Annotated in this window: 52 protein-coding genes and 1 other RNA gene (2 of these 53 cut by a window edge); 22 read left to right on the top strand and 31 right to left on the bottom strand. The window is 53.2% G+C overall.

Annotation, left to right across the window (positions count from 1 at the left end; genetic code table 11):
* The 5 genes from JFY74_02090 to JFY74_02070 all read left to right on the top strand — a co-directional run.
* Positions 1 to 218 carry the final stretch of an aminoimidazole riboside kinase gene (locus JFY74_02090; protein ID QQG28883.1) on the top strand. 706 nt of this gene lie to the left of the window's left edge, so the window shows 218 of its 924 coding nt (coding positions 707-924); its start codon lies off the left edge, out of view; it ends in the stop codon at positions 216 to 218.
* Between the two features lie 199 nt (positions 219 to 417).
* The gene (locus tag JFY74_02085; GenBank protein ID QQG28882.1) at positions 418 to 1953 is read left to right on the top strand and encodes a carbohydrate porin; all 1536 of its coding nucleotides are present in this window, start codon (positions 418 to 420) and stop codon (positions 1951 to 1953) included.
* Positions 1954 to 2032: 79 nt separating this feature from the next.
* Positions 2033 to 3403: a PTS sucrose transporter subunit IIBC gene (locus JFY74_02080; GenBank protein ID QQG28881.1), complete on the top strand. Its 1371-nt coding sequence runs from the start codon at positions 2033 to 2035 to the stop codon at positions 3401 to 3403.
* Positions 3403 to 4812 carry a sucrose-6-phosphate hydrolase gene (locus tag JFY74_02075; protein QQG28880.1) on the top strand — a complete coding sequence of 470 codons (1410 nt, stop codon included), beginning with the start codon at positions 3403 to 3405 and terminating at the stop codon, positions 4810 to 4812. The genes JFY74_02080 and JFY74_02075 overlap by 1 nt, the downstream gene beginning before the upstream one ends.
* A 30-nt stretch (positions 4813 to 4842) precedes the next feature.
* Positions 4843 to 5862, top strand: coding sequence for a LacI family DNA-binding transcriptional regulator (locus tag JFY74_02070; protein QQG28879.1), 1020 nt, complete (start codon positions 4843 to 4845; stop codon positions 5860 to 5862).
* A gap of 108 nt (positions 5863 to 5970) precedes the next feature.
* Here the strand turns inward: JFY74_02070 and exbD are convergent, their stop codons facing one another.
* Both exbD and exbB read right to left on the bottom strand, forming a co-directional pair.
* Positions 5971 to 6396, bottom strand: coding sequence for a TonB system transport protein ExbD (gene exbD / locus JFY74_02065; GenBank protein QQG28878.1), 426 nt, complete (start codon positions 6394 to 6396; stop codon positions 5971 to 5973).
* Between the two features lie 3 nt (positions 6397 to 6399).
* Positions 6400 to 7410, bottom strand: coding sequence for a tol-pal system-associated acyl-CoA thioesterase (gene exbB / locus JFY74_02060; GenBank protein QQG28877.1), 1011 nt, complete (start codon positions 7408 to 7410; stop codon positions 6400 to 6402).
* A gap of 663 nt (positions 7411 to 8073) precedes the next feature.
* On the opposite strand from exbB, the gene JFY74_02055 reads away from it, so the two are divergent.
* The 5 genes from JFY74_02055 (at position 8074) to JFY74_02035 (ending at position 13432) form a co-directional block, all read left to right on the top strand.
* Complete coding sequence (locus JFY74_02055; protein ID QQG28876.1) at positions 8074 to 9051, top strand: TRAP transporter substrate-binding protein; 978 nt, start codon at positions 8074 to 8076, stop codon at positions 9049 to 9051.
* 114 nt (positions 9052 to 9165) lie between these two features.
* Complete coding sequence (locus JFY74_02050) at positions 9166 to 9672, top strand: TRAP transporter small permease (protein QQG28875.1); 507 nt, start codon at positions 9166 to 9168, stop codon at positions 9670 to 9672.
* 15 nt (positions 9673 to 9687) lie between these two features.
* On the top strand, positions 9688 to 10980 hold the full coding sequence (locus tag JFY74_02045; GenBank protein ID QQG28874.1) for a TRAP transporter large permease: 1293 nt from the start codon (positions 9688 to 9690) through the stop codon (positions 10978 to 10980).
* A 263-nt stretch (positions 10981 to 11243) separates the two neighbouring features.
* A complete protein-coding gene (gene metC, locus JFY74_02040) occupies positions 11244 to 12434 on the top strand; it encodes a cystathionine beta-lyase (GenBank protein ID QQG28873.1) in 1191 nt (396 codons plus the stop codon).
* Positions 12435 to 12772: 338 nt separating this feature from the next.
* Complete coding sequence (locus JFY74_02035) at positions 12773 to 13432, top strand: DedA family protein (protein ID QQG28872.1); 660 nt, start codon at positions 12773 to 12775, stop codon at positions 13430 to 13432.
* 29 nt (positions 13433 to 13461) lie between these two features.
* On the opposite strand, the gene JFY74_02030 is transcribed toward JFY74_02035, so the two are convergent.
* Entirely contained in the window at positions 13462 to 14472 is a 1011-nt protein-coding gene (locus JFY74_02030) for an AraC family transcriptional regulator (GenBank protein ID QQG28871.1), read from the bottom strand.
* 232 nt (positions 14473 to 14704) lie between these two features.
* Between JFY74_02030 and JFY74_02025 the strand changes: the two genes are divergently transcribed.
* Together JFY74_02025 and yqhD are read left to right on the top strand one after the other, a co-directional pair.
* Positions 14705 to 15445, top strand: a complete 741-nt coding sequence (locus JFY74_02025) for an NADPH-dependent oxidoreductase (protein ID QQG28870.1) — start codon at positions 14705 to 14707, stop codon at positions 15443 to 15445.
* 3 nt (positions 15446 to 15448) lie between these two features.
* Positions 15449 to 16612, top strand: coding sequence for an alcohol dehydrogenase (gene yqhD, locus JFY74_02020; GenBank protein QQG28869.1), 1164 nt, complete (start codon positions 15449 to 15451; stop codon positions 16610 to 16612).
* Positions 16613 to 16876: 264 nt separating this feature from the next.
* Here the strand turns inward: yqhD and JFY74_02015 are convergent, their stop codons facing one another.
* The 8 genes from JFY74_02015 to JFY74_01980 all read right to left on the bottom strand — a co-directional run bounded on the left by JFY74_02015 (position 16877) and on the right by JFY74_01980 (position 24886).
* On the bottom strand, positions 16877 to 17146 hold the full coding sequence (locus JFY74_02015; protein QQG28868.1) for a PAAR domain-containing protein: 270 nt from the start codon (positions 17144 to 17146) through the stop codon (positions 16877 to 16879).
* A 34-nt stretch (positions 17147 to 17180) separates the two neighbouring features.
* Positions 17181 to 17945 (bottom strand): hypothetical protein, encoded by a 765-nt coding sequence (locus JFY74_02010; protein ID QQG28867.1) that lies wholly within the window; start codon positions 17943 to 17945, stop codon positions 17181 to 17183.
* Positions 17946 to 17962: 17 nt separating this feature from the next.
* On the bottom strand, positions 17963 to 18874 hold the full coding sequence (locus JFY74_02005; protein ID QQG28866.1) for a hypothetical protein: 912 nt from the start codon (positions 18872 to 18874) through the stop codon (positions 17963 to 17965).
* A 12-nt stretch (positions 18875 to 18886) separates the two neighbouring features.
* Complete coding sequence (locus tag JFY74_02000; protein ID QQG28865.1) at positions 18887 to 20791, bottom strand: hypothetical protein; 1905 nt, start codon at positions 20789 to 20791, stop codon at positions 18887 to 18889.
* Positions 20781 to 21641, bottom strand: a complete 861-nt coding sequence (locus JFY74_01995; protein QQG28864.1) for a hypothetical protein — start codon at positions 21639 to 21641, stop codon at positions 20781 to 20783. The genes JFY74_02000 and JFY74_01995 overlap by 11 nt, the downstream gene beginning before the upstream one ends.
* Positions 21638 to 22219 (bottom strand): DUF4123 domain-containing protein, encoded by a 582-nt coding sequence (locus JFY74_01990; protein QQG28863.1) that lies wholly within the window; start codon positions 22217 to 22219, stop codon positions 21638 to 21640. Before JFY74_01990 ends, JFY74_01995 begins: the two co-directional genes overlap by 4 nt.
* Entirely contained in the window at positions 22216 to 24246 is a 2031-nt protein-coding gene (locus JFY74_01985) for a type VI secretion system tip protein VgrG (GenBank protein QQG28862.1), read from the bottom strand. Before JFY74_01985 ends, JFY74_01990 begins: the two co-directional genes overlap by 4 nt.
* Positions 24247 to 24367: 121 nt before the next feature.
* Positions 24368 to 24886 carry an Hcp family type VI secretion system effector gene (locus JFY74_01980; protein ID QQG28861.1) on the bottom strand — a complete coding sequence of 173 codons (519 nt, stop codon included), beginning with the start codon at positions 24884 to 24886 and terminating at the stop codon, positions 24368 to 24370.
* Between the two features lie 673 nt (positions 24887 to 25559).
* Here JFY74_01980 and dkgA point away from each other — a divergent pair.
* Entirely contained in the window at positions 25560 to 26387 is an 828-nt protein-coding gene (dkgA, locus tag JFY74_01975; protein ID QQG28860.1) for a 2,5-didehydrogluconate reductase DkgA, read from the top strand.
* Between the two features lie 49 nt (positions 26388 to 26436).
* Here dkgA and JFY74_01970 read toward each other — a convergent pair whose 3' ends face one another.
* From JFY74_01970 to JFY74_01940, 7 genes are all read right to left on the bottom strand, one after another.
* Positions 26437 to 27174 carry a GntR family transcriptional regulator gene (locus tag JFY74_01970; GenBank protein QQG28859.1) on the bottom strand — a complete coding sequence of 246 codons (738 nt, stop codon included), beginning with the start codon at positions 27172 to 27174 and terminating at the stop codon, positions 26437 to 26439.
* A gap of 339 nt (positions 27175 to 27513) precedes the next feature.
* The gene (gene ftsP / locus JFY74_01965) at positions 27514 to 28929 is read right to left on the bottom strand and encodes a cell division protein FtsP (protein QQG28858.1); all 1416 of its coding nucleotides are present in this window, start codon (positions 28927 to 28929) and stop codon (positions 27514 to 27516) included.
* A 99-nt stretch (positions 28930 to 29028) separates the two neighbouring features.
* Complete coding sequence (locus tag JFY74_01960) at positions 29029 to 29766, bottom strand: 1-acylglycerol-3-phosphate O-acyltransferase (protein ID QQG28857.1); 738 nt, start codon at positions 29764 to 29766, stop codon at positions 29029 to 29031.
* 150 nt (positions 29767 to 29916) lie between these two features.
* Positions 29917 to 32187, bottom strand: coding sequence for a DNA topoisomerase IV subunit A (gene parC / locus JFY74_01955; protein QQG28856.1), 2271 nt, complete (start codon positions 32185 to 32187; stop codon positions 29917 to 29919).
* 187 nt (positions 32188 to 32374) lie between these two features.
* Positions 32375 to 32878 carry an SUKH-3 domain-containing protein gene (locus JFY74_01950; protein QQG28855.1) on the bottom strand — a complete coding sequence of 168 codons (504 nt, stop codon included), beginning with the start codon at positions 32876 to 32878 and terminating at the stop codon, positions 32375 to 32377.
* 35 nt (positions 32879 to 32913) lie between these two features.
* Positions 32914 to 33564, bottom strand: coding sequence for a hypothetical protein (locus JFY74_01945; protein QQG28854.1), 651 nt, complete (start codon positions 33562 to 33564; stop codon positions 32914 to 32916).
* Positions 33565 to 33613: 49 nt separating this feature from the next.
* A complete protein-coding gene (locus tag JFY74_01940) occupies positions 33614 to 33949 on the bottom strand; it encodes a DUF2314 domain-containing protein (protein QQG28853.1) in 336 nt (111 codons plus the stop codon).
* 252 nt (positions 33950 to 34201) lie between these two features.
* On the opposite strand from JFY74_01940, the gene JFY74_01935 reads away from it, so the two are divergent.
* Both JFY74_01935 and JFY74_01930 read left to right on the top strand, forming a co-directional pair.
* The gene (locus JFY74_01935; GenBank protein QQG28852.1) at positions 34202 to 36604 is read left to right on the top strand and encodes a TonB-dependent receptor; all 2403 of its coding nucleotides are present in this window, start codon (positions 34202 to 34204) and stop codon (positions 36602 to 36604) included.
* 267 nt (positions 36605 to 36871) lie between these two features.
* On the top strand, positions 36872 to 37453 hold the full coding sequence (locus JFY74_01930; protein ID QQG28851.1) for an NAD(P)H-dependent oxidoreductase: 582 nt from the start codon (positions 36872 to 36874) through the stop codon (positions 37451 to 37453).
* A 40-nt stretch (positions 37454 to 37493) separates the two neighbouring features.
* On the opposite strand, the gene JFY74_01925 is transcribed toward JFY74_01930, so the two are convergent.
* From JFY74_01925 to nudF, 6 genes are all read right to left on the bottom strand, one after another.
* A complete protein-coding gene (locus JFY74_01925) occupies positions 37494 to 38390 on the bottom strand; it encodes a LysR family transcriptional regulator (protein ID QQG28850.1) in 897 nt (298 codons plus the stop codon).
* Positions 38391 to 38430: 40 nt separating this feature from the next.
* A complete protein-coding gene (gene parE / locus JFY74_01920; protein QQG28849.1) occupies positions 38431 to 40326 on the bottom strand; it encodes a DNA topoisomerase IV subunit B in 1896 nt (631 codons plus the stop codon).
* 84 nt (positions 40327 to 40410) lie between these two features.
* Entirely contained in the window at positions 40411 to 40992 is a 582-nt protein-coding gene (gene yqiA / locus JFY74_01915; GenBank protein ID QQG28848.1) for an esterase YqiA, read from the bottom strand.
* Complete coding sequence (cpdA, locus tag JFY74_01910) at positions 40992 to 41819, bottom strand: 3',5'-cyclic-AMP phosphodiesterase (protein QQG28847.1); 828 nt, start codon at positions 41817 to 41819, stop codon at positions 40992 to 40994. Before cpdA ends, yqiA begins: the two co-directional genes overlap by 1 nt.
* Before the next feature lie 107 nt (positions 41820 to 41926).
* Positions 41927 to 42358: a DUF1249 family protein gene (locus JFY74_01905; GenBank protein QQG28846.1), complete on the bottom strand. Its 432-nt coding sequence runs from the start codon at positions 42356 to 42358 to the stop codon at positions 41927 to 41929.
* 4 nt (positions 42359 to 42362) lie between these two features.
* Entirely contained in the window at positions 42363 to 42995 is a 633-nt protein-coding gene (gene nudF, locus JFY74_01900) for an ADP-ribose diphosphatase (GenBank protein QQG28845.1), read from the bottom strand.
* Positions 42996 to 43332: 337 nt separating this feature from the next.
* On the opposite strand from nudF, the gene tolC reads away from it, so the two are divergent.
* The 3 genes from tolC to JFY74_01885 all read left to right on the top strand — a co-directional run bounded on the left by tolC (position 43333) and on the right by JFY74_01885 (position 46838).
* Positions 43333 to 44727, top strand: a complete 1395-nt coding sequence (gene tolC / locus JFY74_01895) for an outer membrane channel protein TolC (GenBank protein QQG28844.1) — start codon at positions 43333 to 43335, stop codon at positions 44725 to 44727.
* A 265-nt stretch (positions 44728 to 44992) separates the two neighbouring features.
* Positions 44993 to 45667 carry a DUF1190 family protein gene (locus JFY74_01890; GenBank protein QQG28843.1) on the top strand — a complete coding sequence of 225 codons (675 nt, stop codon included), beginning with the start codon at positions 44993 to 44995 and terminating at the stop codon, positions 45665 to 45667.
* A gap of 10 nt (positions 45668 to 45677) precedes the next feature.
* Complete coding sequence (locus JFY74_01885) at positions 45678 to 46838, top strand: glutathionylspermidine synthase family protein (protein ID QQG28842.1); 1161 nt, start codon at positions 45678 to 45680, stop codon at positions 46836 to 46838.
* A 260-nt stretch (positions 46839 to 47098) separates the two neighbouring features.
* Here JFY74_01885 and ygiD read toward each other — a convergent pair whose 3' ends face one another.
* The 3 genes from ygiD to rsmI form a co-directional block, all read right to left on the bottom strand.
* Positions 47099 to 47884, bottom strand: coding sequence for a 4,5-DOPA dioxygenase extradiol (ygiD, locus tag JFY74_01880; protein QQG28841.1), 786 nt, complete (start codon positions 47882 to 47884; stop codon positions 47099 to 47101).
* A 399-nt stretch (positions 47885 to 48283) separates the two neighbouring features.
* Positions 48284 to 48662, bottom strand: an RNA gene (gene rnpB, locus JFY74_01875) — RNase P RNA component class A.
* Positions 48663 to 48687: 25 nt separating this feature from the next.
* Positions 48688 to 49575, bottom strand: a complete 888-nt coding sequence (rsmI, locus tag JFY74_01870; protein ID QQG28840.1) for a 16S rRNA (cytidine(1402)-2'-O)-methyltransferase — start codon at positions 49573 to 49575, stop codon at positions 48688 to 48690.
* A 61-nt stretch (positions 49576 to 49636) separates the two neighbouring features.
* Between rsmI and JFY74_01865 the strand changes: the two genes are divergently transcribed.
* The 4 genes from JFY74_01865 to yraP all read left to right on the top strand — a co-directional run bounded on the left by JFY74_01865 (position 49637) and on the right by yraP (position 53371).
* Entirely contained in the window at positions 49637 to 51655 is a 2019-nt protein-coding gene (locus JFY74_01865; protein QQG28839.1) for a penicillin-binding protein activator, read from the top strand.
* A complete protein-coding gene (locus tag JFY74_01860) occupies positions 51652 to 52008 on the top strand; it encodes a YraN family protein (GenBank protein ID QQG30424.1) in 357 nt (118 codons plus the stop codon). Before JFY74_01865 ends, JFY74_01860 begins: the two co-directional genes overlap by 4 nt.
* A 188-nt stretch (positions 52009 to 52196) precedes the next feature.
* Positions 52197 to 52787 (top strand): DnaA initiator-associating protein DiaA, encoded by a 591-nt coding sequence (gene diaA, locus JFY74_01855; protein QQG28838.1) that lies wholly within the window; start codon positions 52197 to 52199, stop codon positions 52785 to 52787.
* Positions 52788 to 52798: 11 nt separating this feature from the next.
* The gene (yraP, locus tag JFY74_01850) at positions 52799 to 53371 is read left to right on the top strand and encodes a divisome-associated lipoprotein YraP (protein QQG28837.1); all 573 of its coding nucleotides are present in this window, start codon (positions 52799 to 52801) and stop codon (positions 53369 to 53371) included.
* 125 nt (positions 53372 to 53496) lie between these two features.
* On the opposite strand, the gene JFY74_01845 is transcribed toward yraP, so the two are convergent.
* The 4 genes from JFY74_01845 to arcB all read right to left on the bottom strand — a co-directional run.
* Entirely contained in the window at positions 53497 to 54792 is a 1296-nt protein-coding gene (locus JFY74_01845) for an alginate lyase family protein (protein ID QQG28836.1), read from the bottom strand.
* Between the two features lie 89 nt (positions 54793 to 54881).
* Entirely contained in the window at positions 54882 to 55616 is a 735-nt protein-coding gene (gene mtgA, locus JFY74_01840) for a monofunctional biosynthetic peptidoglycan transglycosylase (GenBank protein QQG28835.1), read from the bottom strand.
* Positions 55613 to 56266 carry an isoprenoid biosynthesis glyoxalase ElbB gene (gene elbB / locus JFY74_01835; GenBank protein QQG28834.1) on the bottom strand — a complete coding sequence of 218 codons (654 nt, stop codon included), beginning with the start codon at positions 56264 to 56266 and terminating at the stop codon, positions 55613 to 55615. Before elbB ends, mtgA begins: the two co-directional genes overlap by 4 nt.
* A 476-nt stretch (positions 56267 to 56742) precedes the next feature.
* Positions 56743 to 57671, bottom strand: the final stretch of a protein-coding gene (arcB, locus tag JFY74_01830) for an aerobic respiration two-component sensor histidine kinase ArcB (GenBank protein ID QQG28833.1). Its footprint extends 1435 nt past the window's final position; the window shows 929 of its 2364 coding nt (coding positions 1436-2364); the start codon falls outside the window, past its right edge; it ends in the stop codon at positions 56743 to 56745.

Genomic DNA, 57671 nt, shown 5'->3' with positions numbered 1-57671 from the left:
TTGCCGCGCCGTTGGTAACCCCCGTCGATACGACTGGTGCAGGGGATGCCTTCGTCGCCGGTTTACTGCACGGCCTGGCGCAGTATGACGACCTGTCACAGCCGCCTAGCTGGGACCCGATTATCGCGCAGGCTCAGCGGTGCGGTGCGCTGGCCACCACAGCAAAAGGCGCGATGACAGCACTCCCCTATGCGCAGCAACTGCACGCCCTCCCGTAAACAAGCACTAAAGCCCTTCGCTTAATACGGTTACCGCCCGGTTTTGTAGTCAGGATCACAGTTACAGAATCGGGTGAGTGAAATTTCTTGCTAACCCTTCTGCTGGCTTTTATTTTCCCCATGAAAAACCGGTTTAGCCATTTAGCTAAACACGAGAAATCCAAAAACAATAAATCTCCTTCACGACGAGAACGAAAAAATGAAACCAAGCCACCTTGCTGTGACGATAGGATTATTACTTTCCTCCCCCTTTTATGTTTCCGCTGCCAACACCGATAGTATTGAAGCCCGCCTGAACGCCATGGAACAGCGTTTGCAACAGGCTGAAGCCCGTGCACAAGCCGCTGAGGCCAGAGCCAATGCCGCTGAAAAGCAAACCCAGCAGCTAGCGACCCGCACGACTCAAACCGAACAAAAAACCCAGCAGGTGGAACAGCGCACGACGGCGTTGGCCAAGCAGAAATCGTTCGCTGATGGATTTGAATTCCACGGCTACGCGCGTTCTGGCCTGTCGATCAATGATTCTGCCACCAGTTCCAAAACCGATATCGGGCCGGGCATGTCCCCTGCGGGTCAGACTGGCGGACATATTGGTCGTTTAGGCAATGAAGACGACACCTACGTCGAGCTCAAACTGGAGCACAAACAGAAGTTGGATAACGGCGCAACCACCCGCTTCAAGGTGATGATGGCAGACGGCCAGCGCAGCTATAACGACTGGACGGCCGCCACCAGCGACCTCAACATTCGTGAAGCTTTCGTCGAACTGGGTTCACTGCCAACCTTCACCGGTGCCTTTAAGGACACGACGCTGTGGGCGGGTAAACGTTTCGATCGCGATAACTTCGATATTCACTGGCTGGACAGCGACGTAGTCTTCCTCGCAGGCACCGGCGGCGGGATCTATGACGTGAAATGGGCGGATAGCGCCAAGAGTAACTTCTCACTGTATGGCCGCAGCCTCGGCGAAATTACCTCGCTGGATAACGACATCAAAAACTACGTCTTTACCGCTAACAACTACGTCGGGTCATTCCAGTTCATGCTGAGCGGGTTAACCGCGAAGAATAACGACGTCAAAGAAAACACGGGGACAAGTCGCGATAACCTCGCTGTCACCAATACCAATGCAGGCGACAAAGGCTATCACGCCATGGTGGCTTACCACGGCGACAGCTTCTATGGCTTACGCGACGGGACATCGAAAACCGCGATCCTTTACGGCCACGGTCTGGGCGGTGAAGTGAAGAACATCGGTGCTGACGGCAACCTGACTAACGATGCCAACACCTGGCGCTTTGCGACCTACGGCACAACAGCGCTGAACAAGACCTGGAGCTTCGCGCCGTCCATTCTGGCGCAAACCAGCAAAGACCGTTACGTCAGCGGCGATAGCTACGAATGGGTCACCTTTAATGCGCGCCTGATTCAGGAAATCACCGAAAACTTTGCACTGGCCTATGAAGGCAGTTATCAATACATGGACCTCGATCCACGCGGTTATCGGAGCCTGAATCAGGTGAGCGGCGGCTTCTACAAGCTGACCTTTGCACCAACGTTCAAGGTCGGCGATATCGGTAACTTCTTTAGCCGCCCTGAACTGCGCGTGTTTGCCAGCTACATGGACTGGGATAAACGGCTGGATAACTACTCCAGTGAAGATACCTTTGGCTCCACCGGCTTTAAAGCAGGCGGCGAATGGAACTTCGGTATCCAGATGGAAACCTGGTTCTGATAATTGCCTGACCTTGGCGTCGATTACGCGCTAATCGACGCCGAAGAAACAGCATATCCTATTGAAAAAGAGGAATAACATGGATATCAACGCTACTGCCGCCGCACTCATCCCCCTTCTCGGCGGGAAAGAGAATATAGCCAGTGCTGCCCACTGCGCGACTCGTCTGCGTCTGGTACTGAATGACGACAGTCTGGCTGACAAGAAAGCGATCGAGAACGTCGATGGCGTTAAGGGCTGCTTCCAGAATGCCGGACAAATGCAGATCATTTTCGGCACCGGGCTGGTTAACAAGGTGTATGCCGAGTTCATCAAAGCGGCAGGCATCAGTGAATCGAGCAAATCCGAAGCCGCGTCGATTGCCGCGAAAAAGCTGAATCCGCTGCAACGTCTGGCGCGCCTGCTGTCGAACATCTTCGTCCCCATCATGCCAGCGATTATCGCGTCTGGTCTGTTGATGGGACTGCTCGGCATGATCAAGACCTACGGCTGGGTCGATTCCAGCAGCGCGATCTTCGTCATGCTGGATATGTTCAGCTCCGCGGCATTTATTATCCTGCCTGTTCTAATCGGCTTTACCGCCGCACGGGAATTCGGCGGCAACCCTTATCTGGGCGCGACGCTGGGCGGTATCCTGACCCATCCGGCGCTGACCAACGCTTGGGGCGTCGCCGGGGGCTTCCAGACCATGCATTTCTTCGGCATGGACATCGCCATGATCGGCTATCAGGGCACCGTGTTTCCGGTCCTGCTGGCCGTCTGGTTCATGAGCATCGTGGAAAAGCGCCTGCGTAAAATCGTACCGGACGCGCTGGACATCATTGTCACACCATTCCTGACGGTCATCATTTCCGGGTTTGTCGCTATGCTGCTCATCGGGCCTGCTGGGCGTGCGCTGGGCGATGGCATTTCTTTGGTTCTCAGCACATTGATTGCTCACGCTGGCTGGTTGGCTGGTTTGCTGTTCGGCGGCCTCTACTCCGTCATCGTCATCACTGGCGTCCATCACAGCTTCCATGCCATTGAAGCCGGACTGCTTGGCAACCCGAATATCGGCGTCAACTTCCTGCTGCCAATTTGGGCAATGGCGAACGTGGCGCAGGGCGGCGCATGTCTGGCGGTATACTTCAAAACGCGTGATGCCAAAACCCGAGCGATTGCCGTTCCTGCCGGGTTTTCTTGTCTGCTGGGCATCACAGAAGCCGCGATATTTGGTATCAACCTGCGCTTCATTAAACCGTTCCTGGCAGCACTGGCAGGCGGTGCGCTCGGTGGCGCGTGGGTGGTCTTCAATCACGTCAATATGACGGCCGTCGGGCTGACCGGTTTTCCGGGGCTGGCTATTGTGCAAGGGGGATCGATGCTTAACTACCTGATCGGGATGTTAATTGCGTTCGGTGCCGCCTTTATCCTTTCCTTACTGCTGAAATATAAAACGGATAGCGAATAATGAAGGAAGTCCACTTACTAAAACGCATGGTCCACGCCCTGATGTCAGGCCATTCACGGAAACAGGAAGACCCGTATCGCCCGGAATGGCATCTGTCCCCGAACGTTGGTCTGCTTAACGATCCAAATGGATTCATTCATCACAACGGGCGTTACCATCTGTTTTATCAGTGGAATCCTTTGTCCTGTGCCCACGGAGCAAAATTCTGGGGGCACTGGAGTTCCGCCGATTTGGTGAACTGGAAGCATGAACCCGTCGCGCTGGTGCCAAGCGAAAGCTATGAAAGCCACGGCTGCTACTCCGGTTCTGCCGTGGCAGATCAGGGGGCGATCATGCTGATCTACACCGGTAACGTGAAATACGATGACGGTTCGCGTACCGCGTTTCAGTGCCTCGCCCGTGAGAACCCTAACGGTGAATATGACAAGCTGGGCGCGGTTCTTACGCTCCCCGACGGCTACACTGGCCACGTTCGCGATCCTAAAGTGTGGCGTCATGACGACCACTGGTACATGGTACTCGGCGCCCAAGATCTCTGCCTGCAAGGCAAGGTGCTGCTCTACCGTTCTGCCGATCTGCTGGCGTGGGAGAAGATCAGCGAGATCGCCGGTTCCCGTTTAGGTGGCCTCGCTGATTTTGGCTATATGTGGGAGTGCCCAGACTTGTTCCTGCTGGATGGCAAAGACGTACTGGTTTGCTGCCCGCAGGGCGTTCCCGCTGAAGACGAACGCTACCTGAATACCTTTCAGGCGGGCTACTTCATTGGTTCACTCGACTACGAAAGTGGCACGTACCCACATCAGGATTTCCACGAACTGGATCTCGGCTTTGAGTTTTACGCACCGCAAACAACATTGAGTGAAGACGGGCGACGCCTGCTGTTCGGCTGGATGTCGATTCCTGACGACAATGAGTTTTTTGAACCCACGATCGAACAGGGCTGGATCCATACCATGACCTGTCCGCGTGAACTCACGCTGCATGCCGATCGCGTTTATCAACGTCCTGCGCGCGAATTGCAACAACTGCGCAGGCAGCATTACACCTGGCAGGGTGCCGCAGACTACGCGCCTCCGCTTCACACTAGCAGCGCAGAAATCCTCATCGCCGTACAGGGGGAATTTCAGTTCAACCTCGCCTCTCAGCTGGTTCTCTGTTGGGACGGTGAACGCGTCACGTTGAGCCGACGTAACCGCCGTACCGGCGAACCCGAGCATCGCTACTGGCGCGGTGACCTGAGCCAATTGCAGATCCTGTGCGATCGCTCCAGCGTTGAAATTTTCATCAACGACGGCGAAGCCGTGGTGTCTGCACGCTATTTCCCGGAAAGCGAAGCAACCATGACATTCAGCGGCTCTGGGCGATTAACGCTACAGCACTGGCTGTTAGCGCCATGCGTGATAGAATAACTTCCCTTTTTTCTGATAGCAGACCTCGCGGTGAAACCGACTAAACGCATAACAATCAGTGACATCGCCGCGCTGGCCGGTGTATCAAAATCCACCGCTAGTCTGGTGCTTAACGGACGCAGCAAAGAGTTTCGCGTTTCTGATGAAACCCGCGACCGCATTTTAGCCGTCGCGCACGAACAACGTTATCAGCCCAGTATTCACGCCCGTTCGCTGCGTTCCTCACGCAGCAACACGTTGGGGCTGGTGGTGCCGGAAATGACCAACTACGGCTTTGCCGTGATTTCCCGCGAGCTGGAGATGCTGTGTCGTGAAGCGGGGCTACAACTGCTGATTGCCTGCACCGACGAAAACGCCAGTCAGGAGATGATGGCGGTCAACAGTCTGGTGCAGCGTCAGGTCGATGGCCTGATTGTCGCTTCCAGCCTGTTAAGCGATGTCGAATATCAGAAAATTAATCAACAGTTGCCCGTCGTGCAGTTTGACCGGGTGATTGGTGATTCCACGCTGCCGATGGTGATTTCCGAAGCGGTAGAATCCACGGCGGAAATGGTCGAGCGTATCGCCCGTCAGCATCGTGATGAATTCTATTTCCTTGGCGGCCAGCAGCGAATTTCCCCGACTCGCCACCGTCTGGAAGGCTTCCAGCTTGGACTAACGCGCGCAGGCATCGACTGCAAGCCGGAGTGGATTATTCACGGCAGCTATCACCCCAGCGCAGGTTATGAAATGTTTGCTCAGCTGTGTGCAACGCTGGGTCGTCCGCCAAAAGCGCTGTTTGTCGCTGCCTGTGGCCTGATGGAAGGTGTGTTGCGTTATATGAACCAGCATAACCTGATGGAAAGCGGCATCCGACTGTGCTGCTTTGACGATCACTATCTGTTTGATTGTTTGCCGCTGAAGATCGATACCGTGGCGCAGGATTGTGAGAATCTGGCGCGCAGCAGCTTTGAAATGATTACGAGTTTGATTGCACAACAGCCGCTTGAAGAAGACCGACGCTATATCCCGACGCGTATTCACTGGCGTCATCCTGACTCGCGGGCGTAGACCAACGCCCAAAGCGCCCTGCCATCATCTGGACGTAAATCTACAGACGTAAAAAAAGGAACGCGGTTTGAACGCCCGCATTCCTTCTTACAACACAACCCTCAGCCGTTATTTAGCGGCAGCGGTTTCCGCACCGACCAGGCCAACCTTGAGGTAGCCCGCCTTACGCAGTGAATCCATCACGCTCATAATGGTTTCATAATCGACGCTTTTGTCCGCCTGGAAGAAGATGGTCGTTTCTTTATTGGCACTGGTTTTCGCATCCAGCACCTGCGCCAGCGACTGCTCGCTAACCACCTCTTCCCCCAGGAACATTTGCTTATCTGCTTTTACCGTCAGATAAAGCGGTTTTTCCGGCCGCGGCTGTGGTGCTGCCGATGAGGCTGGCAGATCGACACGAATGTCTACCGTTGCCAGCGGGGCCGCCACCATGAAGATAATCAGCAGAACCAGCATGACGTCAATGAACGGCGTGACGTTAATGTCATGCATTTCACTGTCATCACTCACGTCCTCCTTCAAATGCATCGCCATGACTTAACCCACCCGCAGTTTATGCGCTGCTGAAGACGCCCGGTTATCGTTGCTGGCAGCCACATCGAGATCGCGGCTTTGCAGCAGCAGTACCTGTGCAGCCACATCGCCAACCATCGCTTTGTAGCCGGCAATCGAACGTGCAAAGACGTTATAAATAACCACCGCAGGGATCGCGGCAACCAGACCGATCGCCGTCGCCAACAAAGCTTCTGCGATCCCCGGTGCGACCACCGCTAGGTTAGTGGTTTGCGTCTGCGCGATACCGATGAAGCTGTTCATGATGCCCCATACCGTACCGAACAAGCCCACGAACGGCGCAACTGCACCGACCGTTGCCAGATAGCCGTTACCACGCCCCATGTGACGCCCGGTAGCCGCCACGCGACGTTCCAGACGAAACGCGGTGCGCTCTTTAATTCCGTTGTTGTCATCGGAACGTGCGGAAAGCTCCAGTTCGTTCTGCGCATCGACCAGCAGTTGCTGTGCAACGCTGCCTGCTTTGAACGCGTCCGCGGTTTCCAGCGCGTCGTCCAGCGTTTTCGCCTGTTCCAACGCCAGATACTCACGGCGCAGACGGCGTTTCGCGCCTGACATCTCAACGCTTTTACTGAAGAAGATCGCCCAGGTAATCACGGAGGCCAGCAGCAAACCGATCATCACCGTTTTCACGACGGCATCGGCGTGCTGGTACATACCCCAGACGGACAAATCGGTTTTCATCAGGTTGTTGGTGCCCGGTGCCGCGCTGGCAGGCAGCGTGAGCGCTGATGTCGGGGCTTGTGCATCGGTCGTCACAGGAGCGGAAGGGGGCACAGCAGAAGGCTGCGCGGCTGGCGCTGCATTCTGTGTCGACAACGGCGTCGTTGCCGGAGCCGCAAACGCATTTCCACTTAGTCCCGCCGCACACAGCAGGATAACCAGCACGCTACGGGAAAATGCGCTGAACGCGCCACGTTTTTTTTGCCAGGTTGATAACACCTGTTGAGTTGTATTACTGACAGCCGTCTTCACGCTGTGCCTCCACCATTCATCCAGTACGATACCCGCAGGTACAATCGACGCAATAACGCAGCCTGAAATGATACCAAACCTTGAACGAATTGATAGTTGTTCTCATTATTATTTACATCAGATAACGCACTTTCCTTGCGTTCTGACAGAATTTCAGAGGGTATTTGCTCGCACATCGGCAGGAAAAGCATAAGAACGATAAGAAGGATAGCATTCAGGAATATATCAGGCAGGAGATCCCCCTAAAACACGGTGCGATAACCAAGATTTTTACGATCGGCTTTTTGTGATCAACATTAAGTTATCACACCATTTAATGGTAGCTGGCGATAAGTTTACTGAAATAAATAGATACATATGTACATAATAAGATAAATAAAAACACCAAGTTACGTATATTCCTATAAGTCAAATAGGAATAAAGTCCATATAAAACAGCATTTCATATTAGCTTTTTCTTTTGTGACACGAGTCATTCTACGAAGTTGTATAATAGGTTAGCTTAACTCGCAGAGAATACTGACTCACGCCACAATAATACGTAATAGGCGGTCGTCTTCTCATCATTAAACCCACTCTTCATTACGCTATTTTTCATGGGTTTATATTTTTAAATCACCATTTGATTATCGATAATGTCACCCCACCTCTGGAGATAATTCAATGAAGCTGTCGAAAACATTGATCGGCGTTTGTCTGGGTTCTACTGCACTCCTGATGAGCCAAGCGATTCAGGCACAACAAATTAAAGCCTCTGATGTTCACCCTGAAGGTTATCCTAATGTCGTCGCCGTTCAGAAAATGGGAGAGAAATTAAAAGCCGCTACAAATGGCAGGCTGGAAATTAAAACCTTCCCCGGCGGGGTATTGGGTGATGAGAAACAAATGATTGAGCAGGCGCAGCTCGGCGCGATTGATATTATCCGTGTATCAATGACGCCCGTTGCCGCTATTTTACCGGAAATAGAAGTCTTCACGCTGCCCTATATTTTCCGTGATGAAGATCATCTGCATAAAGTGCTGGATGGAAAAATCGGTCAGGAAATTGGTGACAAGATTACCCATAGCAGTAAATCAAAATTGGTTTTTCTGGGCTGGATGGATGCGGGAACGCGTAACTTAATCACCAAGGAACCGGTGGTGAAACCAGAAGACCTCAAGGGCATGAAAATTCGCGTACAGGGTAGCCCGGTCGCGCTGGCCACGCTAAAAGCGATGGGGGCCAACTCGATTGCCATGGGCGTCAGTGAAGTCTTCAGCGGCATGCAAACCGGCGTGATTGACGGCACCGAAAATAACCCACCAACGTTTGTCGCACACAACTACCTGCCTGTCGTGAAAAACTATACCTGGAGCCGCCACTTCATTATTCCTGAGCTGTTCCTGTATTCCAAAGCCAAATGGGACAAACTTTCTAAAGAGGATCAGGATCTTATCCTGAAGCTGGCGAAAGAAGCGCAGCAGGAACAGCGCGTACTGTGGAAAGAATATACGCAGCAATCTCTGGATAAAATGAAAGCCGGCGGCGTTCAGTTCCATGACATTGATACCGAGTACTATTTTAAAGCCACGCAACCCGTCCGCGATCAGTTTGGTGCCAAATATCAGGATCTGATTAAAGCCGTCGCCGACGTCCAATAATCAGTACCTCATCTCAGCGGATAAATAGCCTGCTATTTATCCGCCACCATTAATAGCCTGATATCAACAATGATCCTTTGCTTATCACCCAGCGAAGTGAGTATAGGTGGAAAAATGGCACAGTCTTATCTTTCCAGCATGGATGTACTCTATCGTATTGCCATGTGGGTTTCTGGTCTGGCGTTATTAATTATGACGCTTGTTATTCCTGTCGGTATATTCGCACGCTATGTTTTAAATGCCGCGTTATCCTGGCCAGAACCCATTTCAATTATTTGTATGGTGACGTTTACTTTTGTCGGCGCCGCCGTCAGTTACCGTTCCAACTCACATATTGCCGTCAGCATGTTGACCGACAGATTGCCAGAAACTGGTAAGAAGGTTTGCGTTCATCTGGCGAACCTCCTGATGCTGTTAATCAGCCTGTTTATTCTCTATTACAGCACCGTGCTCTGCATGGAATTATGGGAACAGCCCGTCGCGGAGTTTCCCTTATTAACCGCAGGTGAAAGTTATTTGCCGCTGCCTATTGGCTCATTCATCACCGTGCTGTTCATCATCGAAAAAATGTTTTTCGGCCCGCAGGATAAACGCCCTGTGGTAATGCTTGGCAGTTCTTAATTCGGAGCCAATACCATGGATGCATTTATTCTGATTGCCACGCTGGCCGTGCTGCTGGCGGTCGGCGTTCCCGTCGCCTACGCGGTAGGGTTGAGCGCGATTGTTGGGGCTTTCTGGATCGATCTGCCGCTTGAGGCGGTGATGATCCAGATTACCAACGGCGTAAACAAATTTTCGCTGCTGGCCATCCCCTTCTTCATTCTGGCCGGTGCCATTATGGCCGAAGGCGGCATCGCCCGTCGGCTGGTCAGCTTCGCGTATATTTTTGTCGGCTTTATTCGCGGCGGCTTGTCGCTGGTTAACATCGTCGCATCAACATTTTTTGGTGCGATATCCGGTTCTTCCGTGGCAGACACCGCCTCTATCGGTTCGGTGATGATCCCGGAAATGGAAAAGAAAGGTTATCCACGCGACTTCTCCGCTGCCGTCACCGCCAGTGGCTCCGTGCAGGCGATTTTGACACCGCCGAGCCACAACTCCGTGATCTACTCGCTGGCAACCGGCGGTACGGTTTCCATTGCTTCGCTGTTTATTGCGGGGATCCTGCCAGGCCTGCTGCTCAGCCTGACCCTGATGGTGATGTGTGTCGGTTTCGCACATCGGCGCGGTTATCCAAAAGGCGAACGCGTACCGTTCCGTCAGGCACTGAAAATCTTTGTCGATACCCTGTGGGGATTGATGACGGTGGTCATCATCATGGGCGGGATCCTGTCTGGGATTTTTACCGCAACCGAATCTGCGGCCATCGCCTGCCTATGGTCCTTCTTCGTGACCATGTTTATCTACAAAGACTATAAATGGTCAGAGCTGCCCAAGCTGATGTACCGCACGGTAAAAACTGTCACGATCGTGATGATCTTGATCGGCTTCGCCGCCGCGTTCGGTGCCATCATGACCTACATGCAGCTGCCGAGCCGCATTACCGAATTTTTCACCTCCATTTCGGATAACAAGTACGTCATCCTGATGTGGATTAACATCATGCTGCTGCTGGTCGGTACGCTGATGGACATGGCGCCGCTGATCTTGATCCTGACGCCCGTTCTGCTGCCTGTCGCCCACTCGCTCGGCATCGATCCGGTGCATTTCGGTATGATCATGCTGGTGAACCTCGGGATCGGCCTGATCACACCACCAGTAGGATCGGTACTTTTTGTCGCCAGTGCGGTGAGTAAGCAGAAGATAGAACAGGTCGTTAAAGCGATGCTGCCCTTCTACTGTGGACTTTTCTTTGTGCTGATGCTGGTCACCTATATTCCGGCCATCTCGCTCTGGCTGCCCAAATTCTTTGGCGTGCATACGGGTTAACACACTACATTGCGCCATGTTGATTAACTGCAATACAGAAGACATGGCGCTTTCCTTGCATTTCCCTACCTGAAATATTTTCACCTACCTCTAATCTTACCCTACTCAAGCCCACACGCCGCTCCAGCCGTGATAACGTAGACCTCATCAATCGAACGCTTATAAATCCAATCATGCCCCCGCAATTCCCCACCGTTCACGGTCGGGAATAGTCGACGTAGTGAGTCATCCGGCAGGATTGAATAGAAAAGGTAATAGTGGTTATGACAAGCAAAAAAACGGCAACCGCCTTAGTCGCCGCAGGACGCAGCAAGAAGTTCACCCACGGCTCCGTCAACCCCGTAATTCAGCGCGCTTCCTCTCTGGTATTTGATACCGTGCAGGACAAAAAGCACGCCACCATTAACCGCGCCAAGGGTGCGCTGTTCTATGGTCGCCGTGGCACGCTGACCCATTTCTCGTTTCAGGAAGCCATGGTGGAGCTGGAGGGCGGCGCAGGCTGTGCCTTATACCCCTGCGGCGCAGCCGCCGTTTCTAACGCGATCCTCTCTTTCGTCGCGGCAGGCGATCACATCCTGGTGACAGAATCAGCCTATGAGCCCACACAGGATTTCTGCACGAAAGTGCTCCACAAGCTGAATGTCAGCACCACCTATTTTAATCCGCTCATCGGTGCGGATATTGCCGAACTGATCCAACCCAACACCAAAGTCGTCTTTCTCGAATCACCGGGCTCCATCACGATGGAAGTACACGATGTGCCAGCCATCGTCCAAGCCGTACGCCGTATCAATCCCGAGATCGTCATCATGATTGATAATACCTGGGCGGCAGGCATTTTATTCAAGGCGCTCGACTTCGATATTGATATCTCTATTCAGGCCGGTACGAAATATATCGTCGGCCATTCTGATGCCATGCTAGGCACCGCAGTCGCTAACGAGCGCTGCTGGGCACAGTTGCGTGAACACTCTTACCTGATGGGCCAAATGGTTGATGCCGATACCGCCTATGTCGCCAGCCGTGGCCTGCGCACATTGGGCGTTAGACTCAAGCAGCATCAGGAAAGCAGCATCCGCATTGCAAAATGGCTAGCGGAGCAACCCGAAGTCGCGGTGGTTAACCACCCGGCCTTACCAGAGTGCAAAGGGCATGAATTCTACGTACGCGACTTTAAGGGCTGCAACGGCTTGTTCTCTTTTGTGTTGAAAGAGAAATTGAGCAAAGAAGCGTTGGCGCACTATCTGGACCATTTTGAACACTTTAGTATGGCGTATTCGTGGGGTGGCTTCGAGTCACTGATTCTGGCGAATCAACCGGAAGAACTGGTGGCCATTCGTCCTGTGAGCGGCGTGGATTTTACCGGCACACTTATTCGGTTACATATTGGACTTGAAGACAGTGACGATCTGATCGACGATCTGGCCGCGGGCTTCAGCAGACTGAGAGCCTAGCACGTCGTCAGCAGACTCAACGTAGCCAAACGACCAGCAGGAAACAAAATAGAGAAAGTGTGACGGCCATAAAGCCGCCGCATCTTGATTTCCCCTGCGGCACGGTGGGTAATGCGTTATGATGCTCATGAGTCAACGCTTACCAAAAACTGCGTTACCTTAACCAAAATTAAGCATTAAGCCCTGCCGCATTCTCATCACGCAGCAAGGCGTTTTGCCCCATACCGATTTTAGGGCTTGATAGTTTTAAGGCTTGATAGGCAGTAGATTTCAGGTAACCCAGCGTTTCATTGCCGCAGCCTGAGAGATAGTGAATATCGTCACTGGCGGGAAGTAATATGAGTGTGGTTCACGACATTATTCAGGCGCTCTGGCAGCAGGATTTTAGTGCTCTGGCCGATCCCCACGTCATCTGGGTGATTTACGGCATTTTATTCACAACGCTGTTTCTGGAAAACGGCCTGCTGCCTGCTTCTTTTCTGCCCGGCGATAGCCTGCTGTTGCTCACTGGTGCCATGATTGCCAAAGGCGTGATGAGCTTTTTCCCTACGATGATTCTCCTCACCATCGCCGCCAGCCTCGGCTGTTGGCTCAGCTACCTTCAGGGGCGCTGGCTAAGTGATACCCGGTTGGTAAAAGGCTGGCTGTTACAGCTTCCCGCCCATTACCACCAGCGAGCCCATCACCTGTTCCACCAGCATGGTCTGGCGGCGCTGCTGGTTGGCCGCTTTTTAGCGTTTATCCGCACGCTGTTGCCAACGATGGCGGGGATTTCGGGGTTAAACAATACGCGCTTTCAGATTTTCAACTGGCTCAGTGGGCTGCTGTGGGTCGGGGGGATTGTCACGCTCGGCTATGCGCTCAGCCACATTCCGCTGGTCAAACGCTATGAAGATCAGGTGATGACCGCGCTGATCCTGCTACCGATTATTTTGCTGGTGAGCGGCCTGATCGGTATGGCTGTCGTGGTGTGGCGCAAAAAACGCGCGGTCGCCTAATAAGGCAATCGCACGCTTTCTTAACGTCTTCAGCTTTCCTCAACCGCCATATTGCTGGCCTTTATTCTCGTGACTTCATCGCTCGGCGTCGCACCGAAATAGCGCTTAAATTCCCGGCTAAACTGCGACACGCTCTCATATCCGACGCGAGCCGCCGCAACGCCCGCTCTCAGCCCCTCGTTGATCATCAGCACGCGCGCTTTATGCAAGCGGTAGGATTTCAGGTACTGCAACGGCGATGTGTTGGTGACGGCCTTAAAGTTATGATGAAACGCCGAGACGCTCATGTTCACTTCAGACGCCAGCTGTTCCACATTCAGGCTATCGGCATAGTGGTTTTCAATACGTCGCAGAGACTTGGCTATCTGGCTGAAGTGCGTGTGTCGATTCACCAACGCCTGTAACGCCGCACCGCGTTCGCCGCAGAGCATATGATAGATAATCTCGCGCACAATCGCCGGGCCCAGCACACGGGCATCACGCGGGTTATTCATCGCATCCAGCAGCCGTTCAACGGCACACAGAATCTCATCGGTCAGCGGCGCGCTGTTCACCCCACACGTGCAGGAACAGGGGCGGATCGCGCTGTCGTCGTCACCGATGTCGATCAGCAAATCCTGAAGCATCTGGATATCGATACGGATCGCCATCCCCACCAGCGGGTGTTCAGCGCTGGCTATCGTTTCACATTCGAACGGCAGCGGCACGGTCATCAACAGGTAATTTTCCGGGTCATACTGGAAGGTTTTTCCGCCCAGATAGCCAATCTTTTGACCCTGAAAAATGATGACAATCGTCGGTTCATACATCACCGGCACACGCGGATGGTGCTGTTCCGTATAAAGAATCCTGACCTGCGGGACGAGCGACGGCGTGGCCCAGCTTTTAGCTGAACAGCGTATTGCCTGCTGCACGATGCGCTGCCGCACCGTCTGTTGCGGCTCAATCTGTTGTAACTCAATCTGTTGCAGCTCTGCCTGTTTCTGAACAAGCCGCTCACATTGGCTTTCTGTCGACATACCTTGGTGTTCCGTCAACATATATGGGGTCTGCGTCAAAATCGTGTTCTCTCGCTACGGGTGCACTTTTCCTGCCCGAAGCCTCTCTCCTGACAGAAGAAACAAAATGACATACCTGCGAATTATTATCACCCTTTTCTCCTATATTTTGGAGAAATAGGCAATAACCAAACAGAAATGTGCATTGAACGCCTTACGTAGGTTGATGACAATACTGAGCATACCGCCATCCCCTCACCCCACGGGAAAAGACATGAATAAAACGATTGAGCTGTTCACCTCACACCGCAGTGAACGTAGCTATCTTGATAAAGCGATTCCCGATGACGTGCTGGATGCCATTATTCAGTCCGCCCATCTGGCACCGACGTCCGTAAACTCTCAGCAGGTCTCGCTCATCGTCACCCGCGACCCGGAACGCAAAGCACGCATTGCCGAATTGGCTGGCGGCCAGCCGTGGATTGCCCAGGCACCCGTCTTCATTACCGTGGTGCTGGATATGTATAAAACGCAGGTCGGGATTGCCATGAGCGACAAGCAGCAGCACGCGCATGAAAGCCTCGAAAGCCTGATTTCCGGCACAACGGATGTCGGCATCGCGCTCGGCACGCTGATGGCCGCCGCACGCTCGTTTGGGCTGGGCATCGTCCCGATTGGCGGTATTCGTCGCGACCCACAGGCAATGATCGATTTTCTGGAACTTCCTGAACTGACGTTCCCCGTCGCAGGCGTCGCGATCGGCTACGTAGACACCCCGGCGCATCAAAAACCACGCCTGCCGCTGAACTCATTCCGCCACGATGAAACCTATCATCAGGACGCTCTGCCTGCGGCGATTGAGCAATATAACCAAACGCTGGTGGCACACTGGCAGCAAACCGGTCGCGTAGATGGCGACAACTGGGGTGATAATACCGCCAGCTACTATCAGCACATTTATTTCCCGAAAGTCTTACCCGCAATCCTCCAACAGGGCTTTAAACTGGACAAATAACCTATGCTAAATTTCACACTCCATACCCCTACCAAGATTTTGTTTGGCGAAGGCCAAATTGCTGAATTAGGCAAAGAAATTCCTGCCAATGCCCGTATCCTCATCACTTACGGCGGCGGCAGTGTAAAACACAATGGCGTACTGGATCAGGTCTATCGCGCATTAGAAGGCCGCAACGTGCGCGAATTTTCCGGCATTGAACCGAACCCGACTTATGAAACGCTGATGAAAGCCGTCGAGGTCGTCCGGGCGGAGAAGATTGACTTCCTGCTGGCGGTTGGCGGTGGCTCTGTGGTTGATGGCACGAAATTTATCGCTGCCGCCGCAGACTATCAAGCGGCGCAAGACCCGTGGCATATCCTGCAAACCGGTGGAGCGGAAATCGATCGCGGCGTCGCGCTGGCGGCCGTGCTCACCCTGCCTGCGACCGGTTCTGAATCCAACAACGGCGCAGTCATCACCCGTAAATCGACCAACGATAAGCTCGCTTTCCGCTCACGCCACACGCAGCCGCTTTTCGCGGTGCTCGACCCAGTCGTGACGTACACCCTGCCCGCTCGTCAGATTGCCAACGGCGTAGTCGATGCCTTCGTTCACACAGTTGAACAGTACCTGACCTATTCCGTCGATGCCAAAGTACAGGATCGTTTTGCGGAAGGTTTACTGCTGACGCTGGTTGAAGAAGGCCCGCGCGCGCTGGCTGAATCGGAGAACTACAAGGTCAGAGCCAATGTAATGTGGAGCGCCACCATGGCGTTGAACGGCCTGATTGGTGCAGGCGTACCGCAAGACTGGTCAACCCATATGTTAGGACACGAATTAACGGCACTGCACGGCCTCGACCATGCTCAGACGCTGGCCATTGTGTTGCCTGCCATGCTGGCGGCAAGAAAAGCCCAGAAACGCGACAAACTGCTGCAATACGCCGAGCGCGTCTGGAACCTGCGTGACGGTAGCGAAGATCAGCGCATCGACGGTGCGATTGCCGCCACGCGTGACTTCTTCGAGAAAATGGGCGTGCCGACCCGCATGTCTGACTATCAGTTGGATGGCAGCGCCATTCCAACACTGGTCGCCAAACTCAGCGAGCACGGCCTGACGGCTCTGGGCGAGCATCGCGACATCACGCTGGAAGAAAGTCAGAAGATTTACGAAGCGGCGCGTTAAGCTATTTAGCCACACGACGGTCTATCTGGAAGCTACGGGTAGGCCGTCGTGTCACAGTGGGATCAAATACTTACCAAACTTGCTTGGTTCAGAACTCGATAAAACATCACCCACTATTCACCGTTTCTCCGCCAATCTGACGAAACCAGGGAGTATGTTGTTTACACAATTTCTTGCTGATTGATACTGACTTTATCATGTGAGTCCCCTCTGTTAATGAGTTTACTCACTGAGTTGCATGTCCACTATTGCTGGGTAAAATCACTATTTACGATTGTAATTCCCTGCACATGATGATGACACGCTACAGCCACAGGCCAGTTTACCTGGCTCAAATATCATGGGGCGTCCATTATGAACCGCTGAACCATCACCGCCTGAAACCAGCGGAAACGTTCCCTTGTGGGTGGGACATACCGCGTTATCGCCAAGCAGACACTGCGGAACGCCATTCACAGGAAAGCCACTGGCTTCAATCATTTTTCCTCCACCTGAATGGGCATCCCCCAGGCGAATGGCACCACGTCCTGACATAGACTTTCTCCTTCGTTACACAGCACCGTCAATTTTATCTACTATCGCAACCGAGTTTCTTGCGCATGTCGTATCTCATGATAGCGGCTACCTGTTCTGACTGATCACTGTAAGCCCTGTCTACATTCTCACATCCCTTCGGCTGCGGCGGTGGTGGCGTATCGCCTTTGAGCGTTTCCCATGCCACGTAGAGAGAGAAAACGACTATCACGGGTAGCACCAACCACAAAAATATTCTGGTCTTGAAGTGGTAACGAACATCCCGCTTACTCTCTTTATTGGCACAGCGCCTGAAATAGGCTGACACCTGCGCCTGCCCATAACGCTGTACCGCCCGTTGCCAATGCTCTGTGGGCACCAGCAGCAACTCTACAGTGTCATTGACACCACCTTCTTCTGGATGTCGGTAGAGGAAGAGGTATCGACCTTTCATCAGTTGTTCGAGCTTCGCCAAATCCTGCTCGAACCCATCCATTCCCATCGAGTGATGAGATAGCACAATCACCCTGTCGCCAAAGTGGGCTTTCACCGTATCGTCGTCGTAATCAAATTCGGCGGTGAAGGTATCCCCCAGCTTTTCTTCCAGCCACTCGACAATACTGAACGTGCCTTCTTTATAATCCAGAAAGTAGCCATAGATTGCGATCAAAGCATTCAAGTAGTTGTCTACCGATGATGTCGCCTGATCGTCATCGAATTCACTGTATTGCTGGAGCAATGCCTCTCGCTCAGCCTGTACCAGCTTGTCACTGGAGGCGGCGAATACAGAAGAAAATTGTTCCCACGTTGGGATTTGCATGGCAGCGGTTTGCTCTTTCATAGGCCTGGCGGCAGCACTTGAGGATCACGTTGACGTACCACTTCAAGAAAGCGGTCAAGCAGTTCATCGCGCTCTGTCACTTCCCCGGGCTGGCAGGTAATCGCGGCATAAGGTGTCTGCATCAGTGGATGGTCAATGTGGGCTGGGTTCGTCAACCCTATGATTTCACGCAGACGCAATACGGCCAGGATCTCTGTGGGGTGGACTGCGAGGAATACGGAGTTGAACTCGAATTGTTTAGCTTGCTGGTTGGCTTCTCTCTCGGTCACGGCGATTCGCTCGACGTGCGTATCACAGGCACCGAGTAGCACAGGCAAGAACTTTTCAGGGTCGGGTTCACGCCAATGTGCTACCAACTGGCCCCAAGCGGGGTCGCGTGGCAAAGCGTGCTTGTCCAAGTCCAGAGGTTTTCCTAACCAGTCGCCGATAATAGTCAGACCGAAGGCTGCATAACGCAGCGTAGTTCCAACGGGAGGATTATGACCATTACCTAAACCATAGCCTTTCTCAATACAATCGAATACTGTCTGATAATAAGGGGAAACCAGTTCTGATTTTCCAAGCGCCAATACTCCCAACATTGTATGTGTACAATCATCCAACGTACCGACGAACAGTTGTTCGGGAGATGTTAATATTCTTAGATCGACGATTTCTGAAAACAAATTCCGCACGAATCCAAAAGTCATTTGCTTAATAGCATCTCTTGAGTTGTGTTCATATGCTGCAAGTAAACTGAATCTAATTGCCTGCATCCCGTAATCAAACATATCTGTGCATGCATGACCCACACCTCCATCCCCAGAAACGTACTTCTGTAAGCGGGTTCCGCTTATAGGCCACGCATCACTAGCCCAGCTTGGCACTTGGGGCAAAACTCTATCTAATCGACTTTTAACTTTCGCCATGTTCTGTCCTTATTACCACGTATTTAATTGAATACCTGTTCCATTGCCAGCCAATTTGCTGAGCGCACCCTTTGAATCAAAAAAAATTTGTGCATGAATATAAGCAAGTTTGTTATCTTTAGAGGCATCACGGATAGCATCTATCTTTTTTAGAAAGTCAGGATCAACTTCGCTCATTTTCTCCGTAGTCCATCCATTACGACCTCTCTTTATTTTCCCCATAATATCAGTAATCTTACCTGCCCCTGTTCCCTGTGTCTTATTAAATCCTGGTGTCTTAGTCAAACCCAACGTCGCTTTGGTTTCAATCACCAGTAACGTGTCTTCCTTGAAGGTTAGCGTCTGGGTTGGTGCAGGCGTACCCTTTGCTCCATCTAGGCTGTGGCGCATGGTGTTGGTTGTTGGTGCCCGCACGGTCAGAGACGGTGGCGGCGGCACCCAGACCAGCATATCCAGGCCGTGGCCACTCTTGTTCGTCAGCCCGAAACGGTTGGGTACTCCGACTTTATTACTGTAGCCGAGGATGCGCTCAGCGTTGAAGCCCATTTTTTCCACCATAGCGGCGGCAAATGCCTCTTCACCCGCATCACCGACCACTTTACAGACACGGCCTATTACTTTCAGGCTACCACCACGCTGGATAATCAACGACGTCAGATTGCTGCGCAGTGTATTGCTCATCACACAATAATTCGCCTTACCCGTGGCCGTGGTCAGGGCAACCTGGCTGCGATTGGTATCTAATGATGGCCTGTTTCGCCATTCGATGTCGCCGGTTTCGTCATGGCGTCCTGCCGGTCTGCGACCACGCAGTTCAATCGCCAGCGGCTCGCCGCTCGTGTGTCCCCCGAGTCGACGGCGCTCTTCTTCACTGATGGCATCGGTGTCGAAACGGGCACTGACGGGGACATCCCCCCGTACCTTGCGCAGCACCCAGCGAGTCGCGCCCAGTGCCGCAGGGGAAAGCATCGCCAGATTGATGAACATGAAGACCTGACGGCCACGCTCTTTACCGTCTTTCGGATCGACCGCCTTGCCCAGGCTTTCAAAAAGGGCTTCGCCATGGTCTATTCCTTCACCCGTGATCAGTGTCGTACTGCCGTTGGCAATGGCGTTGGCGGCAAGTGCCGCGTCAATAGCCGCAAAGGTATACCGTACCCCTTTGTAGAGGCCGAAAAGCCCTCTGGCTACACCCACGACAGGAATAATCGACAAGACGCCAAGTCCTATCTGTGCGACGGCTAATACGCGCGTCCAGAGTTGGTTCAACGTTTTGGCCTGCTGATAGTGCTGAGCCAACGCCTGTGCGGCCTGTGCCGGGTCGAACAGGCCGGAAACCGTCCACTCGAACTGCGTCAGGGCAAGGCGTTGTCCATCCGCGCCCATCAGTGGGTCTTCTCGATAACGGGCAGACGTAAATGTCCAGAAGTAGATACGGCTCCCCAGAAAGACACAGTTTGTCTGGTTACAAGAGATCGTGGGGCGCTCGGTTATGTCTCCCCGGGTCACTTCTATTAGAAAGGCGGGCGTAACGTGGGTTTCCGTTTCCATGTCGTCTTCCAGACAATGGAACTCAAGCCCCTGTGCGGACTGAAACGCATGGAGCTCGGCGAGATAAGCATCACCATACCGCTCTCCCAGTTGGTAAAGAACTCGTGGCAGATAGGTATTACGGAAGTTTTCGACACGATCGGTGATCCAAGGATTTTGCATGAACCAGTCTGGCGTCGCCGCATCATCATAAGAGGGGATACCCAGCCATTGATCCGCGTCCCGTGGCCCGTCGCTGCCATTGATCGAGAACGGTACGCCGAGTCCGGCACAGTCGGTGCAAATCGATGCCGGGCTGGGTACATTGCCATCCATTGCATCCTGAGAGAGTTGTTCAAAACTGGCACTGAGGGCGTTAGTTGTCATTGGATGCCTCCTCCATGAGCATACGTTGATGCTGTTGTAAAAATTGCAGCAAGAAATGGCAGAGCTGGCGCGGCTCCAAGTCCTGACGCAACCCGTCATGCAACCCGTCATGCAACCCGCTGAATAACGGGTTGCAGTAAAAGAAGCGTCCAAAGCTCAGAGCCAGTAAAACATGGCAGCCCAGACAAATCAGTTGATGCTGTTGCAGGTGCTGTAAGTCATCACTGGGCAGGGGCATATGTCCTGTCATCTGGCGTATGCCGAGCTGCTCATAAGCGGAATACTTCCGGCGCTTGACGGGAGGCAACGCCAGTTGGCGCAGCGCATCCGCTTCATAGGTTTCAAACAAGGCCTGTATCCGCTGAGGCGTATTGATACCGTACAGCAGTGCGGATTGCTCAAAGGCTCGCCAGATATTTTCTGCCTGTAATGCGCCAGGATTGATCGACAATAACGTGATAAAAATCTGATGCGCCTGCGGCATAACACGTTCAGTCTGCTGTCTCAGTGTAATGGCGGTGTTAACAACCAGATTCAGCCGGGTCGGTTCAGGGAGTCCCGCCGCCGTCAAAATCGGATTGAGGGTGGCTTGATGGATATCATTCTGCCATCCCAGACCCAGCAGCAAGCTCAGGGTAACGTGTGTGTTGTATTGACGCCCATCGCTATATCCCGCCGCTATCGCTTCTTTACCGGCGGCGTCCACAAAAGCAGGCATGTATTGCGGTGTGCTGGGCAGACGGGGTAACAGCGGAGCCAGTGTATCGCACAAGTAGCGTGACAACCGGATATCCGACTGCTTTCTGGCAACACGCGCCATGCTGTCGAGATCGATAGCATTCAGCATCATCTGGCCTCCTGATCAATGGGAAGATCGAGCCAGACCAGACAGCCATCGCACTCCGCTTCTTCATGGCGCTGTTGCTCAAACAGGGGTTGTACGCGCCGTGACAGTGATGCCTGCGGGTCGTGGAAATACATCTCCTCAATCTCACCATCGGCGAAAAAACGTGATACAGCGGAAGACGTATGGGCAATGGAAGCAATATAAAGTTGCAGAGCTGACGGGGTGCCCAGACGCAAAATAAACCGCCGGGTTCCCTCCACAAACTTACTGAAATGCCTCAGATGTCGCCGCACCTCATCCGGTGACATTCGGGCAAATAGCACAATCATGGGCATCGTCTCAAACGCCTTGCCCAGCCACAGATCAAAATCGCTGTCAGGCTCTGGCACACAGAGCCAGGGGGTATATTGTTCAAGTCCCGCCTGTGCATCCAGATGCCATAACGGATAATGGACAACCTCGTGAAACTCCAGCCGCGCCAGCAGGTTTCGCTCGGCACGGGTTTCCGTCAGTACATAGAGGTGGGTACGGCTATTGCGAGTCGGTAGCCCGGCTTTCTCCAGTTGTTGATAGAAGCTCATTCTTTGCCCTCTTTAAGGGGACACTCTTCAACCAGTGGTGTTCCTTGATTGATCACCGCTTCAATGGCCTGTATCTGGTCACCAGAGGGAGACGTAATGCTGACATTCCCTTTTAGTTGAATATTCGGTGCGTTCAATGTGATGCCACTACCATCAAGCAAGATCTTGCCTGCCGGGCCGCGAATTAAAATACGGTCTGTGCCTTGCAGAACATATTCAGTCGTCAGCAATCTCTGACCACTTCTGGCCTCAATGGACTGTATGCCTTCAATCACCACTTTTTCATGCTCACCAATCGTGACGAGATGGCTGGCGGTAATATCTTCCTTCAGCGTATTACCGATGTTGCGTACCTCGTTACGATCAATGGTGACGAAGACGTCCTGGCGGATATGCTCTTTGCGGTCGCGGCCAACCGTATTGGCTTCATCCTGACCAATATTGGTTTTGCGATCGCGCGCGACGGCAATTTTCTGATCATTACCGACAGAGAGCGTTTCATCATGATTGACCTGAATATTCTGGTCTTTTTGTGCATGGATAAAAATTTCTTCGTTGTCTGCGGCATCTTCAAAACGCAGTTCGTTAAATCCCCCACCTTTGTGCGTTTTACTCTTGATGGTCATCCGCGTTTTATGTAACGGCAGCTCATACGGTGACGGGTTGGTGGCATGAAAGGTTCTGCCAGTGACAATCGGCTGGTCTGGGTCACCTTCGAGGAAACTGACGATGACCTCATGGCCGATGCGCGGGATGGCTATCAGGCCATACTGACCGCCCGCCCAGCCCTGGCTGACCCGTACCCAGCAGGAGCTCTGGTCATCGCTGGAGCCGTAGCGGTCCCACGGGAATTGCAGCTTCACCCGACCATACGAGTCGCAGTAAATCTCTTCCCCCGCCGGGCCGACCACGGTGGCGATTTGCGGGCCGTCCACCATCGGTTTGTAGGGCAGGTCAGCACGCCAGGTGCTTTTGGCACTAATCACCTCGAAGCTGTTGCTGTAGGTGGTCGGTTCACCGCCGCTTTCTTCTTCCAGCGCCTGCGGCTGCTGCCCGCTGTGGGTGATGGCCACCAGTTGCCAGCCACTATTCAGCGTCGGGTTGGGATGTCCGGTTAAGGTAAAGCTGCTGCCGGGCATCAACATCGCGGCATTGGATTCGCCGGAGCCGGTCATCGCACCCGCCCGCAGTGCGTCCAGCCGATAGCCGGTAAAGGCCTTGCCGCTCGGGTCTTGCTTGAAGCGACCGGGGTAATCGAAGTGCTGGTAGCTTTCGCGCTGGTTCGCCAGCTCGCCGCTCATCTTGCGGTGCAGCAGGCCGTAGGCGGGGGTTTTGAAGCTGTAATCCTTGAGGGCGACTTCGGCGGTGCTGACCGCTTCAGCGTAGCGGAAACGTCTGACGTATTCGCCTTCGCTCAGTCCTTGTGTAGCGAGGTTGAAGAACAGTTCCGGGCCTTTGCTGAGTGCCCCAGCATCATCCGCAAAGACGACGCGGTGTTTACCCTCTTCAAACTCATGGAAGAAATACAATCCCTCTTCTGCGGCCAGACGGGTGATAAAGGCTAAATCACTTTCCCGGTACTGCACGCAGTATTCCCGCACCGCATGGTCGTGACGCAGCGCAAAGGCATAATCGGTAATGCCAGACTCTTCCAGCAACGTACCGATAATGGCCTCCGGCTTTTGCGCCTGAAAGATGCGGGCATTGGTGCGCAGCCCCAGCCGCCACAGCGCCGGACGGACGTCTGCCTGATAGCGGGTGCGGCGAAAGCCGGTGTCGCCCTGGGCAAAGGCGCTGACAATGCCACTCACTCGCCGTTGGAGTTCGCCTTCGTACCACACCAGCAGTTCGCAGGGCTGGTCGAGTACCGTACCAAAATCGACATCCGGCAAGGCACTCGCCAGATTCAGCGACAGGGCAAACGGCTGGTTAAGTGCCTCGCTGAGCTGAAAATCCACCACGGCAAAGGTCGAGGTGGGTAATGCACCGACCTTTACCGTGAACTGTAATCCTGTACTGTTTGCCACGTTGATTCCCTCGCGTCCCGTGATGAAAACCGTGTTGTCTGCACTCAGGTCTGGGAGAATCAGACCTCAGGGCAGTACACGCAGAAAACCCGGCACGGTGGCCGGGTTAGAGACAGAAAGATTAGGCTTCGACCGGTGCACGCCAGTCATCGGAGCCGGAGGTACCGGCCACGGTGTGCTCCCAGTCAATTTTGCGGTAGGCCAGCGACACTTCAATCAGTTGGGTGTAGTCCAGTTTTGACGGGTCCTGACAGTGCGGCATTTTGCAGTCGATATCCACGATGGTGGCATCAGTCAGGATGGTAGAGAAGAAGTGCTCCTGCTTGCCTTCCACCGAGGTGCGATACCACTTCAGGGTGGTGGTGGGCAGCATTTCACCGGTAGACAGCGCGTTGTACAGCAGCGGCACCGCTTTGTTCAGTGCCACGGTGAATTTGAACGGCTTGTGGACACGCTGACCAGACGGCTGACCGGACTGCGGGTCGGTCGGTACGGTGACCACGTGTTTGAATTCCTGTACCAGCATTTCATCTTCGTGGCCTTCCACATAGATGTTGCCGACAGAGTCAGAGGTGAAAGCACCCGCGGTGATGTTGCCCTGCGTTTTCCCTTCGATGCTGATATAGCATGGCGTTGGCATAGTCTTGCTCCTTGTTGTTGAACGGAATGAGTTATTAAACAGAATGAATAACTTCACGTTCCGTATAGCAATCCGCATGCCAATTTTTATCTAATTGTTTTTACTATTAATTTCCTTAACTAAAATTTTCCTTAAGCCAAATTTGAGCAAGAAGTTGCGCAGACCTCGCGAAAAAACGGCATCCATTGCGCAAAAAAGTGATTTCCACTGGAAAGTGAGCAAGAAGTTGCGCAGAATGCGCAGTTATGCTGAAAGTTTGAGTTAGGCATTAATTCATGCAAGGGGTGGTCTATTAAATCGGTACTTATTGATAGAATTATTTCTATTTTAGGTGATAAATAAACCACGCAAACCATACATATATGTAAGTGCTTACTAAGCATTGATTAAAAAACACACTCTACCAAAACTGACATTCTTGGCGGATGCCATTACTTTTGACTTCCCACCTTCGATGTTACGAGCACAGCGTAAATTTAATCATTTGACATTAGTCAATCGGCTCCCTTTATCATCATGCAATGTATAGCAGACGAATTTTTCTACTAGAATGAAATCATATGCCTGTTCCTGCTAGGGATCACGTTCCGCTATGTCCGTGATATGAACAGGTCGCCCATCCAGTTAACCCTATGATACGTTTATGGATTAACGGATATAAAAGGAGAATGAGATGACGCAACCGAAAGTTAAGCTGGCGGACGGCAATATCATGCCCCAGTTGGGCCTTGGTGTCTGGCGAGCAAGCAGTGAGGACACGGTGATCGCTGTGACTGAGGCTTTGTCCATCGGTTATCGGGCGATCGATACCGCCGCGATTTATAAGAACGAGGAGGCCGTTGGTCAGGCACTGAGTTCCGCGAACCTGCCGCGTGAAGAGGTGTTCATCACCACCAAACTCTGGAATGGCGATCATACCGATCCCCAAAAAGCACTGGAAGAGAGCCTGAGAAAACTTCGGTTAGATTATATCGATCTCTATCTGATTCACTGGCCGCTCCCGCAACAGAATACCTTCGTGGATGCCTGGCGCGGGCTCATCAAACTCCAGGAACAAGGTCTGGCGAAAAGTATCGGCGTCAGTAATTTCCATATTCCCCACTTACAGCGGCTAAAAGAAGAAACGGGCGTCTTGCCGGTCATCGATCAGGTCGAGCTGCATCCTCTTCTCCAGCAAAAGCAACTTCATTCCTGGAACGCCACGCACCATATCCAGACAGAATCCTGGAGCCCGCTGGCGCAGGGTGGCGAAGGCGTCTTCGACCATCCCATTATCCGTAAACTGGCGAGCAAATACGGGAAAACGCCGGCACAGATCGTGATCCGCTGGCATCTGGACAGCGGGCTGGTGGTGATACCTAAATCGGTGACGCCTGCACGCATCAAGGAAAATTTCGAGGTGTTTGATTTCCGTCTGGATAAAGACGAACTGGGGGAAATTGCCAAGCTGGACAGCGGGAAGCGTCTGGGCTCGGACCCTGATGAGCCGAGAAACGACTAAGAGCTAAGCCACCGTCAATGCCAGCCTTCACCGGGCTGGCATTGTTCTTCTAATCGGCAAACTGAATCTCATACACATCGCTACGGCAATGTGCTTCGCTGTATTCCAGCAGTTCACCCCGTTCGTTATAAACATGCAGTTGGCAGTACAGCGCAGGTGCCTCCGCCGCAATACCAAGAAGCGCAGCGATGTCTGCCTTACAGGCAATCGCTTTGAAACGATAGCGTTTTTTGTCCGGTGTGATGCCACGCGTCACCCAATATTGATAGAGAGATTGCTCAAGCGCTTCCGGGTCGGGTAGGAATTTTTGCGGTATCCAGGTCGTTTCCAGCGAAACAGGCTCGCCATTGCTGAGCCGGACGCGTCGCAGATAAGTGACGGCCTCGCCTTCCGGCAGAGACATTTTTGCGGCGATGGCAGCAGGCGGAACCTGTATTGCCTTTTCTAACCAAAGGCTGCCAGCAACGCCGCCTTGTTTCAATATCAGCGCGGTGAACCCTTCATCCTCAGCACTCAACGCGTAGTTCAGCCGTTGAGCTACACGGGTTCCCACACCTTGCTGGCGCACAATCAGCCCTTTTTCTTCCAGCAGTGACAGGGAACGGGAAACCGTTACGCGCGATAATCCCAACTGCTGCGCAATCAGCCTTTCGGCGGGTAAGAACTGGCCGGATAACGTCTTACGGCGGCCGATTTCTGATTCAAGCAACGACGCGAGCTGCATGTAGCGAGGCGCCGATGGCGCTCCAGCCAGCTGATCCCTGACCCAAAGCAGTAATTCCCGCATAGTGCAGCCCTTTTAATGACGCAGCGTTCTGGCTGCGTACAGGTTAAAACAGAAAGTGAACCTGATTTCATAGCGAAACGAAACGCTCGACTCTGACATTGTTGTAATAAAAAATGTTCTTTTAGCACCAATCAGACTCGGAACAGTACGCGACGCAGAACGCCATTCACCCTTAATTAATAGCAACATCAATATATAAGGTATCGTCCGCACGCCTTCGCATCTTTAATTTTGGTTTGTCTGAATAGAGGTGGATCACATTAAGAAACAGATAAGCATCGCCGTCACATTTGTCACGGCGGAGGGTAACGCGGAGAAGTTGGCAGGCTATGGGTCGGTTTACATCGCAGATTGTACGATGAGCTGCCCCGTCGAGCCGCGATCGGCCAGTTCCAACGTCTGGCTGTAATACAGGAAAGGGAACGCCATTGAAGAAGGCTGCGTGAAATAAACCAGCAGCTCGACATCGCTATCTACCCACACCGTATCTTTCCAGCCGCTGTCTTCCACCGCTGGCGGACGACCATTCGCGCTGCGCACCAGGAATTTTACGCCCTGAATGTGGAAAGCCTGCGGCGTGTCGGCGTGGATAATCCAGCGCTCACAGCGGCCAAGCTGAGTTTGTACATCGGCCCGCGTCATGTCCCACATCGCGCCGTTGATGCCGGGCAGATTGTCCCCCAGACGGAACTCACGCGTGCGACTGATGCTGCCTTCAATGATGTTGTCGGCCAGCAAACGCATCGGCAGGTTGTCCGTGACTAATGGCAACAGCCCGGTCGGCTTCAGCGTGAGTATTTGCGTCGAAATCAGGATGCTGGACGGCTCAAACAACCCGCGCAGACGATCCATAATCCCTGCCGACTCGCCTGCCGTCAGCGTGACCTCTTCGCCTTGCGACATATCGATCAGAATTTCGCGTCGCTCGCCGGGCGCAAGAGAAAGCTGGTTCACCGCCATCGGTGCCGGTAATAGCCCTTGATCGCTGGCAATCACATGCATCGCCCGGCCATCGCTCAGCCGCATCACATAGCGCCGGGAGTTCGACGCGTTCAGCAATCTCAGGCGAACCCAACCACGGGACACTTCAACAAAGGGATTTTGCACGCCGTTGACGAGCAGCGAGTCCCCCACAAATCCGCCGTTAGAAGGCGGGTTATAGAGAGGGACACCGAAGTTATCCAGCCGTTTATCCTGAATAATCAATGGGAAATCATCAACACCGTAGTGATTGGGAAGCGGCAGAGATTTACTGGCGCTGTCTTCCACCAGCCATAGCCCAGCCAGCCCGTTATAGATATGCGGGGCCATGCGGTTCGGCGTATTCGCATGATACCAGCAGGTCGCCGCTGGCTGACGAACGGGCAATACCGGTGACCAGTCGGTTCCCGGAGAAATGATGCGAGCCGCGCCGCCCATCAGCGGCCCCGGCACCTGCAAGCCGCCGATTGTCATCGCGACAGGCTCATTCAGGCGGTTACTGTAAATCAGCTTAACGTCATCGCCGTCATACACTCGCACCGTCGGCCCCAGATAATGGCCGTTGATTCCCCAAACTGAGGTCTTACGGTCGCCAGAGAATGCCCAATGGGCACGCTGCATGGTCAGAAAAAGCGGCTGGCCTCGGCGCGACTCCAGTAATGGCGGTATCGGCAATGCGGCGGGATTCCCACTGGCTTTGGCTACCAGTGGCGTCATACCCGCACATAACGCAAGGCCCGATGCCTGAATAAACTGACGTCGGCTGAGTGACATAATGACTCCGTAAATCCATTAACCGTAAGCAAAGTTTAACTTCCGATTCGTTCTTGAATAGACAATCGGAAGAAATAATCGCGTAACCCGAGGGGAAACTTATTTTTTGTTTGCTGATTCGCGCGCCGCCACTTCCGCATCCAGCTCCGCAATCTTGGCAGCCATCACATCATGGCAGTGTGTCGCCAGTTCGCGAACCTGCTCTTTGGTATATGCGCGGGTATCAATGGGTGGCAACATTTCGACGATAACGAGCCCGTTATTCCAGCGGTTCAACTTCACCTTGTTGCTGGTCGTGGAAACGCAAATCGGCACAATCGGCACTTCTGCGCTAATCGCGGCATGAAAGGCACCGGTTTTGAATGGTAGCAGGCCGCGTCCACGGCTGCGAGTACCTTCGGGGAACATCCAGATAGACGTGTTACGCTCTTTAATATGCTTCACGACCTGGGCAATGGTGCCATGCGCTTTAGTGCGGTTTTCACGGTCAATCAGCAAGTTACCCGTCAGCCAATAAAGCGGCCCGAAGAACGGGATCCACAGCAGGCTTTTCTTGCCCACGGTAACAGTACGAGGCTGAACTGCGCTGGATACCGTGACCATATCGTAGTTGTTCTGATGATTCGCGATATAGATGCAGTTGCCGTAATGCGCCGCTTCTTCCGGTATCCGCATTTCTACTTTCAGGCCAAACACGACGGACAAGCGACCAAAAAGATGGCCGAAAGTCGCTACATGGCGGGGATTTCGAGGGCTGAACAGGCAGTAAAACAAGCCAAAAATACAGATCAAAATCGAAAATATAACGACAATAAAAAAACGCAAAATGGATAACATAGCAACCTCATGAGCCGACAGCCGCCGCTAGTATAGCGATTTCGCGCTAAAACACACGGTGATTCAATTTGCGACGGGATGGCAACCGGAAACTAAAGAAAGGCGGTATGACACCGCCTTTCTCAACATGCACATGACAATACGGAGGCGTTATTCTTCGCTGCTGCCGGTGCTAATTTGCTGCGGTGCATCCACCTCAATCCGGTCGATACGCTGTAGCCCACGCAGCAATGTGCCTTTCCGCCCGCGTTCGCCCTGATACTTCTGAAGCTCGTTTGGACGCAGCACCAGCTTACGCTTACCGAAGTACAGCGTGACTGAAGCCTGTGGTGGCAGAAGATACAGCCAGGTCAGACGATCTTTGCCTTCCGCAAAATCAGCCGAGGAGATAGACACAATCTTGTTGCCCTTACCTTTCGACAGCTGTGGCAGATCGGAGACAGGGAACAGCAGCATTCTGCCTGCGGCGGTGATCGCCATCAGCAGGTTATCGTCGCCTTTGATCTCGATCGGTGCCAGCGCCTTCGCATTATCCGGCAGTGTAATAATCGCTTTACCCGCGCGGTTACGCGCCACCAGATCGTTGAAGGTACAGACGAAGCCGTAGCCCGCATCGGATGCCATCAGCAGCGGCTGATCGTCCGCGGCCATCAGCACCTGTTCAATCGTCGCGCCCGGCGGCGGCGTGAGTTTGCCCGTCAGCGGCTCCCCCTGACCACGTGCAGAAGGCAGCGTGATCGGATCCAGTGCATAGCTGCGGCCGGTGGAGTCAATGAACACCACGGGCTGATTGCTCTTACCTTTCGCCACAGCGCGGAAGCTATCGCCCGCTTTATAGCTCAGCCCAGTAGGATCGATGTCATGCCCTTTCGCGCTACGTACCCAGCCCATTTCTGACAGCACAATGGTAACCGGTTCGGACGGCACAAAGTCGTGCTCGCTCATCGCTTTCGCTTCGCTACGTTCACGCAGCGGCGAACGGCGATCGTCACCATAGGCTTGCGCATCTGACTGAATTTCTTTCTTAATCAGGTTGCTGAGCTTACGATCGGATGCCAACAGTGCTTGAAGCTGATCGCGCTCTTTTGCAAGATCGCCCTGCTCACCACGGATTTTCACCTCTTCCAGCTTGGCCAAATGACGTAATTTCAGCTCTAGGATCGCTTCAGCCTGTGTTTCACTCAGGCTGAACTGGCGCATCAGAACGGGCTTCGGCTCATCTTCCGTGCGGATGATATGAATCACTTCGTCAATATTCAGGAACGCGATCAGCAAGCCTTCAAGGATATGCAGGCGCTTGAGCACTTTTTCCAGACGGTAGTTCAGACGGCGGCACACGGTGTCGCGACGGAAGACCAGCCATTCGCTCAGGATCTCGACCAGCCCTTTCACGCTAGGACGACCATCCAGACCGATCATGTTCATGTTAACGCGATAGCTTTTTTCCAGATCGGTCGTGGCGAACAAATGGTTCATCACCTGATCCATATCGATCCGGTTCGAGCGCGGCACCAGCACCAAACGGGTTGGATTCTCGTGATCCGATTCATCACGCAGGTCTTCGACCATCGGCAGCTTCTTCGCACGCATCTGGCTGGCAATCTGCTCCAGCACTTTGGCACCAGAAACCTGATGTGGCAGCGCGGTAATGACGACATCACCGTCTTCTTTCTTCCAGACTGCACGCATACGCACTGAACCACGGCCATTTTGGTAGAGTTTGCGCACTTCATCGCGTGGCGTAATGATTTCAGCTTCCGTCGGGAAATCCGGCCCTTGGACATGCTGCAACAACTCTTCCAGCGAGGCTTTGGGGTTTTCCAGCAGCATCACGGCGGCGGCGGCGACTTCACGCACGTTGTGCGGCGGTATATCCGTCGCCATCCCAACGGCGATCCCGGTGGTGCCGTTCAGCAGAATATTCGGCAGACGCGCAGGCAGCATCTTCGGCTCTTGCATCGTGCCATCAAAGTTCGGGGTGTAATCGACCGTGCCCTGCCCGAGCTCGGACAGCAGCAGTTCTGCATATTTGGACAACCGCGATTCGGTATAACGCATGGCGGCGAACGATTTCGGATCGTCCGGTGCCCCCCAGTTCCCCTGACCATCCACCAGCGGGTAGCGGTAAGAGAACGGCTGCGCCATCAGCACCATCGCTTCATAGCAGGCGCTGTCGCCGTGCGGATGGTATTTACCCAGCACGTCACCCACGGTACGGGCAGATTTTTTAAATTTGGCGCTGGAATTCAGTCCCAGCTCGGACATCGCATACACAATGCGACGCTGCACAGGCTTCAGGCCATCGCCAATGAACGGCAATGCCCTGTCCATGATGACGTACATGGAATAATTTAGGTATGCATTTTCGGTAAACGTGCGCAGCGCAAGGCTTTCTGCGCCGTCATGAGTCATCTCACTCATTTATCTCACTTCCCTCACATCGCGGCGCGATGGTTACGCTTTCCGGCACGCCATAGCGGCGGTATGTTTGGCGGGAATAGTACCTTATCTGATGAGGTGATGTCACAGGGAACAATCTCACAGAGAACCGTGCTGCGACTCCACATTGGCGATGGCTGATGTGAATGCGTACGATGGGAGAAGGTGGCTAGCGGTAGCGATGAACGCTCGGATGATCTGCGGTAATCGTTTCGCCATACACAGAAATTGACGGCTGGTCTGGTCGCAGCATCGGTTGCCCCTTGCGGCCCAGCAGAATGCGTTCAACGGCGGCACCGAAAGTTGCCCCTTCAAACCAGAATGCATCATGGATAAAGCTCATCCCGTAGCAGGCTCCCGTGCTATCCATCAGCAGAGCACCGTGAGAATGGTGGGTTTCACCGACAAGAATTAACGTCGAGCTCAAAATACCTTGCCACTCGAGCAGCGTTTCATCTTCCTGCAAATCTTCACTGCCGCCAAAAATAATATCGCCACTGGCACATGCTTCTCCTGTGCCACACTGCCCGACCGTCAGCCCACTGAACGCGCGCAGGATAGCGAAAGCCGGATGGTTCTCCGGCACAAACGGCGGGATTGGTTGCTCGGCGACACGCGGCCAACCTGCCGCGTGAAACAGTGGAAGAACGGATTCAGGTATTTCAATCGACATCGTGGGTCATCTCGCAGTAGCAGCGAAGGAAAAAGTCAGCGTGTATTTCGCAACCGCTGACGAATAGCGCGTATTGCGCTCATCCTTATCGTGTTATTGGGCGGAGCCAGATCGTTCTGGTTTGCCAGCAGATCCAGAGAGGATGAATCGCCCACGCCACGCAGCGCACAGAATATCCGTAAGGTGTGATGTTCCGTCGTCGCCAGCGGTAACAGCCGCATCAGGAAAGTGCGAACGGCGGTTGCCTGCTCATCCGTCGCCACAACGCTGCCTTTGATGCTCAGGAGTAAGTTATAGGCAGTGGTAAGGCACCACGCCGTTTCGGGTGCCTGTTCAGGAGCCTGCATGACTGCGGGAAAGAAAGCGATCAGCGCATCCACCGCGGCATGAGACCGAAGCTCTTCCAGTAGGCCAATCGCATACGCGGCATTATCGGGTTCGGCCGCCAGCACGCCGAGTGCTTCAAACCCATCCTCAGCATAAGCGCCTGCAATTTCAGCCCATTTCGCTAACGGAACAACGTGTGTGCCGTCGGGCAAGTACGGTGAGTGAGACCAGTTAAACTCAGCGGATAGCCGATTAAGCTCATCGCGTAACCCCGGCAAGCGCGCTTTCGCCGCCGCAAGAATATGTTCGACTTCCAGCGTGTTACGCCGAGCCTTCGACCTAAGTGCAGCAATCTTCATCAACAAATACCCTATCAACCATCAGAACAGCGCACGGATAGCAACGCTGCTAGCCATCTTTTCCATAAATGCCAATCACGTGACGAGCCTGAAACATCACGCTCTGGCCGCACTGCACGCAATCACTTCCCGTGGGGTCATTATCTAAAACACCCTCGTAAAACGTGTGATGCTTTTTCGTCACTCTGACCCACATCCTTTCTACCGACAGCGCATCCGCGCCTGCGGTTTTTTCCATACGGAAAATCAATTTAACAAAATCGTCGGGTGCTAATGATTCACGCACCGCGTTGTCTGGAATCCAGAATGAGTCTGGGTACTCGCGGTTAAGCGCTTCGCCATCGTCCAGCTCATAGCAGTCAGTTTCGTAAGTCGGTAATTTCATTACGCCTCATTGATACATCGCGCATACACCGCCGCGTCAGTATTGATAGCACACATACCGTTTCATTAAGAATTATTCATCATCGTTGCAACAACAAATGATAATGCTTAGCATATTGATAATAGTTATCATTTCCACATGATAATTAATGTTATTCGACGCCTTGCATTTCCTTTGCAGACGTTAGCTACCAGCACGCCATGTTTCCCCCAACGCCGCTGGCCAGAACAACCCTTATAGCAGAGTATCATTATGTTAATTAACAAGAATTTAAATAAAATTCTTCTCACCGGCATCTTGACTGGCGTCGCGCTGAACAGCATGGCAGCGGATAGCACCACGGGCAACAACGCACTCAGCGGGAAGAACCCAGACAGTTCGGCAGCAAAAACGGGACAGACCGACGACCTGATGGTAGTCAACTCGCCGAAAATCGAGAAAAAAGCGGGTTCAAGTACAACGCTAACAGCCGCAGACATGCAAAAAGAAGGCGGCAACAATTTTGGCACCATCATGCGTTATCAGCCTCTGGTGAGCGCAACAGGTTCCAGCGGCGGCAGCAATACAGGGAAAAGCGGCTTCGACCGCGGCGGTTACACGGGCTATAACATTCGCGGCATTGAAAGCAACCGTGTGGCGATCGATACCGATGGCATCGCCCTGCCCAATGCTACAGGCCGTAGCTACGCTAGCCGTGCCGGATTCAATACGTTCGGTATGGGACGCGACTATATCGATCCTTACCTGTACAGCAGCGTCGATATTGAGTCAGGCGTCACCTCCGCAGAAAATACTGTCAACGCACTCGGAGGCAGCGTCTCCTTTCGACCAAAATCTGCCGATAATTACCTGAAAGCGGGCAAGCAGGACTACTTCGGTTTCCAGAGTGACTACGATTCCGCCAACCACGGTTGGCATAATGGCATCACTGCCGCAGGCGGTGACGACGAACTGCGCGGCATTGTCGTGCTCAGCCGCCGCGACGGCCAGCAAACGCGTAATAACAGCGACGAGATCGCCGCTTACCCTGCCAACTGGCACTCTAACGCCATTTTGGCGTCCGGTATTTGGCAGGCCAACGACGAGCATCAGCTCACCGGTACGCTGGATTATTACCATAAAACCAATCACACCCATTATGACTACTGGGGGAATCTGCCAAGCGGTAACAACACCATTTACGGCACGGCGCAACAGAGCAGCGAGACACGCCGCTGGACCGCCAGCCTGAAAGATCGCTGGACGCCCGTCAACAATACGCTGGTCGATTTGGTTGATAGCCGCATTTACTTCCAAAACAGCGAATCACACGACAACACCTGGCTGCCAGCAACCACGGGGATGGCGGCGGCAGATAGCCACCGGGTCTATTCCGACTACAATGTCACCACCTACGGGTTCGATACTCATATGGTGAAAAGCTGGGATCGCCACGAGTTCAGTTGGGGTATGAATGCCAGCCAAAGCAAAACAGAGCGTCCGTTCAGGCAATCGCCTAATCAAACGGGTGCGAATAACATCATGCAGCCAGAAGCCGATAGCAACAGCTACACCGTTGGGGGCTTCGTACAGGATACCGTTACGTGGGATCTTGCAGGGCACGCCTTCTCGGTTGTCCCTGCCGTACGCGCCATTCATCAACGCACCAAACCGACCAATACGGTTCGTCTGAGCGGTGACGGCAGCGTCATCAATGAATCCGATGTCAACAAGCTGTACAGCAAAGCCAACAGTGATACGCAAGTCCTGCCTTCTCTGAGCTTCCTCTATGACATCACCCCGACGCTGACAACCTATGTTCAGTACCGTCGCGGCGCGCAGTTCCCGGATGCCAGCCAGCTTTATGGCAGCACCAACCTTGACGCCAACTATGCCGGGCCGTTCCAGTATGCCTTTATCGGCAATAGCGACCTCAAAACGGAAACCAGCAACAACGTAGAATGGGGCTTAAAAGGTGAAGCGACGGAGGGAATCACCTTCCGTACCGCGCTGTTCTACAACACGTATAAGAATTTTATCGCCAACACCCGTTACCGTCGTAGCGCTAACCCCGATAAATTTACCAATGTTCCAAGTAACATCAGTACGATATATCAGGCGGAAAACCGCGATAAGGCTTATATCTACGGCGGCGAAGTCAGCAGCAAAATACAGCTAGGCACCTGGTTCCCGGCTGTTGATGGGCTCAGCACCACGCTGGCGTTTGGCTACACCAAAGGCCAATCGCAATCCCGCTACCTCGGCGACCGCTATGTCGACCTCGATAGCGTTGCGCCAATGAAAGCCGTGGTAGGTATCGCCTATGACGATCCTTCCCAACGCTACGGTGCTGCCCTGACGTCTACCTTCCAGAAAGGGAAGCAAGCGAAGGATACCAGCCGTGAAAGCTATACCAATGCGGGTAATGCGATCCCCGCGTCTAGCACAGAGTATATGCGGATTCCCGGCTATGGCATGGTTGACCTGACGGCTTACTATCGCATCAGCAAGAATGTGAAAGTTAACGGTGGCGTGTATAACCTGACTGACCGTAAATATTGGGATTATCTCAGCAGTCGCCAGATTGAAACCAACGATCGGCAGGGACAGTATGACCGCGCACTCTCCGTGCAACCTGGCCGTTCCTTCCAACTGGGTGTGAATGTAGATTTCTAATCCGCATCACTCACGATTCAATAAAAAAGGCGATGCCTCATTCGAGCATCGCCACCACTCAGGCAAGAGCGCACACCACAGCTTTCTTGCCTTTTTATTTTTCTCATATGGGTTTCCCCGTAGCATTATTTCAATATGGTGTCTTCTTACCCTTTATTATTGATATTCAGTCAACAGTGTTATGCGCTAGCGCACATTTTTCTGCGCAGCTCTCTCCTCTAGACTACGCCCAACATCTTCGTTGATAACCGATTCGAGAGCAGACCTATGCAGAACATTTTGCTGATTAACGCAGGCAAGTCATTCGCCCACTCTAAAGGGGAGTTGAACCATACCCTTACCGATGCCGCCGCCAGTTTCCTACGCGATAAAGGCCACGACGTCCGTGTGACAGTCGTGGACAACGGCTATGATATTGAACAGGAAATTCAGAACTACCTGTGGGCAGATACTATCATTTACCAGATGCCGGGATGGTGGATGGGTACGCCGTGGATCCTGAAGAAATATATCGATGAGGTGTTTACCGCTGGTCACGGTTCGCTTTACGCCAGCGATGGCCGCAGCCGTTCGGATGCCAGCAAGAAATACGGTTCTGGGGGATTGTTGCAGGGCCGGAAATACATGCTGTCTCTGACGTGGAATGCACCGCTAGAGGCATTCGAGGATCCTGAACAGTTCTTCCACGGTGCGGGCGTGGACGGCGTGTATCTGCCGTTCCATAAAGCGAACCAGTTCATCGGGCTGTCCCCACTGCCGACCTTCATCTGCAATGATGTGATGAAAGCACCGGACGTCCCCACTTATCTTGCAAATTATCGCCAGCATCTGGATGAACACTTTTCCTGATCGGCGTTTTAGGTAGCTTTCTATCGCTGTGGGTCACGCCTCACAGCGGATTTTCCGTGAGCTTTTCGCTCATAAAATCGAGAAAACAGGTAATGCGCGCCGCCAGTTGGCTATTGCGATAATACACCGCGTAAACCAGCAGGCTGGCTTCCAGCGTCGCTTCGGTGAGGATCGTCACCAGCCGCCCCGCCGCCAGGTCGTCCCGAATCAGGAAGTTGGACATACGCACAATCCCTTCGCCTTGCAGCGCAAGCTGACGCAATATCTCACCGTTTGATGCCAACAGCACCGGCGTGACGAGGTAGAAATCCTGAAGGCCATGCCGCAGCGGCCAGTGGTTCAGCGACTCCGACTGAGTAAACCCCAGACAACGATGATCGGCCAATGACTCGACCGTCGCAGGTGTACCATGCTGTTCTAGATAGTCAGGACTGGCGACGATTCGCAGCTTGCTTGCGCCGAGCGGTCGGGCATGAATGGTAGAGTCTTTGAGCGTGCCGATGCGAATGGCGATATCAGTATGCTGCTCAAGCAAATCAATAATGAAATCGTTGGTATTGAGTTCAAGAACGATCTTGGGATAGCGGCGGCGAAACTCCGGCACCAGAGGCACAATCACATGCTGCATAAACGCCGAGCCCGAATTAACCCGCAGCCGTCCACTCGGTTGCTCATGGCGCAGCAGCACCTGCTCTTCGGCATGTTCCACCGCGTGAATCACGTCACGGGCGTGCTCAAGAAACATCATGCCTTCTTCGGAAAGCGAGAGACGTCGCGTCGTACGATGCAACAACGTCGTACCCAGCTTATCCTCCAGGCGCCGCAACGCCCGGCTAATGCCCGACGTGGTTTGCCCAAGCTGTTCCGCGGCTGCCGTGATCGAACCGGTGTCGATCACCACCACAAAAGCCTGAAGTTCCTCAAGCGTGACCTTCATAAGCGAATATACCTGCCTCGATGAGGTGTTTACTCAAGCGCTAGACCTCGATCTCCGCCTTATCGCCTTTCTCTTGCAGCCAGTTGCGGCGATCTTCCGAGCGTTTCTTCGCCAGCAGCATATCCATCATCGCCATCGTCTGATCCATATCCTCTTCGCTGATGGTCAACTGCACCAGACGGCGAGTATTCGGATCCAGCGTGGTTTCACGCAGCTGTAGCGGGTTCATTTCGCCCAGACCTTTAAAGCGCTGTACGTTCGGCTTGCCTTTCTTGCGCTTAAGCTGTTCCAGCACGCCCGCTTTTTCCTCTTCGTCCAGCGCGTAGTACACCTCTTTGCCCAGATCGATACGGTACAACGGCGGCATGGCGACATAAACGTGTCCGCCCTGAACCAGCGCCCGGAAATGGCGGACAAACAGCGCACACAGCAGCGTGGCAATGTGCAGACCATCGGAGTCCGCATCCGCCAGAATACAGATCTTCCCGTAACGCAGCTGGCTGAGATCGGCACTGTCAGGATCGATACCGATCGCGACTGAAATATCATGTACTTCTTGCGACGCCAGGACTTCATCGGAGGAGACTTCCCAGGTATTCAGGATCTTACCTTTCAGCGGCATGATCGCCTGGAATTCACGCTCGCGTGCCTGTTTCGCCGATCCGCCCGCCGAATCCCCTTCCACCAGGAACAGCTCCGTCCGGTTGAGATCCTGCGAGGTACAATCGGCCAGTTTGCCTGGCAACGCTGGCCCGCTGGTCAGCTTTTTACGTACCACTTTTTTGGCGGCGCGCATACGGCGCTGCGCGCTGGAAATCGCCAGCTCAGCCAGTTGCTCCGCAGCCTGCACGTTCTGGTTCAGCCACAGGCTGAAAGCGTCTTTCACGACGCCGGACACAAACGCGGCACACTGACGAGAAGAGAGACGCTCTTTGGTCTGCCCGGCAAACTGCGGTTCCTGCATTTTGACCGACAGCACGTAAGCACAGCGTTCCCAGATGTCATCTGCACTCAGCTTCACGCCGCGCGGCAGAATATTGCGGAATTCGCAGAATTCACGCATCGCATCCAGCAGCCCTTGACGCAGGCCGTTAACGTGCGTCCCGCCCATCGGCGTCGGGATGAGGTTAACGTAGCTTTCCGTCAACAGCTCACCGCCTTCCGGCAGCCAGAGCAGCGCCCAGTCTACCGCTTCCGTATCGCCAGTAATCGACCCCAGAAACGGTTTTTCCGGCAGCGTAATCAGGCCATTTACCGCCTCGCACAGGTAGTCATTCAGGCCATCCTGATAGCACCAGCGTTGTTCGGTGTTGTTAACTTTATCTTTAAAGATGATTTCCACACCGGGACATAAGACCGCTTTGGCCTTCAGCAGGTGCGTCAAACGGGATACTGAAAAACGGGGGCTGTCGAAGAACTTCTCATCCGGCCAGAAATGCACGCGCGTACCAGTATTGCGACGTCCGCAGGTGCCCGTTACCGTAAGTTCCTGCACTTTATCGCCGTTTTCAAACGCAATGTCATATACCTGACCATCACGCTTAACAGTGACTTCAACACGGGTAGACAGGGCGTTCACCACGGAAATCCCTACGCCGTGCAAACCGCCCGAAAATTGGTAGTTTTTACCGGAAAATTTGCCGCCCGCGTGCAGGCGACACAGGATCAGCTCAACGGCGGGTACACCCTCTTCCGGGTGAATATCCACCGGCATCCCACGGCCATCATCAATCACTTCCAGTGACTGATCGGCGTGCAGAATCACATCAATACGGCGCGCATGACCCGCCAGCGCTTCATCAACGCTGTTATCTATGACCTCTTGCCCCAGATGGTTAGGACGCGTGGTATCGGTGTACATTCCCGGACGACGGCGCACCGGTTCCAGTCCGCTGAGTACTTCAATCGCATCAGCGTTATAACTTGATTGAGCCATAGTTTGCGTTAATTCTTTGAGTTCAGTGAATGGTGTTTAACGAACCGCTTTCGGCGATTCGTTTTTCAATGCATATGCAGCGATTCAGTCTGTCGTGAGCCCTAAAAAATTCACAATTGGTGTGAAAAAGTGCTCAAACCCAACAAAGGCATGATTGCCCCCTGACTCCACAGTTTGACGGCAGGCCGTGTAATACGCGACTGCCTGACGATAGTCCAGAACCTCGTCCCCCGTCTGCAACAGCAGCCAGAGCAAATCCGGCGATTCCAGTCGGTCAACCTGCATGACCTTCAGATCGTACACGTGCCGAGACTCTAGCACATATTGTTCACCGGTGTAGGGGTTCTGATATTCTCCCAGATGGTCCAGCAACAGTTCAAACGGCTTCACCGCAGGATTCACCACCACGGCAGGCAGCATAAAACACTGGGATAGCCAGGTGGCATAATAACCACCGAGGGAAGAGCCAACAATGCCCACCGGACGACCGGCCCGCTCCATAATCAGCGATTCCATCATCTCAGCTGCTTCCGCCGGATACGGTGGAAGCTGGGGAATCACCATGTCAATTTCAGGGTGCCGCTCTGCCAGCCACGTTTTCAGGGCCGTCGCTTTCGCCGACTGTGGCGTACTGTTGAAGCCGTGCAGATAAAGAAGCGTTGGCATTAGTAACCGTCCGAATCCATGTCAGGCAGAAATTCGCTGCCTGAGAGACGATAGACCTCGGTTTCCAGACGGCCATCCGGCAGCAGGTCCAGATAGCGCCAGCCCGGCGCCACATCATCAATCGTGAAGTTAGTGCAGTGCGGTTTGAACTGTACGCAGGTCGACGGCGTGGCCAGTAAGCGGCGACCATGCCAGTCAAAATCCATTTCCTGATGAATATGCCCACACAGCACGGTGTTCACCTGTGGATAGCGATCCAGTACCGCAGAAAGATTATGCGCGTTACGCAAGCTATGCTGATCGAGCCAGGTACAGCCGGAAGGATGCGGATGATGGTGCAGCAACAGCAGCGTAAAGCGGTCAGGCTGACTTTTCAGGCTGCGCTCTAACCATTCAAGCTGGTATTCGCTCAGCTCACCGTGCGGCACGCCGAACACCTGACTGTCCAATAGTATGATCTGCCACTTGTCGCCCAGCAGCACATGCTTGGACGGTGCAATGCCGGCGTCAGCCAGCGCATCGACCATCGCCGGTTGGAAATCGTGGTTACCCGGAAGCCATACGCAAGGTGCAGGGATATGCGCAATCCCGCGTGAGAAATGGTGATAGGCTTGCAGCGTGTGATCCTGTGCCAAATCGCCCGTCGCGACGATCAAATCAAACGCATCCTGCCGAGCCTTGATGGCATTCAGCACAGCGTGATAGCTACGATAGGTGTTGATACCCAGCAAGGTTTCATGCTCGCCCGCAAAAAGATGGGTATCAGTTATTTGTAAAATCCTGACTCTGGCGCCACTCGCCACAGGCAGTGTCAACAGGCTTTCCAAATGGTGTCCTTGGTTACGTAAATCTGTCTCTACCCGTCATCTTTCAAATTGCAGAATACGTTGGTTTCCCTTGGTGGCTCGCCAGCCACTTTCCTGCGTATTGAAATCTATTGGGTATCAAAAACCGGTATCGACATCGAACCATACGCCAAACAATACTTTAGCCAATCAGCAAGAAACTGATTAATTTGATGCTTTTCGTCACGTTGATGTAACTTCTTATTAGGATAATCATAACGTGCTTTGAAACGAAAGATCTGCTGGCTGGCACACACTTCCGCAACCAACGCATCATGATACAACCTAACGCTCATCATTGGCAGGCTCCAGTAGCTGACAGTGGGCGCTGTCTGCTTAATTTCGACCAATGAGGTATAGCGAGTAGACTCAAGAATCGTCAGTTGGTAGACCGCATTATTGACGTGATAAACCGCGATTTCGCCAACTTCATCATTTTTTGGCAGCAAACGCCGCAATTGCATGAAGTTGGTTTCACATAGCCTCATCATGGCTGGGAAATCCGGAGTATAACGTTTCATAAATTCAATCCACCCACTCACGTTTCAGTTCTTCATGGTGCAATGCCAACCATTGCAAGGCAATGACAGATGCGGCGTTATCAACAATACCTTCTTCAACCCATTGATAACTTTGTTTACGGCTCACCACATGTACGCGGATATCTTCATTCTCTTCCGCCAGGCCGTGAATGCCTTTCGCTGTACGCGTATCCACTTCGCCCACCATCACCGCCAGACGCTCGCTGGTGCCGCCGGGGCTAGCAAGATAGTTGATTATCGGTCGGCAACGGCCAACCCTTAATCCGGCTTCTTCCTCTGCTTCGCGCCGCGCCACCGCTTCGTGGCTTTCTCCTGGCTCAATCATGCCAGCCACCAGCTCAAACAGCCAGGGAGAAGCACTGGTGTCGTAGGCAGCGATACGAATCTGTTCTATTAATACCACTTCATCACGCACCGGATCGTAAGGCAGCAACACCACAGCATGGCCACGCTCTAAAATCTCGCGGCTGACTTCGCCGCTCATACCACCATTAAACAGGCGATGACGGAAACGGTAACGCTCCAGCGAAAAAAAACCGTCGTACAGCGTTTCGCGTGCAATAATTTCTACATCATCTTTGGTGAAAGTAACCGGACCGGATGCGGAAGACGACATGGCTGTACTCCTGTAACAAGTATTAATGGAATCCGGTATTGTATGGCGGAATCCGCTGTCATTATACTCATCATTGTTTTTGAACGTTTATTAGGCGTGACGTCGGCTAAGTGAGGGGGATTCCCATCCATCGCATCACTTTTCGGTGTCTGACTGAACAGCAAAACGCCGCACTGAATCATCCTACAGGTCAATTTACCTGACCCTGTGGGCATATTCCGCTGAAAGATGGCACGTTCAGCTACCTTATCCTATTGGCAGATTCTGATAGAATCGACAATTATTCGTCTACAGACAGCGCTACCATAGCGAGATTGCTGCACAACAAGGAATGCAAATGAAGAAATTGCTCCCTCTTCTTATTGGTCTGAGCCTGGGCGGTTTTAGCGCCATGAGTCAGGCGGAAAACCTGTTACAGGTCTACCAGCAGGCAAAAAGCACCAACCCTGATTTACGCAGCTCTGCGGCAACCCGCGACGCCGCGTTTGAAAAAATTAATCAAGCGCGCAGCCCGTTACTGCCTCAGCTCGGTCTAGGGGCCGACTATACCTATAACAGGGGCTACCGTGACAGCAAAGGCGTCGACAGCAACGTCAAAGGCGCTTCACTGCAATTGACCCAGACCCTGTTCGACATGTCCAAATGGCGTGCGCTGACGTTGCAGGAAAAACAAGCGGGTATTGAAGACGTCACCTATCAGACCGCTCAACAAAACCTGATGCTGAATACGGCAACCGCCTATTTCAACGTGCTGCGCGCTATTGATTCGCTGTCCTACATCAACGCACAGAAGCAGGCGATTTATCGCCAGTTGGATCAAACGACACAGCGCTTCAACGTGGGTCTGGTCGCGATTACCGACGTCCAGAACGCCCGTGCACAGTATGACAGCGTGCTGGCAAATGAAGTGCTGACTCGCAATACGCTGGATAACGCGCTGGAATCACTGCGTCAGATTACTGGCAATTTCTACCCACAGCTGGCTGGGCTGAACATCGAGCGTTTCTCTACCCAGAAACCTGAAGCGGTTAACAACCTGCTGAAAGAAGCCGAAAACCGCAACCTGAACCTGTTGTCCGCACGTTTGAGTCAGGATTTGGCGCGCGAGCAGATTCGCTCCGCCGAAACAGGCTATATGCCGACGTTGGATCTCACTGCATCGACGGGCGTGAGTGATACTCGCTATTCCGGTTCACGGACGAATAACAGCAACTCGTTTAACGATTCAGACGCTGGGCAACACAAAGTGGGGATCAACTTCACTCTGCCACTTTACAGCGGTGGCGCAACTAACTCTCAGGTGAAACAGGCGCAGCACAGCTACGTCAGTTCCAGTGAGCTGCTGGAAAGCGCACACCGTTCTGTTATCCAGACAGTACGTTCATCGTTTAACAACATTTCTGCGTCCATCAGCAGCATCAACGCTTACAAACAGGCTGAAGTGTCTGCACAAAGCTCACTGGATGCGATGGAAGCGGGTTATCAGGTAGGAACACGTACCATTGTCGACGTACTGGATGCCACCACCACGCTGTATAACGCCAAACAGCAGCTCTCTAGCGCTCGTTATGATTACCTGATCAATCAGTTAAACATTAAGTCCGCACAGGGCACATTGAGCGAAACTGACCTGCAAGCGCTGAATGCGTCACTGGGTCAACCGGTATCGACCACGCCGGCCGTAACCGACAACAGCGCTCCGCTGGCAACCACTGCCTCGGCACAACGTTAATCAGCGAGTCGCGTTTATCGATACAGATGGGGAACTACGGTTCCCCTTTTTTATGTCGATGTTTTTTGCAGAACCACGCAACTTCATCAAGTTGCAGAAGACACGTTCATTTTTCATAAAGCGAAACGTTGCATAACAGAATGTATAGCAACGTAAAGAAACCTTTCGTTACACCTATTGCCGCTTTAAATTCAAGCAGCGTTCCCCTATTCTTAGGGACACTTATTTGTTATTGGCCGTGATGCTTTGCTCTGGGATAAACACGATGAAACGTACAAAAAATATTAATCAGGAAACGTTCCGCAAGGAATGGCGGACTTACCGTCTGGCACCTGTTGCTTTGGCCGTCAGCGCCGTATTTTTCCTCGCGGGCTGCGAACAAACTGATGAAACCGTCTCCCTCTACCAGAATGCGGATGATTGTTCGTCAGCGAACCCGTCAATGGCTGCCCAATGCACCACCGCTTACAATAATGCGTTAAAAGAAGCAGAAAAAACGGCACCAAAATATGCGACAAAAGAAGACTGCGTAGCGGAATTTGGCGAAGCGCAGTGTACCCAAACGCCAGCACCAGCACAGGCCGGTATGGCAGCAGAATCGCAGCAGGGCGGCGGTATGTCTTGGATGCCGTTGATGGCGGGTTACATGATGGGCCGAATGATGGGTGGCGGCGCTGGTTTCGCACAGCAGCCGCTGTTCAGCCCAAAAACGCCAGCCAGCCCGGCCAATGGTCAGTTCGTTGATGCCGCGGGTAAAAACTACGGCAACGCAACGACAGGCCGCTCAATGACCGTGCCTAAAACCGCATTGGCACCGAAGCCTGCAACCACCTCGACCATCACGCGTGGTGGCTTTGGTGAAACCGTCGCGAAGCAAAACAGCATGCAGCGTAGCAGCGCCAGTTCAAGTTCCAGCTCTTCCCGTAGCATGGGCGGCTGAGGCGTATTGAATGAAGCGGATAGATATTACAGCGCGTCCTGACTGGCAGGAAAAAGCCACCGAATTTGGTTTTCGTTTCCACACCATGTATGGCGAGCCCTACTGGAGCGAAGAGGCTTACTACCAGTTCACGCTTGCTCAGATCGAAGAGCTGGAAGAAGCCACAGCCGAGCTGCACCAGATGTGTCTGCAAGTAGTGGAAAAAGTCGTCAACAGCGACGCGCTGCTCGCTAAATTCCGTATTCCCAAACACACCTGGGAATTCGTCAGACATTCATGGCGCACCAATCAGCCTTCGCTGTATTCACGCCTCGATCTGGCGTATGACGGAAAATCCCCAGCAAAACTGCTGGAGAACAATGCCGATACCCCGACGTCGCTGTACGAAGCAGCTTTTTTCCAGTGGCTCTGGCTGGAAGATCAAATCAACGCCGGAAATCTGCCGCAGAATTCTGACCAGTACAACAGCATTCAGGAAAAGCTGATCGAACGCTTTGAAGAGCTAAAACTGAATCACGGCTTCGGCTTGCTGCATTTCGCCTGCTGTCAGGATACGGAAGAAGATCGTGGTACGGTGCAATACCTTCAGGATTGCGCGCTGGAAGCAGGTCTGCCGAGCGAATTTCTGTACATTGAGGAAATTGGCCTCGGTGAGAAAGGCCAGTTTACCGATCCTGAAAATCAGGTGATTGGTAATCTGTTCAAGCTGTATCCGTGGGAATTCATGCTGCGCGAGATGTTTTCCACCAAGCTGGAAGATGCGGGCGTGCGCTGGTTGGAACCGGCCTGGAAAAGCATCATTTCTAATAAAGCGCTGCTGCCGATGCTGTGGGAAATGTTCCCAAACCACCCCAACCTGCTTCCTGCCTATTTCGCAGAAGATGAACATCCTGAGCTGGACAGCTACGTCATTAAGCCACTGTTTTCACGCGAAGGGGCGAACATCCAGATCGTCGAAAATGGCAAAGAGATTGCGTCAGCCGACGGCCCTTACGGCGAAGAAGGGATGATCGTCCAGCAGTACCATCAACTGCCAAAATTCGGCGACAGCTATACGCTGATTGGTAGCTGGCTGGTGAACGATCAACCTTGTGGTATCGGCGTACGTGAAGATCGCGCCCTGATCACTCAGGATCTCTCGCGCTTCTATCCGCACACCATTCTGGATTAAGCATCAGAATATACTCTAAATAATTCGAGTTGCATGGCGGCGGCAAGAGAAGACATCCCGATGAGCTTACTCAGGTAAGTGATTCGGGTGACAAATCTGCCGGGAGCAGATTTGAACGCTGCCAGCAGCGGCCCTTTAGGGCGAGGCCCACGACGGGCCGAGTATTTAAGCGCAGCCAACATACATGCAGCTTGAAGTATGACGAGTATATAAGGCACGGTGAGAACCGTGCCTTACTCATTTCTACCGCAAAAAGCGAATTACCCCACCTGCACCGACAGCATACTCAGCGATCCCATTTCAAGCCCATCGACCGGAATGCTGATTGCCTCTTTGCCGTCCCAGCTTCCCAGCACATAGAGCAGCGGGAAATAGTGATCGGGCGTCGGGTTGGATAATGCGGCACCGTCATGCTGCATAAAATTAACCAACGGATGGTAGTCGCCCTGATAAGCCAAGTTATCACGCACAAATTGATTGAATGAGATAGCCCACGGATACGGCTCTGCATCACCATCCCATTTCACCATCCGCAGGTTATGCACGACGTTACCACTGGCCACAATCATGAAGCCTTCATCACGCAGTGCCGCCAGCTTGCGCCCTAATTCGTAGTGATATGCGGCAGGCTGCGTACCGTCCACACTCAGTTGCACAACGGGAATATCCGCATCGGGATACATCTTGATCAGTACGCCCCAAGAGCCGTGATCCAAACCCCATTGGCTTTTATCAGCGGTAACGGGATACGGCGCCAACACCTGCTGAATTCTCGCCGCCAATTCAGGCGAACCGAGTGCCGGATACTGGGTATCGAACAGCGCCTGCGGGAAACCGCCAAAATCATGGATGGTGCGCGGGTTTTCCATCGCCGTCACAGCCGTACCACGGGTATACCAGTGGGCGGAAACCGCGATAATCGCCTTTGGACGCGGCAGCGTCTCACCAAGCCGTTGCCATGCCTGCGTATACACATTGTTTTCCAACACGTTCATCGGGCTACCGTGGCCGAGGAACAATGCAGGCATCCGGGAAGTGTTGTTCATAGTCATATCCTCTGAAAGATGTCAGCGAGCGTGCAGCCGCACGCGATGGCCTTACTTTACGCGCTTTATGACACAGAAAAAGTCAGAGTTATGTGATGGAGAACATCAATTAATTTGAAAGGTATGACCTACATGGCAGGATGAAGGAAAAAGCCTCCCGCCAAAGCGGCAGTTTCATGATGAAGGGAGTTGACCGTTAAGCCGCTTTCTTTCATAAAAAGCGTCGTGGACAGTCATTCATCTTGCCTGCACCCATAAAGCAAAAACCCACCGAAGCGGGGTTTTATGATGAAGGGAGTTGACCGTTAAGCCGCTTTCTTTCATAAAAAGCGTCGTGGACAGTCATTCATCTTGCCTGCCCCCATAAAGCAAAACCCCGCCGAAGCGGGGTTTTATGATGAAGGGAGTTGACCGTTAAGCCGGGTTCTGTCGTGGACAGTCATTCATCTAGGCCAGCAATCACTCACTGGCTCAAGCAGCCTACCCGGGTTCAGTACGGGCCGTACCATGTGAACCCCTATTTGGCCTTGCTCCGGGTGGAGTTTACCGTGCCACGAACTGTTGCCAGTCGCGCGGTGCGCTCTTACCGCACCCTTTCACCCTTACCTGATCCCACTTGCGTGGGCCATCGGCGGTTTGCTCTCTGTTGCACTAGTCGTAGGCTTGCGCCTCCCAGGCGTTACCTGGCACCCTGCCCTATGGAGCCCGGACTTTCCTCCCCTCCACCTGTCTCCCCCGAAAGGGACGGCAGTGAAGCGGCGACTGTCTGGTCAACTCCGGCGCGGATAATAGGGTAAATCGCCCTACTTGTCATCCCCCGATTCACTGCTATCGCCTTCTTGCTCCAACCCATAGCGGTAAAGCGCGTTTTTCTTCACGCCGTGAATTTCAGCCGCCAGCGCAGCGGCTTTCTTCAGCGGCAACTCGGCACGCAATAACGCCAGCGTGCGCAACGCTTCTGCCGACAGCGCACTGTCATCAACCTGATGCCCTTCCACAATCAGCACCATTTCCCCTTTGCGACGGTTCTCATCTTCTTTCACCCAGGCCAGCAGTTCGCCCACGGGCGCGCCGTGAATCGACTCCCAGGTTTTGGTGATTTCGCGTGCCAGCACCACGTAGCGCTCGGCTCCCAGCACCTCGCTGATATCCTGCAGGCTGTCCAAAAGACGATGTGTGGATTCATAGAAAATCAGGGTGCGGGTTTCTTCCCCTAGCTCACGCAGCTTATCTTTGCGTCCTTTGGTTTTGGCAGGCAGAAAACCCTCATAGCAAAAACGGTCAGACGGCAAACCGGACGCGGAGAGCGCCGTGATCGCTGCGCAAGCCCCCGGTAACGGCACCACGCGAACGCCCGCTTCGCGGCAGCGTCGAACCAAATGGTAGCCGGGGTCGTTAATCAGCGGCGTGCCCGCATCGGAAACCAGCGCGATGCTTTGTCCTGACTGTAATTTAGCCAGTAACACATCCGCTTTTTGTTGTTCGTTGTGATCGTGTAATGCGAACAGTCGCGCATTAATCGCAAAATGTTGTAACAGCAGACCGGTATGGCGGGTATCCTCTGCGGCGATCAGATCAACGCTCGCCAATACCGCCAGCGCACGCTGCGTGATGTCGCCCAGATTGCCGATTGGCGTGGGGACAATGTAGAGGGTAGATGCAGAAATGTCTGCTTGTTGGTCTTGATTCATTGTTTCATCCGGGTTGCCGATTTAATATTGAGCATCTTTAAAAAAAATCACTGGATACAGTATGCTTCCCTTTCATTTCGTCCGTACCCAGGCAGGGCGTGTTATCCCTGTTTTGTTAGCGGCACTGTTTCTCGCAGGCTGTCCAAGCCATGCACCGCAGAGCCCGCCACCCGAGGTTCAGGGCAAAGCTGACGCATCATCCGATTATTATCTGCAGCAGATGCAGCAAAGCAGCGATAATAACAAGGCTGACTGGCAATTACTTGCTATTCGTTCCCTGCTACAGGAAGGGAAAGCCCCTCAGGCGAGCCAGCAGTTCAATGCGCTGCCAGAAAAATTGAGCGCAGCGCAAAAGCAAGAACAGCAGTTACTCAGTGCGGAACTGTCCGTCGCCCAGAACAATATGGATGCGGCCAAAGCGGCACTGAGCCAGCTTGATGTGGGCGCACTTTCCGATCAGCAGAAGCAGCGTTACTACCAGACGCAAATCAAAACAGCACAAGGTCGTCCTTCCATTGAGCTGCTTCGGGCTTATATCGCTCAAGAGCCGCTGCTGAAAGGCGACGAGCATCAGATGAACCTCGATCAGACCTGGTTGGCATTGACGCAAATGTCACCGCAGGAGTCGAACTCGCTGCTGATTAATGCGAATGAAAATGTGCTGCAAGGCTGGGTCGATTTGCTCAATAACTATCAGGATAACCGGACTTCTCCCGATCAGTTAAAAAGCGCGATTCAGGACTGGCAAACCCGCTATCCGCACCATCCTGCTGCAAAAACGCTGCCTACGCAGTTGAATCAGGTCATTAACTATCAGCAGTCATCGGTGAACAGCATCGCATTGCTGTTGCCACTCAATGGTCAGGCGCAGGTTTTCGCCAATGCCATCCAGCAAGGCTTTAACGCAGCAAAGAACGGCCAGATAGCCACCGCAGCCGTCTCTGCCCCTGTCGCACCGTCAGCGGATGCCACGCAAGCCGAACAGGTTACCCCACCGTCAGAGGGTCAGAGTGCCCAATCGTCCGCACCGTACAGCGATCAGGCGGTAGCCTCCCCGACGCCTGCACCGGAAGCACAGGCGACCAGCGCTGGGCTGTCCAGCTCACTCCCGGTCAAAGTGTATGATACCTCTTCACAGCCGCTGGCGAATATTCTCACGCAGGCACAGCAGGATGGTGCATCGCTGGTCATCGGTCCGTTGCTGAAAAATGAAGTGGATCAGTTGGCGAACAGTCAGTCACCGCTGAATATTTTGGCGTTGAACCAGCCGGAACACGTCGAAAATAGCCCTAACATCTGCTATTTCGCCCTCTCTCCAGAGGATGAAGCCCGAGACGCGGCAAAATTTATCCATCAGCAGGGTAAACAGCAGCCGCTGGTCTTAGCCCCTCGCGGTGCGCTGGGCGACCGCATCATTAACGCCTTCGCGCAGGCCTGGAACCAGCAAAGCGGCACAAGCTCGCTGCAACAGCGCTTTGGCAACACGGCGGAATTAAAGCAGGCCATCAATAGTGGCGCGGGCTTAAGCCTGAGCGGTCAACCCGTTAACGTGTCGCAGCAGCAGGCACCGTCGGGCACCACTATCGGCGGCTTAACCATCCCCTCTCAGGTTCAGCCTACGTCCACTTCATCCGTCAGCGGTAATATCGATGCGGTCTATATCATCGCAACGCCAGATGAATTGGCGCTGATTAAGCCGATGATTGATATGCGCACCACGTCACGCGCACGTCCGGCGCTCTACGCCAGCTCACGTAGCTTCCAGGCTGGGTTAGGGCCCGACTTCCGCCTTGAAATGGAAGGGTTGCAGTTCAGCGATATCCCACTGTTAGCCGGCGCTAACCCAGCGTTGATGCAGCAGGTCAGCAGCCAGTTTAAAAACGATTACTCGTTAGTCCGCCTGTATGCGATGGGGATGGATGCCTGGACGCTCGCCAGCCACTTCGGTGAAATGCGCCAGATTCCAGGCCACCAAATTCCTGGGGCAACAGGAATGCTGAGTTCAGGGCCGGATTGCACCATCAATCGACAGCTAACCTGGCAGCAATATCGTCAGGGCCAACTGGTGCCCGTTCTCTGAATCAGCGAGCGGCTGGCGCAGTTTACGAACAACAAGCCCGGCGTTATCTTGAACGCGCGGGCCTGACCTTCACCGCGGCGAATGTTACGCTACGCGGCGGTGAACTGGATTTGATCATGCGCGATCGCCATATTTGGGTGTTTGTTGAAGTGCGCTATCGGCGCAACGCCCATTTTGGCGATGCGGCAGCCAGCGTCACCCGACGCAAACAGCAGCGGTTGTTGCACGCCGCCGCCGTGTGGTTGGCGCAGCGAGGTGCCAGCTTTGACACAGTGGATTGCCGTTTTGACGTGCTGGCAATTACGGGCGAACAGTTCGACTGGCTCCCTAACGCCTTCACCGCACAGGGATAACATTTTTATACCCTAAATAATTCAAGTTTCAGGCAGGCGGCAAGAGAAGGAATCCAGATGAACTTACTCAGGTAAGTGATTCGGGTAACTAAACGTAGCCAACGCACATGCAACTCGAAGTATGACGGGTATCCCACTCTGGGATAGCCCATCCTTGATGGACTTCAATTTACGTAGGTTAATTCAACGTGCTGGATAGAATAAAAGTTTGTTTTACCGAGAGTATTCAAACGCAGATTGCAGCGGCAGAAGCCTTGCCAGACGCCATTTCCCGCGGCGCGATTGCGATGGTGCAGTCTCTGCTAAACGGCAACAAAATTCTGTGCTGTGGTAACGGAACATCGGCAGCCAATTCACAGCATTTTGCCGCCAGCATGATTAACCGCTTTGAAGCAGAGCGCCCAAGCTTACCGGCTATCGCACTTAATGCGGATAATGTGGTCTTAACTGCGATAGCCAATGACCGTTTGCATGAAGAGGTCTATGCCAAACAAGTCAGAGCGTTAGGTCAGGCTGGCGACGTACTACTGGCAATTTCAACCCGTGGTAACAGTCGCGATATTGTTAAAGCCGTAGAGTCTGCTGTTACCCGCGACATGACGATTGTCGCTCTGACCGGCTACGATGGCGGAGAACTGGCCGGGCTGCTCGGGCCACAGGATGTGGAGATTCGCATCCCGTCACACCGCAGCGCCCGTATTCAGGAAATGCACATGCTGACAGTAAATTGCCTGTGCGATTTAATTGATAACACACTTTTTCCACACCAGAACGATTGAAGGAGCACTACATGAGGATAAGTTCTGCATTTGCCGTGCTGTCTATCGCCCTGCTGCTACAAGGCTGTGTCGGGGTTGTTGCTGTTGGCAGTGCTGTGGCAACCAAAACGGCCACGGACCCGCGTACCGTAGGCACGCAGGTTGACGATGGCACACTGGAAGTCCGCGTGACGAATGCAATCAGCAAAGACGAGCAACTGAAAAAAGAGGCCCGTATCGTTGCAACAGCTTATCAGGGGAAAGTATTGTTAACAGGGCAAGCACCGAGCACAGAAATGGCAAGCCGGGCTAAGCAAATCGCCCTCGGCGTGGAAGGTGCAGCCGAAGTCTACAACGAAATACGCCAAGGCACGCCGGTTTCAATGGGAACCGCCTCCATGGATACCTGGATCACCACCAAAGTGCGCTCACAGATCCTGGCAAGCGACACGGTTAAATCCTCTAACGTCAAAGTCACAACGGAAAACGGCGAAGTCTTCCTGTTAGGTCTGGTGACACAGCGTGAAGGCACCTCCGCCGCAGAAATCGCCAGTAAAGTTGGCGGCGTGAAGCATGTAACGACGGCCTTCACCTACCTGCAATAACGCGCTTTTTTCTTTAAAAAACAAAAAACCGCTGATGACGACATCAGCGGTTTTTTTATCTCTGCGCTTTTTATCCCAGTTCAGGGACGTATATCTTTGCCCGATGAGACCGAGGCTCAAGAAAATTATGGCGTAACAGAATTAAGCAGCCAGAGCGCACGGCGGGTTTCAACGCTGATATGACTCGGTTCTTTATCACGCACGCCAGCCTCACCGGTAAGCAATTCCGCAAAGCCCGCCTGCTTGATTTGCGCCTGGTAACGCGGCGTTTTCAAGCCACGTTCTGCCTGTAATAGCAGCGGGATAAGGCGGCTGCTTTGCCTGTCCATCGTCTTGCGCGGCCACGCTTTATTTTCATCCAGATACGGTGCCATAAAATCCAGCGCCTTTATCACACTGCTTCCCGTTGGCGTTTGGTACTGCCAGATATTCTCGCCGACGCGGGAAGCCAGCATCGCCATATCCGTTACCGCCTGAAGGTTGAAGTAGCTGTAATGGAAAGAACGGGTACGCCCCAGCTCTTCCGGCTGGGCGCCATCTGGTTGCAGTTGGTGATCCAATTTCTCCCGCTGCAATTGCGCCATGGACTTCACCACGTCGATTTTCCCCAGATACCAGGCGATCCCCGCAACCTGTACGGTATACCAGCTACCGTGGTTGTTCTGGGCCGTTGCCTCTTTTTTCCCCAGTTTGCTGGTTTGCAGCCAGTGCAGGTAATCGCTCATCCATTTCTGCATCTGCTGTTCATCCTGCGTCGTCCAGCCCGGAGCCTGACGCAGCATAATCAGCGAATCGACAATGCGGGTGGAAAAATAGCGCCCGTCCAGCACGCCTGAGCCCCTTCCTGGCGCGATGCCCGGCACACCCTGCGCAAAGTCGAGGTTAGGGTTCATGCGCGTAGCGGGGTCAATAAACCAGGTACGGATCATCGACATGGCTTTATCGGCATAAACCTGTTTGCCAGAGAAATACCACGCCAGCGTCAACGCCTGCGTTTGGGCAGTAAATTTCGCCAGCCGAACGCCGTCAGTCTCTTCATCCTTGCTGGCAGGGTTTACCTGCCCATCACGACGAATCCAAGGCAAACCATCAGCTTTGTCGGGATCGGGCCACCAGTAGGCGCTGAGGCTCAAATAATCATGCTTTGAACCACTGGGTGGCGTGGATTTCTTTTTCGTCACGCTAGGGTTATCACTTTTCAGTGCGCGATCGGCTTCCGAAATAAGCTGCTCGTACGCCATTCGCGTCTGCGGCTTTTCCGTTTTCTGCTGTAACTGCTGTTTTACCGAGGATAGCTGAGGCTGCTGCAAGAAGGCGTAGGGATTATCGGGGGGTGAAGCTTTAGGCTCCGCGTCCGCACGGGCAACAGAAGCCACACAACACAATGCAACCAGTAAACCTGACCAATAACGTAACCGCATACTTTCTCCTGATGTCGAAAACACGACCGTTAACGCGAAAATTTCTCGGTATAGTAAACGAACAAAGCGATTTAATTCAGATTGTTACCTCACAACAGATCGTTATCTCGCAAAAATGCTTCACCGCCCATCAGCCTCATCTGGCGTAAAATCCACTGCTGGCGTTGAATAACATAGCCAGAGGGCGCATTCGCACGAAAGCGAATGGGGTTTGGCAGCACCGCCGCCAGTAGGGCTGATTCACTTGCTGTCAGCCTGCTGGCAGGCTTGTTGAAATAACGTCTGGCGGCCGCTTCCACGCCAAAAATCCCGGGGCCAAATTCGGCGATATTCAGATACACAGTAAGAATCCGCCGTTTCGTCCAGACCAGCTCAACCCCGGTGGTAATACCCGCCTCAAGCCCCTTGCGCACCCAGCTACGCCCATCCCACAGGAACAGGTTCTTCACCATCTGCTGTGACAGCGTAGACGCACCGCGAATCCGCTGTGTGTTGCGCTCGTTGTGCTTCAATGCCTGACCAATCGCATCAAGATCGAAGCCCCAATGCTGAGGGAATTTTTGGTCTTCCGCCGCTATCACCGCCAGCGCCATTTCCGGCGCAATATCGTCCATCGCAACCCAGTCAGAATGGGCAACATAGGAGAATTCGCCTTTCAACCATGCGCTGATCTGCCTGTCGACCATCACCGCGGAGAACGGTACGGGCAGGAAGGAAAACAACACAATGCCTGCCAGCCACGCACCGATGACGACCAACAGACTCCGAACAATCAGGCGCTTCAGCCACGTGAATAAACCTCCACGCCCTCGGCTCCACCTCATTCGGTGAGATCCAATACGCGGGCAACGAGCTTATCAATGCCTTTTGCCGCTTCGCTGATGGAGTTAGCCAGCATATAGGCTGGTGTCGTCACGATTTTATGTTCCTCATCAACCACGATATCATCGACCGGACAAACAACGTGGATACCGCCCATCTCCTCAACGGCCTCAGCGGTATCAATATCGTTACCAATGGTTACGCGAACAGGTACACCCAAAATCGTCGGCAGCAGCGCAGGTGAGATGCAAATAAAACCAATTGGTTTATTTTGCTTATAAATTTCCTGTGTGAGCAATTGCAGCGTTTCATCAATCTGACACGCCGTTCCTTGCGTTGCGAAGTCACTTAAATTTTTCGCAGCGCCAAAACCACCCGGCACAATCAGTGCATCTAAGTCTTGTGCATTCGCGGTAGAAAGCGGCTGGATTTTTCCTCTGGCGATCCGTGCTGATTCTGCTAAAACGTTGCGATTCTCACCAGTTACGTCACCCGTCAGGTGATTAACCACCTGTAATTGTGGCTTATCTGGCGCAAAGCAAACCGCTTGTGCGCCCGCGCGATCCAGCGCAAGTAACGTCAATACGGCTTCATGAATCTCGGAACCGTCATAAACACCACAGCCACTAAGGACAATGCCGACTCGTTTCATCATCTTTTCCTTCATTTCATTACATCAACTAATTGATTTTTTAATTGACAAACACTAATCTACATCACACATTTTAATGATTCTTGTAACAAAGATTTCTACATTTGCTATTTTGTTGCTTGATGAAGATGTACAGTAGCAAGGTTTTAGTCGCTGTTGTAAGTTGTACTAGTAAGAACGTTGGTAGTAAGAACATAGTTAAGACACGAATATCCGCACTTGCGAGTTTACAAACCCTGAGATCTAAATGCAGGTGCATGTTTTCCCTGGTGTTGGCGCATAATTCGCGCACCCCAGCTTCGGCCGGGGTCATTTTTTTCTACCGTATGAAAACGTGCAAATCCCTCGCATCCTCGACCCCTCTTCAATCGTAAACACCACTTAATCTGACGCCTTTTTGCATGATATCGCGTGAGACGAAAAAAAATTTTCTAACCGTTTTGCTCGCCACGTCCCTGTGGCTGCAACTCACCGTATCAGGATTCTTTTTCTGCTTTTGCGACCCAATCACGCAGTACCTGAACGTCATGACGCCAGTCATGCTTAAGCTCATCAACCCATTCCTGCACGTTATCCCACCATGCCGGTAGCGATGAGGTCTGAATCTGCTGGGCAACTTGCTGTAGATGCCGTAACCCGACGGAACCCGCCGCCCCTTTAATTTTGTGCCCTTCTTCCGTAATGCCTTTCTGGTCGCGCGCCGTCATGTTGGAATCCAGAATAGCCAGATAGCCCGGCATCATCTGCTCAAACATCTCCAGACTCTGGTGGATCAATTTCGGCCCCACCAAATCCAGATACTGTTCCAGCATTGGGATATCCAGCAGATCGTCTTCTGCATTTGCCATTTCATCACCTTCCTCAATCATCGGTTCTTCCGTCCACGCCGTATGAGTATCCCAGAATTGTTTGATGATGGCCGTCAGCGCTGGCACCGATAGCGGCTTGCTGAGCACGTCATCCATACCCGCATCCAGATATTCACGTTTATCTTTCAGCACGTTCGCCGTCAGCGCCACCAGCGGCGGCATGCTACGTTTGCCATAGCGTGAACGCAGCTGACGCGCCACGTCCAGCCCGGTCATATCCGGCAGTTGGATATCGAGCAACACCAGATCGAACTCATCGGGATCAAACATGTCCAGCGCTTCCTGTCCGGTCATCGCGACATCCACACTGTTCCCCAGTTTTTCCAGCACCGAACGCGCGACCACCACGTTCAGTTCGATATCTTCCACCAGCAGAACGTGCAGCGCCGGTAACGGCAAATCATCATCTAGGCCATTTCCTACTTCATCGACGCTCGGTGCAATCACCGTCAGGGTAAAGCAGGAACCCTTGCCTTGCGTGCTGGAAACCTGGATATCGCCCCCCATGTTCTGTGCCAGACGCTTCGACACCGCCA

Source organism: Pectobacterium carotovorum (assembly GCA_016415585.1).
Taxonomy (GTDB): domain Bacteria; phylum Pseudomonadota; class Gammaproteobacteria; order Enterobacterales; family Enterobacteriaceae; genus Pectobacterium; species Pectobacterium carotovorum_K.
This window is presented reverse-complemented; position numbering and strand designations above follow the sequence as displayed.

What these genes read in the sequence shown, in the direction of transcription:
- elbB (QQG28834.1), bottom strand. Translation starts at nt 56,266, where the DNA reads ATGAAACGAGTCGGCATTGTCCTTAGTGGCTGTGGTGTTTATGACGGT.
- JFY74_01995 (QQG28864.1), bottom strand. Translation starts at nt 21,641, where the DNA reads ATGATGCTGAATGCTATCGATCTCGACAGCATGGCGCGTGTTGCCAGA.
- JFY74_02005 (QQG28866.1), bottom strand. Translation starts at nt 18,874, where the DNA reads ATGGCGAAAGTTAAAAGTCGATTAGATAGAGTTTTGCCCCAAGTGCCA.
- metC (QQG28873.1), top strand. Translation starts at nt 11,244, where the DNA reads ATGACAAGCAAAAAAACGGCAACCGCCTTAGTCGCCGCAGGACGCAGC.
- ygiD (QQG28841.1), bottom strand. Translation starts at nt 47,884, where the DNA reads ATGAACAACACTTCCCGGATGCCTGCATTGTTCCTCGGCCACGGTAGC.
- tolC (QQG28844.1), top strand. Translation starts at nt 43,333, where the DNA reads ATGAAGAAATTGCTCCCTCTTCTTATTGGTCTGAGCCTGGGCGGTTTT.
- parE (QQG28849.1), bottom strand. Translation starts at nt 40,326, where the DNA reads ATGGCTCAATCAAGTTATAACGCTGATGCGATTGAAGTACTCAGCGGA.
- JFY74_02080 (QQG28881.1), top strand. Translation starts at nt 2,033, where the DNA reads ATGGATATCAACGCTACTGCCGCCGCACTCATCCCCCTTCTCGGCGGG.
- exbD (QQG28878.1), bottom strand. Translation starts at nt 6,396, where the DNA reads ATGGCGATGCATTTGAAGGAGGACGTGAGTGATGACAGTGAAATGCAT.
- JFY74_02055 (QQG28876.1), top strand. Translation starts at nt 8,074, where the DNA reads ATGAAGCTGTCGAAAACATTGATCGGCGTTTGTCTGGGTTCTACTGCA.
- JFY74_01905 (QQG28846.1), bottom strand. Translation starts at nt 42,358, where the DNA reads ATGAAACGTTATACTCCGGATTTCCCAGCCATGATGAGGCTATGTGAA.
- ftsP (QQG28858.1), bottom strand. Translation starts at nt 28,929, where the DNA reads ATGTCACTCAGCCGACGTCAGTTTATTCAGGCATCGGGCCTTGCGTTA.
- JFY74_02045 (QQG28874.1), top strand. Translation starts at nt 9,688, where the DNA reads ATGGATGCATTTATTCTGATTGCCACGCTGGCCGTGCTGCTGGCGGTC.
- yqiA (QQG28848.1), bottom strand. Translation starts at nt 40,992, where the DNA reads ATGCCAACGCTTCTTTATCTGCACGGCTTCAACAGTACGCCACAGTCG.
- JFY74_01845 (QQG28836.1), bottom strand. Translation starts at nt 54,792, where the DNA reads ATGCGGTTACGTTATTGGTCAGGTTTACTGGTTGCATTGTGTTGTGTG.
- yqhD (QQG28869.1), top strand. Translation starts at nt 15,449, where the DNA reads ATGCTAAATTTCACACTCCATACCCCTACCAAGATTTTGTTTGGCGAA.
- dkgA (QQG28860.1), top strand. Translation starts at nt 25,560, where the DNA reads ATGACGCAACCGAAAGTTAAGCTGGCGGACGGCAATATCATGCCCCAG.
- JFY74_01970 (QQG28859.1), bottom strand. Translation starts at nt 27,174, where the DNA reads ATGCGGGAATTACTGCTTTGGGTCAGGGATCAGCTGGCTGGAGCGCCA.
- JFY74_02035 (QQG28872.1), top strand. Translation starts at nt 12,773, where the DNA reads ATGAGTGTGGTTCACGACATTATTCAGGCGCTCTGGCAGCAGGATTTT.
- JFY74_01885 (QQG28842.1), top strand. Translation starts at nt 45,678, where the DNA reads ATGAAGCGGATAGATATTACAGCGCGTCCTGACTGGCAGGAAAAAGCC.
- JFY74_02030 (QQG28871.1), bottom strand. Translation starts at nt 14,472, where the DNA reads ATGTTGACGGAACACCAAGGTATGTCGACAGAAAGCCAATGTGAGCGG.
- JFY74_01940 (QQG28853.1), bottom strand. Translation starts at nt 33,949, where the DNA reads ATGAAATTACCGACTTACGAAACTGACTGCTATGAGCTGGACGATGGC.
- nudF (QQG28845.1), bottom strand. Translation starts at nt 42,995, where the DNA reads ATGTCGTCTTCCGCATCCGGTCCGGTTACTTTCACCAAAGATGATGTA.
- JFY74_02085 (QQG28882.1), top strand. Translation starts at nt 418, where the DNA reads ATGAAACCAAGCCACCTTGCTGTGACGATAGGATTATTACTTTCCTCC.
- JFY74_02025 (QQG28870.1), top strand. Translation starts at nt 14,705, where the DNA reads ATGAATAAAACGATTGAGCTGTTCACCTCACACCGCAGTGAACGTAGC.
- JFY74_02075 (QQG28880.1), top strand. Translation starts at nt 3,403, where the DNA reads ATGAAGGAAGTCCACTTACTAAAACGCATGGTCCACGCCCTGATGTCA.
- JFY74_01990 (QQG28863.1), bottom strand. Translation starts at nt 22,219, where the DNA reads ATGAGCTTCTATCAACAACTGGAGAAAGCCGGGCTACCGACTCGCAAT.
- rsmI (QQG28840.1), bottom strand. Translation starts at nt 49,575, where the DNA reads ATGAATCAAGACCAACAAGCAGACATTTCTGCATCTACCCTCTACATT.
- JFY74_02010 (QQG28867.1), bottom strand. Translation starts at nt 17,945, where the DNA reads ATGCAAATCCCAACGTGGGAACAATTTTCTTCTGTATTCGCCGCCTCC.
- JFY74_01930 (QQG28851.1), top strand. Translation starts at nt 36,872, where the DNA reads ATGCAGAACATTTTGCTGATTAACGCAGGCAAGTCATTCGCCCACTCT.
- JFY74_01950 (QQG28855.1), bottom strand. Translation starts at nt 32,878, where the DNA reads ATGTCGATTGAAATACCTGAATCCGTTCTTCCACTGTTTCACGCGGCA.
- JFY74_02050 (QQG28875.1), top strand. Translation starts at nt 9,166, where the DNA reads ATGGCACAGTCTTATCTTTCCAGCATGGATGTACTCTATCGTATTGCC.
- yraP (QQG28837.1), top strand. Translation starts at nt 52,799, where the DNA reads ATGAGGATAAGTTCTGCATTTGCCGTGCTGTCTATCGCCCTGCTGCTA.
- JFY74_01935 (QQG28852.1), top strand. Translation starts at nt 34,202, where the DNA reads ATGTTAATTAACAAGAATTTAAATAAAATTCTTCTCACCGGCATCTTG.
- JFY74_01890 (QQG28843.1), top strand. Translation starts at nt 44,993, where the DNA reads ATGAAACGTACAAAAAATATTAATCAGGAAACGTTCCGCAAGGAATGG.
- JFY74_01925 (QQG28850.1), bottom strand. Translation starts at nt 38,390, where the DNA reads ATGAAGGTCACGCTTGAGGAACTTCAGGCTTTTGTGGTGGTGATCGAC.
- JFY74_01945 (QQG28854.1), bottom strand. Translation starts at nt 33,564, where the DNA reads ATGAAGATTGCTGCACTTAGGTCGAAGGCTCGGCGTAACACGCTGGAA.
- JFY74_02000 (QQG28865.1), bottom strand. Translation starts at nt 20,791, where the DNA reads ATGACAACTAACGCCCTCAGTGCCAGTTTTGAACAACTCTCTCAGGAT.
- JFY74_01980 (QQG28861.1), bottom strand. Translation starts at nt 24,886, where the DNA reads ATGCCAACGCCATGCTATATCAGCATCGAAGGGAAAACGCAGGGCAAC.
- mtgA (QQG28835.1), bottom strand. Translation starts at nt 55,616, where the DNA reads ATGAGGTGGAGCCGAGGGCGTGGAGGTTTATTCACGTGGCTGAAGCGC.
- parC (QQG28856.1), bottom strand. Translation starts at nt 32,187, where the DNA reads ATGAGTGAGATGACTCATGACGGCGCAGAAAGCCTTGCGCTGCGCACG.
- JFY74_01865 (QQG28839.1), top strand. Translation starts at nt 49,637, where the DNA reads ATGCTTCCCTTTCATTTCGTCCGTACCCAGGCAGGGCGTGTTATCCCT.
- JFY74_02015 (QQG28868.1), bottom strand. Translation starts at nt 17,146, where the DNA reads ATGTCAGGACGTGGTGCCATTCGCCTGGGGGATGCCCATTCAGGTGGA.
- JFY74_01960 (QQG28857.1), bottom strand. Translation starts at nt 29,766, where the DNA reads ATGTTATCCATTTTGCGTTTTTTTATTGTCGTTATATTTTCGATTTTG.